Source organism: Pilimelia terevasa (assembly GCF_014647915.1).
Lineage (GTDB): Bacteria > Actinomycetota > Actinomycetes > Mycobacteriales > Micromonosporaceae > Pilimelia > Pilimelia terevasa.
This window is the reverse complement of record NZ_BMQC01000002.1, coordinates 1-56,554: the sequence shown is the minus strand read 5'-3', so window position 1 is coordinate 56,554 and position 56,554 is coordinate 1. Positions and strand designations below refer to the sequence as shown.

General features: G+C 72.5%; 52 protein-coding genes and 3 pseudogenes (1 of these 55 cut by a window edge). 22 read left to right on the top strand and 33 right to left on the bottom strand.

From position 1 onward, the window contains the following. A protein-coding gene (locus IEY75_RS03230) for a DUF998 domain-containing protein (RefSeq protein WP_189112674.1) crosses the window boundary here: on the bottom strand, positions 1–338 show its 5' portion. The gene continues 316 nt to the left of window position 1, outside the view; only the first 338 of its 654 coding nucleotides appear in the window; the start codon lies at positions 336–338; its stop codon lies beyond the left edge, outside the window. Between the two features lie 153 nt (positions 339–491). Between IEY75_RS03230 and IEY75_RS03225 the strand changes: the two genes are divergently transcribed. From IEY75_RS03225 to IEY75_RS03205, 5 genes are all read left to right on the top strand, one after another. Next, the gene (locus tag IEY75_RS03225; RefSeq protein WP_189112673.1) at positions 492–2,030 is read left to right on the top strand and encodes a DNA-3-methyladenine glycosylase 2 family protein; all 1,539 of its coding nucleotides are present in this window, start codon (positions 492–494) and stop codon (positions 2,028–2,030) included. Further along, a complete protein-coding gene (locus tag IEY75_RS03220) occupies positions 2,027–2,551 on the top strand; it encodes a methylated-DNA--[protein]-cysteine S-methyltransferase (protein ID WP_229789311.1) in 525 nt (174 codons plus the stop codon). The genes IEY75_RS03225 and IEY75_RS03220 overlap by 4 nt, the downstream gene beginning before the upstream one ends. Positions 2,552–2,971: 420 nt before the next feature. Then, positions 2,972–5,521: a valine--tRNA ligase gene (gene valS / locus IEY75_RS03215; protein ID WP_189112672.1), complete on the top strand. Its 2,550-nt coding sequence runs from the start codon at positions 2,972–2,974 to the stop codon at positions 5,519–5,521. Positions 5,522–5,598: 77 nt separating this feature from the next. Continuing rightward, on the top strand, positions 5,599–6,744 hold the full coding sequence (locus tag IEY75_RS03210) for a DNA recombination protein RmuC (protein WP_189112671.1): 1,146 nt from the start codon (positions 5,599–5,601) through the stop codon (positions 6,742–6,744). A 103-nt stretch (positions 6,745–6,847) separates the two neighbouring features. Further along, positions 6,848–8,275 carry an alkaline phosphatase PhoX gene (locus tag IEY75_RS03205; RefSeq protein WP_189112670.1) on the top strand — a complete coding sequence of 476 codons (1,428 nt, stop codon included), beginning with the start codon at positions 6,848–6,850 and terminating at the stop codon, positions 8,273–8,275. Positions 8,276–8,342: 67 nt separating this feature from the next. On the opposite strand, the gene IEY75_RS03200 is transcribed toward IEY75_RS03205, so the two are convergent. Beyond that, on the bottom strand, positions 8,343–9,332 hold the full coding sequence (locus IEY75_RS03200) for a 4-hydroxy-3-methylbut-2-enyl diphosphate reductase (RefSeq protein ID WP_189112669.1): 990 nt from the start codon (positions 9,330–9,332) through the stop codon (positions 8,343–8,345). 117 nt (positions 9,333–9,449) lie between these two features. Here IEY75_RS03200 and xseA point away from each other — a divergent pair, with 117 nt between their 5' ends. Then, a complete protein-coding gene (gene xseA, locus IEY75_RS03195; protein ID WP_189112668.1) occupies positions 9,450–10,673 on the top strand; it encodes an exodeoxyribonuclease VII large subunit in 1,224 nt (407 codons plus the stop codon). Between the two features lie 10 nt (positions 10,674–10,683). Further along, positions 10,684–10,884 carry an exodeoxyribonuclease VII small subunit gene (locus tag IEY75_RS03190; RefSeq protein ID WP_189112667.1) on the top strand — a complete coding sequence of 67 codons (201 nt, stop codon included), beginning with the start codon at positions 10,684–10,686 and terminating at the stop codon, positions 10,882–10,884. A 22-nt stretch (positions 10,885–10,906) separates the two neighbouring features. Here IEY75_RS03190 and IEY75_RS03185 read toward each other — a convergent pair whose 3' ends face one another. Continuing rightward, a complete protein-coding gene (locus IEY75_RS03185) occupies positions 10,907–11,779 on the bottom strand; it encodes a dioxygenase family protein (RefSeq protein WP_189112666.1) in 873 nt (290 codons plus the stop codon). Positions 11,780–11,855: 76 nt separating this feature from the next. Then, on the bottom strand, positions 11,856–12,458 hold the full coding sequence (locus tag IEY75_RS03180) for a DUF4245 family protein (RefSeq protein ID WP_189112665.1): 603 nt from the start codon (positions 12,456–12,458) through the stop codon (positions 11,856–11,858). A 161-nt stretch (positions 12,459–12,619) separates the two neighbouring features. On the opposite strand from IEY75_RS03180, the gene glpX reads away from it, so the two are divergent. Together glpX and IEY75_RS03170 are read left to right on the top strand one after the other, a co-directional pair. Continuing rightward, the gene (glpX, locus tag IEY75_RS03175; RefSeq protein ID WP_189112664.1) at positions 12,620–13,633 is read left to right on the top strand and encodes a class II fructose-bisphosphatase; all 1,014 of its coding nucleotides are present in this window, start codon (positions 12,620–12,622) and stop codon (positions 13,631–13,633) included. Next, complete coding sequence (locus IEY75_RS03170; protein ID WP_189113007.1) at positions 13,630–14,625, top strand: DMT family transporter; 996 nt, start codon at positions 13,630–13,632, stop codon at positions 14,623–14,625. The genes glpX and IEY75_RS03170 overlap by 4 nt, the downstream gene beginning before the upstream one ends. Here the strand turns inward: IEY75_RS03170 and IEY75_RS03165 are convergent. After that, positions 14,603–15,382, bottom strand: a complete 780-nt coding sequence (locus IEY75_RS03165; protein ID WP_189112663.1) for a serine protease — start codon at positions 15,380–15,382, stop codon at positions 14,603–14,605. The genes IEY75_RS03170 and IEY75_RS03165 overlap by 23 nt on opposite strands. A gap of 9 nt (positions 15,383–15,391) precedes the next feature. Continuing rightward, entirely contained in the window at positions 15,392–15,832 is a 441-nt protein-coding gene (locus tag IEY75_RS03160; RefSeq protein ID WP_189112662.1) for a DUF4345 domain-containing protein, read from the bottom strand. A 174-nt stretch (positions 15,833–16,006) separates the two neighbouring features. On the opposite strand from IEY75_RS03160, the gene IEY75_RS03155 reads away from it, so the two are divergent. Then, entirely contained in the window at positions 16,007–16,933 is a 927-nt protein-coding gene (locus IEY75_RS03155; protein ID WP_189112661.1) for a M20/M25/M40 family metallo-hydrolase, read from the top strand. Between the two features lie 136 nt (positions 16,934–17,069). Further along, positions 17,070–18,557 carry a S8 family serine peptidase gene (locus IEY75_RS03150; protein WP_189112660.1) on the top strand — a complete coding sequence of 496 codons (1,488 nt, stop codon included), beginning with the start codon at positions 17,070–17,072 and terminating at the stop codon, positions 18,555–18,557. Between the two features lie 101 nt (positions 18,558–18,658). Here the strand turns inward: IEY75_RS03150 and IEY75_RS03145 are convergent, their stop codons facing one another. Next, positions 18,659–19,540 carry a DMT family transporter gene (locus IEY75_RS03145; RefSeq protein ID WP_189112659.1) on the bottom strand — a complete coding sequence of 294 codons (882 nt, stop codon included), beginning with the start codon at positions 19,538–19,540 and terminating at the stop codon, positions 18,659–18,661. A gap of 187 nt (positions 19,541–19,727) precedes the next feature. On the opposite strand from IEY75_RS03145, the gene IEY75_RS03140 reads away from it, so the two are divergent. Then, positions 19,728–20,579: a lytic polysaccharide monooxygenase auxiliary activity family 9 protein gene (locus IEY75_RS03140; RefSeq protein ID WP_189112658.1), complete on the top strand. Its 852-nt coding sequence runs from the start codon at positions 19,728–19,730 to the stop codon at positions 20,577–20,579. A gap of 34 nt (positions 20,580–20,613) precedes the next feature. On the opposite strand, the gene IEY75_RS03135 is transcribed toward IEY75_RS03140, so the two are convergent. From IEY75_RS03135 to IEY75_RS03110, 5 genes are all read right to left on the bottom strand, one after another. Then, entirely contained in the window at positions 20,614–21,852 is a 1,239-nt protein-coding gene (locus IEY75_RS03135; protein WP_189112657.1) for a helix-turn-helix domain-containing protein, read from the bottom strand. A gap of 153 nt (positions 21,853–22,005) precedes the next feature. Further along, positions 22,006–24,159 (bottom strand): trypsin-like serine protease, encoded by a 2,154-nt coding sequence (locus IEY75_RS03130; RefSeq protein ID WP_189112656.1) that lies wholly within the window; start codon positions 24,157–24,159, stop codon positions 22,006–22,008. A 203-nt stretch (positions 24,160–24,362) separates the two neighbouring features. After that, positions 24,363–24,713 (bottom strand): histone-like nucleoid-structuring protein Lsr2, encoded by a 351-nt coding sequence (locus tag IEY75_RS03125; RefSeq protein ID WP_189112655.1) that lies wholly within the window; start codon positions 24,711–24,713, stop codon positions 24,363–24,365. Between the two features lie 742 nt (positions 24,714–25,455). Continuing rightward, entirely contained in the window at positions 25,456–26,028 is a 573-nt protein-coding gene (locus tag IEY75_RS03115; RefSeq protein WP_189112654.1) for a DUF4360 domain-containing protein, read from the bottom strand. Between the two features lie 1,597 nt (positions 26,029–27,625). After that, complete coding sequence (locus IEY75_RS03110) at positions 27,626–28,465, bottom strand: calcium-binding protein (RefSeq protein WP_189112653.1); 840 nt, start codon at positions 28,463–28,465, stop codon at positions 27,626–27,628. Between the two features lie 60 nt (positions 28,466–28,525). Between IEY75_RS03110 and IEY75_RS03105 the strand changes: the two genes are divergently transcribed. Beyond that, entirely contained in the window at positions 28,526–28,738 is a 213-nt protein-coding gene (locus IEY75_RS03105) for a hypothetical protein (RefSeq protein ID WP_229789310.1), read from the top strand. 20 nt (positions 28,739–28,758) lie between these two features. Here IEY75_RS03105 and IEY75_RS03100 read toward each other — a convergent pair whose 3' ends face one another. Genes IEY75_RS03100 through IEY75_RS03075 form a run of 6 tightly spaced genes read right to left on the bottom strand, consistent with a single transcriptional unit; the run spans position 28,759 to position 34,663 of the window. After that, a complete protein-coding gene (locus IEY75_RS03100; RefSeq protein ID WP_189112652.1) occupies positions 28,759–30,018 on the bottom strand; it encodes a nucleotide sugar dehydrogenase in 1,260 nt (419 codons plus the stop codon). A 36-nt stretch (positions 30,019–30,054) separates the two neighbouring features. Beyond that, positions 30,055–30,849, bottom strand: a complete 795-nt coding sequence (locus IEY75_RS03095) for an ABC transporter permease (RefSeq protein WP_189112651.1) — start codon at positions 30,847–30,849, stop codon at positions 30,055–30,057. 40 nt (positions 30,850–30,889) lie between these two features. Then, positions 30,890–31,642 (bottom strand): ABC transporter permease, encoded by a 753-nt coding sequence (locus IEY75_RS03090; RefSeq protein WP_189112650.1) that lies wholly within the window; start codon positions 31,640–31,642, stop codon positions 30,890–30,892. Further along, complete coding sequence (locus IEY75_RS03085; RefSeq protein WP_229789309.1) at positions 31,639–32,595, bottom strand: ABC transporter ATP-binding protein; 957 nt, start codon at positions 32,593–32,595, stop codon at positions 31,639–31,641. The genes IEY75_RS03090 and IEY75_RS03085 overlap by 4 nt, the downstream gene beginning before the upstream one ends. After that, positions 32,592–33,431 carry a hypothetical protein gene (locus tag IEY75_RS03080; protein ID WP_189112649.1) on the bottom strand — a complete coding sequence of 280 codons (840 nt, stop codon included), beginning with the start codon at positions 33,429–33,431 and terminating at the stop codon, positions 32,592–32,594. The genes IEY75_RS03085 and IEY75_RS03080 overlap by 4 nt, the downstream gene beginning before the upstream one ends. Next, complete coding sequence (locus IEY75_RS03075; RefSeq protein WP_189112648.1) at positions 33,431–34,663, bottom strand: M16 family metallopeptidase; 1,233 nt, start codon at positions 34,661–34,663, stop codon at positions 33,431–33,433. Before IEY75_RS03075 ends, IEY75_RS03080 begins: the two co-directional genes overlap by 1 nt. A 421-nt stretch (positions 34,664–35,084) precedes the next feature. Here IEY75_RS03075 and IEY75_RS03070 point away from each other — a divergent pair, with 421 nt between their 5' ends. Together IEY75_RS03070 and IEY75_RS03065 are read left to right on the top strand one after the other, a co-directional pair. Beyond that, the gene (locus IEY75_RS03070) at positions 35,085–35,243 is read left to right on the top strand and encodes a hypothetical protein (protein WP_189112647.1); all 159 of its coding nucleotides are present in this window, start codon (positions 35,085–35,087) and stop codon (positions 35,241–35,243) included. Between the two features lie 70 nt (positions 35,244–35,313). Continuing rightward, the gene (locus IEY75_RS03065; protein ID WP_189112646.1) at positions 35,314–36,678 is read left to right on the top strand and encodes a protoporphyrinogen/coproporphyrinogen oxidase; all 1,365 of its coding nucleotides are present in this window, start codon (positions 35,314–35,316) and stop codon (positions 36,676–36,678) included. On the opposite strand, the gene IEY75_RS03060 is transcribed toward IEY75_RS03065, so the two are convergent. Then, the gene (locus IEY75_RS03060; RefSeq protein WP_189112645.1) at positions 36,591–37,334 is read right to left on the bottom strand and encodes a hypothetical protein; all 744 of its coding nucleotides are present in this window, start codon (positions 37,332–37,334) and stop codon (positions 36,591–36,593) included. The two genes, IEY75_RS03065 and IEY75_RS03060, sit on opposite strands and share 88 nt — an antisense overlap. Positions 37,335–37,486: 152 nt before the next feature. Here IEY75_RS03060 and IEY75_RS03055 point away from each other — a divergent pair, with 152 nt between their 5' ends. Then, positions 37,487–38,545, top strand: coding sequence for a nucleotidyltransferase family protein (locus IEY75_RS03055; RefSeq protein WP_189112644.1), 1,059 nt, complete (start codon positions 37,487–37,489; stop codon positions 38,543–38,545). Here IEY75_RS03055 and IEY75_RS03050 read toward each other — a convergent pair. The 12 genes and pseudogenes from IEY75_RS03050 to IEY75_RS21445 all read right to left on the bottom strand — a co-directional run. After that, complete coding sequence (locus tag IEY75_RS03050) at positions 38,440–38,817, bottom strand: helix-turn-helix domain-containing protein (RefSeq protein WP_189112643.1); 378 nt, start codon at positions 38,815–38,817, stop codon at positions 38,440–38,442. The two genes, IEY75_RS03055 and IEY75_RS03050, sit on opposite strands and share 106 nt — an antisense overlap. An 87-nt stretch (positions 38,818–38,904) precedes the next feature. After that, positions 38,905–40,506, bottom strand: coding sequence for a Rieske 2Fe-2S domain-containing protein (locus tag IEY75_RS03045; RefSeq protein WP_189112642.1), 1,602 nt, complete (start codon positions 40,504–40,506; stop codon positions 38,905–38,907). Beyond that, positions 40,503–41,453 (bottom strand): class I SAM-dependent methyltransferase, encoded by a 951-nt coding sequence (locus IEY75_RS03040; RefSeq protein WP_189112641.1) that lies wholly within the window; start codon positions 41,451–41,453, stop codon positions 40,503–40,505. Before IEY75_RS03040 ends, IEY75_RS03045 begins: the two co-directional genes overlap by 4 nt. Next, entirely contained in the window at positions 41,450–42,592 is a 1,143-nt protein-coding gene (locus IEY75_RS03035) for an aminoglycoside phosphotransferase family protein (RefSeq protein WP_189112640.1), read from the bottom strand. Before IEY75_RS03035 ends, IEY75_RS03040 begins: the two co-directional genes overlap by 4 nt. A 74-nt stretch (positions 42,593–42,666) precedes the next feature. Then, the gene (locus IEY75_RS03030; protein WP_189112639.1) at positions 42,667–43,614 is read right to left on the bottom strand and encodes an aKG-HExxH-type peptide beta-hydroxylase; all 948 of its coding nucleotides are present in this window, start codon (positions 43,612–43,614) and stop codon (positions 42,667–42,669) included. 39 nt (positions 43,615–43,653) lie between these two features. After that, positions 43,654–44,550, bottom strand: coding sequence for a hypothetical protein (locus IEY75_RS03025; RefSeq protein ID WP_189112638.1), 897 nt, complete (start codon positions 44,548–44,550; stop codon positions 43,654–43,656). An 8-nt stretch (positions 44,551–44,558) separates the two neighbouring features. Further along, on the bottom strand, positions 44,559–45,716 hold the full coding sequence (locus IEY75_RS03020) for a radical SAM protein (protein ID WP_189112637.1): 1,158 nt from the start codon (positions 45,714–45,716) through the stop codon (positions 44,559–44,561). A gap of 69 nt (positions 45,717–45,785) precedes the next feature. Beyond that, positions 45,786–46,781 carry an NAD-dependent epimerase/dehydratase family protein gene (locus IEY75_RS03015; RefSeq protein ID WP_189112636.1) on the bottom strand — a complete coding sequence of 332 codons (996 nt, stop codon included), beginning with the start codon at positions 46,779–46,781 and terminating at the stop codon, positions 45,786–45,788. Then, positions 46,771–47,679: a glycosyltransferase family 2 protein gene (locus tag IEY75_RS03010; protein ID WP_189112635.1), complete on the bottom strand. Its 909-nt coding sequence runs from the start codon at positions 47,677–47,679 to the stop codon at positions 46,771–46,773. Before IEY75_RS03010 ends, IEY75_RS03015 begins: the two co-directional genes overlap by 11 nt. Positions 47,680–47,689: 10 nt before the next feature. Beyond that, the gene (locus IEY75_RS03005; RefSeq protein ID WP_189112634.1) at positions 47,690–48,376 is read right to left on the bottom strand and encodes a nucleoside/nucleotide kinase family protein; all 687 of its coding nucleotides are present in this window, start codon (positions 48,374–48,376) and stop codon (positions 47,690–47,692) included. A gap of 677 nt (positions 48,377–49,053) precedes the next feature. Beyond that, a complete protein-coding gene (locus IEY75_RS21210) occupies positions 49,054–49,179 on the bottom strand; it encodes a hypothetical protein (RefSeq protein ID WP_268244324.1) in 126 nt (41 codons plus the stop codon). Between the two features lie 362 nt (positions 49,180–49,541). Then, positions 49,542–49,730, bottom strand: a pseudogene (locus IEY75_RS21445) (helix-turn-helix domain-containing protein); the annotation flags it as partial. Positions 49,731–49,880: 150 nt separating this feature from the next. Here IEY75_RS21445 and IEY75_RS02990 point away from each other — a divergent pair. From IEY75_RS02990 to IEY75_RS21540, 3 genes and pseudogenes are all read left to right on the top strand, one after another. Beyond that, complete coding sequence (locus IEY75_RS02990) at positions 49,881–50,258, top strand: hypothetical protein (RefSeq protein ID WP_189112633.1); 378 nt, start codon at positions 49,881–49,883, stop codon at positions 50,256–50,258. Continuing rightward, entirely contained in the window at positions 50,219–50,857 is a 639-nt protein-coding gene (locus IEY75_RS02985) for a CPBP family intramembrane glutamic endopeptidase (RefSeq protein WP_189112632.1), read from the top strand. Before IEY75_RS02990 ends, IEY75_RS02985 begins: the two co-directional genes overlap by 40 nt. A 424-nt stretch (positions 50,858–51,281) precedes the next feature. Continuing rightward, a pseudogene (locus tag IEY75_RS21540) lies at positions 51,282–51,731 on the top strand (YunG family protein). Between the two features lie 426 nt (positions 51,732–52,157). On the opposite strand, the gene IEY75_RS02975 reads toward IEY75_RS21540, so the two are convergent. Next, complete coding sequence (locus IEY75_RS02975; protein ID WP_189113004.1) at positions 52,158–52,709, bottom strand: YdeI/OmpD-associated family protein; 552 nt, start codon at positions 52,707–52,709, stop codon at positions 52,158–52,160. Between the two features lie 195 nt (positions 52,710–52,904). Between IEY75_RS02975 and IEY75_RS21440 the strand changes: the two are divergent. From IEY75_RS21440 to IEY75_RS02960, 3 genes and pseudogenes are all read left to right on the top strand, one after another. After that, positions 52,905–53,138, top strand: a pseudogene (locus IEY75_RS21440) (SMI1/KNR4 family protein); the annotation flags it as partial. Positions 53,139–53,193: 55 nt separating this feature from the next. Next, entirely contained in the window at positions 53,194–54,267 is a 1,074-nt protein-coding gene (locus tag IEY75_RS02965) for a hypothetical protein (protein ID WP_229789307.1), read from the top strand. 153 nt (positions 54,268–54,420) lie between these two features. Beyond that, entirely contained in the window at positions 54,421–54,957 is a 537-nt protein-coding gene (locus IEY75_RS02960; RefSeq protein ID WP_229789306.1) for a hypothetical protein, read from the top strand. 543 nt (positions 54,958–55,500) lie between these two features. Here IEY75_RS02960 and IEY75_RS02955 read toward each other — a convergent pair. Continuing rightward, complete coding sequence (locus IEY75_RS02955; protein ID WP_189112628.1) at positions 55,501–56,376, bottom strand: SDR family NAD(P)-dependent oxidoreductase; 876 nt, start codon at positions 56,374–56,376, stop codon at positions 55,501–55,503. Positions 56,377–56,554 lie beyond the last annotated feature (178 nt).

Genomic DNA, 56,554 nt, shown 5'->3' with positions numbered 1-56,554 from the left:
GCGGCGGTGGTGCGCTCGTACGGCGGCAGGGGGCAGCGCGCGCTGCACGCCACCGCGCCGGAGACGGCGGCGAGGGGGGCGGCCAGGGCGAGGGCGGCCGGCGCGGCCCGGCCCGCGGTGCCGGGGCCGGCGACGGCGGCGCGGTGCAGGGCGTAGGCGAGCCCGGCGATGCCGAGGGCGGCGGCCAGCAGGCCGTGCCGGTACAGCGCCGGGGCCGGGGCGAGCGCGGTGCCGGCCTCGCTGACGAAGGCGGGCAGCCCGGCCGACAGGTCGGCGACGACCATGCCGAGCAGGCCCGCCGCGAGCAGGAGACCGCCGACGCCGGCCGCCAGGCGCATCGCTGACCTCCCCCGGGTGCGGGCCGCGTGGTTGGGGGCACAGCAGCGCGCCGCCCGTGCACCCCGCCGGTCGAGCCTAGCCGCGGGCGCCGCGCACGGTCACGTCCGAATCCCGCGAGCCACCGGGGGGCCGGGCCGGGCAGTATCGGTGTCGTGGAGTTGGATTTCGCCCGCTGCTACCGGGCCGTCGACAGCCGGGACCCCCGGTTCGACGGCTGGTTCTACACGGCCGTGACCTCGACCCGGATCTACTGCCGGCCGTCCTGCCCGGCGACGACGCCGCAGGAGCGCAACGTGCGCTTCTACCCCTCGGCCGCGGCGGCCCAGCGGGCCGGCTTCCGCGCCTGCCGGCGCTGCCGCCCGGACGCCGCGCCCGGCTCGCCCGAGTGGGACGGGCGGGCCGACACGGTGGGGCGGGCGATGCGGCTGATCGGGGACGGCCTGGTCGACCGCGAGGGCGTGCCGGGGCTCGCCGCCCGGCTCGGCTACACGACCCGGCACCTGCACCGGCTGCTCACCGAGGAGCTGGGCGCGGGGCCGCTGGCGCTGGCCCGGTCCCAGCGGGCGCAGACGGCCCGCACGCTGATCGAGTCCACGGACCTGGGACTCGCCGAGATCGCGTTCGCGGCCGGGTTCGGCAGTGTGCGGCAGTTCAACGAGACGGTCGCGGCGGTGTACGCGGCCACGCCCTCGGCGCTGCGGGAGGCGGCCCGGCGGCGGGCGGCGGTACCGGCGCCGGGGACGCTCACCCTCCGCCTGGCCCACCGCGCCCCGCTGCACGCCGACGCGCTGCTGGCCTACCTCGGCGCGCGGGCGGTCCCGGGCGTGGAGCAGGTGACACCGGGCACGTACCGGCGCGCGCTGGCCCTGCCGCACGGGCCGGCCGAGGTGAGCCTGACGCCCGGCGAGGGCCACGTCGGCGCGACGCTGCGCCTGGCCGACGTCCGCGACCTCGCGCCGGCCGTGGCGCGCTGCCGGCGGCTGTGCGACCTGGACGCCGACCCGGTGGCGGTCGACCACGTGCTGGCCGCCGACCCGGCGCTCGCCGCCGCGGTCGCCGCGGCCCCCGGGGTGCGGGTTCCCCGGGCGGCGGACGGGTTCGAGCTGGCGGTCCGGGCCATCGTCGGCCAGCAGGTCGCCGTGTCCGCGGCCCGGGCGGTCCTGGCCCGGATCGTCGCGGCGGCGGCCGGCACCCCCCGCGCCGAGCCGGCCGGTGCGGAGCCGGCGGGCACGGACCCGGCAGGTGCGAAGCCGGCAGGCACAGAGCCGGCAGGCACGGAGCCGGCGGACGCGGGGCCGGCAGGTGCGGCGGCGCTGGCGGCGTTCCCGGCCGCGGCGCAGGTGGCCGGCCTGCCCGACGCCGCCCTGCGGATGCCGGCGGCGCGGCGGGCGGGCGTCCGGGCACTGGCCGCCGCCGTCGCCGAGGGCCGCCTGCGCCTGGACCCCGGCGCCGACCGGGACGAGGTGCGCGCCGGCCTGCTGGCCCTGCCCGGCATCGGGCCGTGGACCGCCGGCTACGTGGCGCTGCGCGCGCTCGGCGACCCGGACGCCTTCCTCCCCACCGACCTGGGCGCCCGGCGCGGCGCGCGGGCGCTGGGGCTGCCCGACTCCCCCGCCGCGCTCGCCGACCGCGCCGCCGCCTGGCGGCCGTGGCGCGGCTACGCCCTGATGCACCTCTGGAGAGCCGCATGACCGACGAACGGGAGCACCCGATGACCCTCGACCTGCTGACCGTGCCGACGCCGCTCGGCCCGCTGACCGTCCTGGCCTCCGGCGGCGAGGTGCGCGCGTCGGGGTTCACCGGCGAGCCGGCGGACCTGCTGCACCTGGTCCACCCGGCGCTGCGCGGCGCGCTGCGCCCGTGCGGCGACGCCGGCGCGGTCGGCGCGGAGGTGGCCGCGTACTTCGACGGCGACCTGGCCGCGCTCGACCGGGTACGGGTCCGGCAGCGCGCGGGCGGCGACTTCATGGCGCGCGCGTGGGACGTGATGCGCGACATCCGGGCCGGGGAGCCGGAGAGCTACACCGCCTTCGCGGCGCGGGCCGGGCGCCCGGCGGCCGTGCGGGCGGCGGCGGCTGCCTGCGCCCGCAACGCGGCCGCCCTTTTCGTCCCTTGTCACCGGGTACTGCGCAGCGACGGCTCCCTCGGCGGCTACCGCTGGGGTACATCAGTGAAAACTTGGCTACTTACCCACGAGACTGTGAACCGCTAGAGTCCGCGCAGCTCACCGGGACCGTCAGCGCGACGTCCATTCTGTGAACCGGGGGCCGGAGGCGACGGCCGGAGCGCCCCGCATCGACACGGGCGAGGTGCATCGCCGAATATATCGCTCTACCTAAATCCGAGGTGACCTCGGCGTGGACGGGCGGCGGCAGGGACGCGTCCCCACGTCGGCGGGCCACCCGGCCGGCACGGACCTGCGGGCCACCCACCCACCCATCGCGTGGCCCGCATCACCGGGCGGCGCGGGGCTCCCACGGCAGGCGCGCCGACGGGGCCCTGCGCCGCCCCCCGCGCTCTCCCCTCTGGTCGCCGGGGTACAGGTCGCCACGACGACGCGCCGCGTCACCCGCGGGCGCGGTGCCGGGTTTAATCACCCGCCCGGCGCCCCGCCCGCCCGTACCATCCCGGCATGACGGATGCGACGCCCCGGCGACCCGGCCAGCCGCCGGAGCGCCCCACGGTCGACGGCCTGGAGGAGACGTGGTCCCGCCGCTGGCGGGAGGACGGCACGTACGCCTTCGACCGCACCCGCCCGCGCGCCGAGGTGTTCAGCATCGACACCCCGCCGCCCACGGTCTCCGGCTCGCTGCACATCGGGCACGTGTACTCCTACACCCACACCGACATCGTCGCCCGCTTCCAGCGGATGCGCGGCAAGGCCGTCTTCTACCCGATGGGCTGGGACGACAACGGGCTGCCGACCGAGCGCCGCGTCCAGGCCGTGTACGGCGTCCGGTGCGACCCGTCGCTGCCCCACGACCCGGAGCTGACCGCTCCCGACGCGCCGTTCGACCCGCCGCGGGCCGTCTCCCGGCGCAACTTCGTCGACCTGTGCGGCCAGCTCACCGTCGCCGACGAGGCCGTCTTCGAGGACCTGTGGCAACGGCTCGGGCTGTCCGTGGACTGGTCGCTGTCGTACACCACCATCGGCGCGGCGGCGCGGGCCGCGGCGCAGCGGGCCTTCCTGCGGGCGGCCGGCCGGGGCGAGGCGTACACCGCCGAGGCGCCCACCCTGTGGGACGTCGGCTTCCAGACCGCGGTCGCGCAGGCCGAGTTGGAGGACCGCGAGCGCCCCGGCGCCTACCACCGGCTCAAGTTCGCCGGCCCGACCGGCCCGATCTTCGCCGACACCACCCGCCCCGAGCTGCTGCCCGCCTGCGTGGCGCTGGTCTGCCACCCCGACGACCCGCGGTACGCGCTGCTGGTCGGCGGGGTGGCGCGGACCCCGCTGTTCGACGTGGAGGTCCCGGTCCGGGCGCACCCGCTGGCCGACCCCGACAAGGGCACCGGGCTGGTGATGGTGTGCACGTTCGGCGACCTGGCCGACGTCACCTGGTGGCGGGAGCTGGACCTGGAGACCCGCGTGGTCGTCGGCCGGGACGGGCACTTCGTCGCCGAGCCGCCGCCGGGGGTGCCGGCCGCGGTGTACGCGCCGCTGGCCGGCGCCACCGTCAACCGCGCCCGCCGCGAGATCGTCAGCGCGCTGGCGGAGGCGCTGGCGCTCATCGGGGAGCCGCGGGCGCTCACCCACCCGGTGAAGTTCTACGAGAAGGGCGACCGGCCGCTGGAGATCGTGGCGAGCCGCCAGTGGTACCTGCGCAACGGCGGCCGGGACGCCGGGCTGCGCGACGCGCTGCTGGCCCGCGGGCGGGAACTGGCCTGGACGCCGGAGCACATGCGGCACCGGTACGCCCACTGGGTGCAGGGGCTGACCGGCGACTGGCTGGTCAGCCGGCAGCGCTTCTTCGGGGTGCCGATCCCGGTCTGGTACCGGCTGGGCGACGACGGCGTGCCCGAGTACGCGCGGCCGATCCTGCCGCACGAGTCGGCGCTGCCGGTCGACCCGGCCGCGGACGTGCCGCCGGGGTTCACCGCGGGCGACCGCGGCCAGCCGGGCGGGTTCGTGGCCGACCCCGACGTCCTGGACACCTGGGCGACGTCGTCGCTGACGCCGCAGATCGCGGGCGGCTGGGAGCGCGACCCCGACCTGTTCGCGCGGGTGTTCCCGATGGACCTGCGCCCCCAGGCACACGAGATCATCAGGACCTGGCTGTTCGCCACGGTCCTGCGCGCGCACGCCGAGCTGGACGTCCTGCCGTGGCGGCACGCCGTCCTCTCCGGCTGGATCCTGGACCCCGACCGCAAGAAGATGTCCAAGTCCCGGGGCAACGCGACGACGCCGGTGGACCTGCTGGAGCGGCACGGCGCCGACGCGGTGCGGTACTGGGCGGCGTGCGGGCGGCCGGGGACCGACCTGGCGTTCGACGAGGGGCAGATGAAGGTCGGCCGGCGGCTGGCCACCAAGCTGCTGCACGCCTCCCGGTTCGTGCTCGGGCTCGGGGCCGCCGACGCCCTGCGCCGCCCGGCGACCGCCCCGCTGGACCGGGGGATGCTCGCCGCGCTGGCCGCCGCCGTGGACGCGGCGACGACGGCGCTGGCGCGGTACGACCACACGGGCGGGCTGACGGCCGCCGAGCAGTTCTTCTGGACCTTCTGCGACGACTACATCGAACTGGTCAAGGACCGCGCGTACGGGCCGGCCGGCGACCCGGGCGCCGAGTCGGCGCGGGCGGCGCTGGCCAACGCGCTGTCGGTGCTGCTGCGGCTGTTCGCGCCGTACCTGCCGTACGTGACCGAGGAGGTCTGGTCCTGGTGGCGCGGCGGCTCGGTGCACACCGCGCCGTGGCCGACGACGCACGAGGTGGCCCGGTTCGGCGGCACCGGGGACACGGCGGTCTTCGACACGGTGCGCGAGGCGCTGGGCCAGGTGCGCCGGGCCAAGTCGCAGCGGCAGCTCTCGATGAAGGCGGCGGTCCCGGTCGCCGAGGCGCTCGGCCCGGACGCCGCGCTGGCGGTCCTGGCCAGCGCGCTGGACGACCTGCGCGCGGCCGGCCGGATCGGCACGCTGGAGCTGCGCCCGGGCCGCACCGACGACCTGGTGATCGCCTGCGGCCTCTGACCGCCCGACCGCGGGGACGGCCGGCGGACTGTCGGGGCGGGGTGGCACAGTGTCGGCATGACCTTCGCGGCCGTGTCATGACCTTCGCAACCGTGCTGGTGGTCCTCGTCTGCCTGGGGGTGGGGGCGGCCCTGGGCTGGTTCGCGGCGCGGGCCCGCGGCGCCACGCGGCTCGCCGAGCTGACCGCCACCGTCGCCGTCCGCGAGCAGGGCGAGGCGCGCCTGGAGCAGTCGCTGCGCGCGCTGTCCTACGAGGCCACCCACCAGTCGCAGGAGGCCGTCGCCCGGGCGGTCGCGCCGCTGCACGAGACCCTGCTGCGGTACGAGCAGCGGGTGGCCGACCTGGAGCGCGCCCGCGTCGGCTCCTATGCGGAGCTGCGGACCCAGATCGAGGCCATGGCGACCGTCTCCGGGGAGCTGCGTACCGAAACCCGGCAGCTCGTGGCCGCGCTGCGCGCCCCGCAGGTCCGCGGGCGCTGGGGCGAGCACCAGCTCCGCCGCGTCGTCGAGGCCGCCGGCCTGCTGGAGCACTGCGACTTCACCGAACAGGCCCACACCGTCACCGACGACGGCGCCGTGCGGCCCGACCTCGTCGTGCGCCTGCACGGCGGCCGGTCGGTGGTGGTCGACGCCAAGGCGCCGTTCGACGGCTACCTGACGGCGATGGAGGCCCGCGACGAGCAGACCCGCAGCCGGCACCTGGACGCCCACGCCCGCCAACTGCGCGCCCACGTCGACGCGCTCGCGGCGAAGTCGTACTGGGCGGCGTTCAGCCCGGCGCCGGAGTTCGTGGTGCTGTTCGTGCCGGCCGACACCTTCCTGGACGTGGCCCTCCAGCGGGACGCCACGCTGATGGAGCACGCGTTCGCCCGCGACGTCGTGCTCGCCACCCCCGCCACGCTGGTGGCGCTGCTGCGCACGGTCGCGTACTCGTGGCGGCAGGACGCCCTGGCCCGCAACGCCCAGCAGGTGCACGCGCTGGCCCGGGAGCTGTACGGGCGGCTGTCCACCCTGGGCGAGCACGTCGGCAAGCTCGGCGGCGCGCTGGGCGGCGCGGTGACCGCGTACAACCGGGCGGTGGGCTCGCTGGAGTCGCGGGTCCTGGTCAGCGCCCGCCGGCTCGCCGACCTCGGGGTCAGCGCCGATCCGCTGCCCGCCCCCGCGCAGGTGGAGCTGGCGCCGCGCCAGCCGCAGGCGCAGGAGCTGAGCGGGCTGCGCCCGTAGTCCGGCCGCGGACGTTCCGCCGGGGTTCCCCCGGCCGTGGGCCGCTGTTGGGTTGCGCCTGCTGGGGTGGCAGGTGACCGCGCGCCCGACGGAAGGTACCGCCATGACCTCACCTGCCTTCTCCCCGCTGTCCCGCCGCCACCTGCTGCGGGCCGGCGCCGCCGGGGGCCTGGGCATCGCCCTCGCCGGCAACCTGGAGATCCTCGCCGGCCCCGCCCACGCCCTGGGCGCCGCCCGCCCGCCGACCGGCTACGGCCCGCTGGTCGCCGACCCCGCCGGGGTGCTGGCGCTGCCCCAGGGCTTCGCGTACCGGGTGGTGGCGAAGACCGGCGTGACCACCCTGGACAGCGGCCACCCGTGCCCCGACGACCCCGACGGCATCGGCTGCTTCCCGGCCCGGGGACGCGGGCGCGGCCACGGGGGCTCGGTGCTGGTCACCAACCACGAGGTCGGCGGCAGCGAGCCGCACGGCGTGCCGCCGCTGCCCGGCCTCACCTACGACCCGGGCGCGCGCGGCGGCACCACCACCGTCGAGGTCGACGCGGCCGGCGCGCGGCAGCGGCACTACGTCAGCCTCGCCGGTACGCACAACAACTGCGCGGGCGGTGTCACGCCGTGGGGCACGTGGCTGACCTGCGAGGAGACCGAGCAGAAGAAGGGCGGCCAGTTCACCCGGGACCACGGGTACGTGTTCGAGGTGGACCCCTACGACATGGCCGCCAACGCCGACCCGGTGCCGCTGACGTTCCTCGGCCGCTACGCCCACGAGGCGGTCGTGGTCAACCCGCACAACCACGAGATCTACCTGACCGAGGACGCGGGCGCCCCGCACGGCCTGTACTACCGCTGGGTGCCGCCCCGGCACTTCACGGGCGGCCGGGGCGCGCTGCGCGCGCTGGCGCTCTCCCCCGGCGGCGACACCGCCGGCAGGCTCCAGGCGATGCGGTGCACCCGCGACGGGGTCCCCGTCGCGGACCTGGCCGAGGCCACCGAGCCGGGCACCCGGTACGAGGTGACCTGGGTGGACGTCGCCGACCGGGACGCCCGCCAGACCTCGGTCCGCAGGCAGTTCGCCGCCGGTGCCGTGACCCACAGCAACAAGCTGGAGGGCCAGTGGTGGGGCGGGCACGGCGCCTACCTCGTCGCCAGCTTCGCCCGGACCGCCGACGGCAGCCCGCGGGCGCACGACGGCCAGGTGTGGCACTACGACCCGCGGCGGGAGACGCTCACGCTGACCACGATCTTCGGCGTGAACACGGAGCCGGGTACCGACGGCGCCAACTACGACGGCCCGGACAACATCACGGTCTCGCCGTACGGCGGCCTGATCCTCGCCGAGGACGGCAACGGGGTCTCGCACCTGGTCGGCGTGACCGAGTCCGGCCGGACGTACCCGATGGCCCGCAACGACCTCAACGACAGCGAGTTCTGCGGGCCGACGTTCTCCGCCGACGGGTCCGTGCTGTTCGCGAACATCCAGGTGCCGGGCCACCTCCTGGCGATCACCGGCCCCTGGCACCGCACGCGCTGACCGCCGCCGGTCGCGCGTGACCCGGCGGTCCGGCGGGAGGGCAGCCGGCGGGCCGCCGGGGCGGCGCTCAGCCGGCCGAGCGGGCCGCGGCCGCCTCCGCGGCCGCCTTCATGTCGCGGCGCAGCTCCGGCGGCAGCGCGAACGTGAGGTGCTCCTGCGCGGTGTCGACCGCGGTGACGTCGGTGAAGCCCCGCGCCGCCAGGAAGGCCAGGACGTCCTGCACCAGCTCCTCGGGCACGCTCGCCCCGGAGGTCAGGCCGACCGTGCTCGCGCCGGCCAGCCACGCCTCGTCGATCTCGCGGGCGAAGTCGATCAGGTACGAGGCGCGGGCGCCGTGGTCGAGCGCCACCTCGGTGAGCCGGACCGAGTTCGAGGAGTTGCGCGAGCCGACCACCAGGACGACGTCGCACTCCGGGGCGATCTCTTTCACGGCCACCTGGCGGTTCTGCGTGGCGTAGCAGATGTCGTCGCTGGGCGGGGACTCCAGCAGCGGCAGCCGGCGCTTGAGCCGCTCGACCGTGGCCATGGTCTCGTCGACCGACAGCGTGGTCTGGGACAGCCAGACGACCTTGGCCGGGTCGCGGACCGTCACCGCGTCCACGTCGTCGGGGCCGTCCACGAGCTGGATGTGCCGGGGCGCCTCACCGGCGGTGCCGACGACCTCCTCGTGGCCCTCGTGGCCGATGAGCAGGATGTCGTAGTCGGCGGCGGCGTACCGCTTCGCCTCCTGGTGGACCTTGGTGACCAGCGGGCAGGTGGCGTCGATCGCCTTCAGCGACCGGGCCCGCGCCTGCGCGTGCACCTCGGGCGCGACCCCGTGCGCCGAGAAGATCACCGTGGCGCCCTCGGGCACCTCGTCGTTCTCCTCCACGAAGATCGCGCCGCGCTCCTCCAGCGTGGTGACGACGTGCTTGTTGTGCACGATCTCCTTGCGGACGTAGACCGGCGCCCCGTAGAGGGTCAGGGCCTCCTCGACGGTCTGCACCGCCCGGTCCACACCCGCGCAGTACCCGCGCGGCTGCGCCAACAACACCCGCTTACCCTGGCCAGCACTCACGCCCCCATGGTACGCACCCCGGCCACCCGCGCCCGCGTCCGTTTCCTCCCGCGCCGCCCGGACCACCCGGTCCCGGCGGGCGCCGGGCGCCGCGGCGGCCGCGGCTAGGGTGGCCGGATGGAGGCGTCGCGCAGTACGTCCGAGGAGCCGTGGCCGGTCCGGGTCGTCAGCCAGAAGATCGGCGCCTGGGTCGCCCGGCTGGGGTGGGTGTGGGTCGAGGGGCAGGTGGCGCAGCTCAGCCGCCGGCCCGGTACGCAGACCGTCTTCCTGACCCTGCGGGACCCGGCGGCCGACCTCAGCCTGACCGTCACCAGCCACCGCGACGTCCTGGACCGGGGCGCGCCCGGGCTGGCCGAGGGCGCGCGGGTGGTGGCCCGGGCCAGGCCGGAGTTCTACCCCGCCCGGGGGACCCTCAACCTGCGCGCCGACGAGATCCGCCAGGTCGGCATCGGCGAGCTGCTGGCGCGCATCGAGAAGCTGAAGCGGCTCCTGGCCGCCGAGGGGCTGTTCGCCCGCGAGCGCAAGCGGCGGCTGCCGTTCCTGCCCGCCCGGGTCGGGCTGATCACGGGCCGGGCCAGCGCCGCCGAGCGCGACGTGCTCACCAACGCCGCCCGGCGCTGGCCGGCGGTGGAGTTCCGCACGGTGAACGTTGCCGTCCAGGGCGCGGGCGCCGCGCAGCAGATCGTGGACGCCCTCGCGGTGCTGGACGCCGACGCCAGCGTCGAGGTGATCGTCATCGCCCGCGGCGGCGGCTCCACCGAGGATCTGCTGCCGTTTTCCGACGAGGGGCTGTGCCGGGCCGTCTTCGCCTGCGGTACGCCGGTGGTCAGCGCCGTCGGGCACGAGAGCGACACGCCGCTGCTGGACTACGTGGCCGACGTGCGGGCGTCCACGCCGACGGACGCGGCCAAGCGGGTCGTCCCCGACCTGGCCGAGGAGCGGCGCGGGCTGGAGCAGGCGCGGCACCGGCTCGACCGCGCCGCCGACCACCTGCTGGACCGGGAGTACCAGCGGCTCGCGGCCGTGCGGTCCCGGCCGGTGCTGGCCCGGCCCGAGCAGTGGTACGACCGGCACGGGGCCGAGGTGGCGGCACTGCGCGACCGGGCGGCGCGGGTCCTGGACCACCGGGTGCACCGGGCGGCGGACGGGCTGACCCACACCGCGGCGCGGCTGCGCGCGCTGTCGCCGCACGCCACGCTGTCGCGCGGGTACGCGATCGTGCAGCACGCCGACGGCCGGATCGTCCGGGCGGCGGCCGACGTCGCCCCCGGCGACGCGCTGCGGCTGCGGCTGGCCGACGGCACCGTCGGTGCGACCGTCGCCGACGGCGGTGCCGCGTAGGGTGCCGGGGATGAGCGAGTTGACGTACGAGCAGGCCCGCGCGGAGCTGGCCCAGGTGGTCGAGCGCCTGGAGTCCGGGGCCGGCACGCTGGAGGAGTCGCTGGCGCTGTGGGAGCGGGGCGAGGAGCTGGCGGCGGTCTGCCAGGGGTGGCTCGACGGCGCCCGCGCCCGCCTCGCCGCCGCGCGCGAACGGCGTCCGGCCGGGGACTGACGCCGCACGGGCCGCGGCGGGCTCAGGCGAGGGAGAAGGACCGCTTCGACAGGCCCCACATGTAGCCCTCGATCTGGGTGGTGGCCGCGGCGGCCGGGTCGGCGGCGGCGCCGAGGGTCACGAACAGCGGGAGGAAGTGCTCGACGGTCGGGTGGGCGTAGGGCATCCCGGGCGCCCGGTCGGCGTACGCGGCCAGCTCGTCGACCGCGCCGCGGGCCAGCGCGTCGGCGGCCCAGGCGTCGAACTCCGCCGACCAGCCGGGTGCCTCGTTGCGGGTCACCATCGCCGAAGTGACGAACGGCAGCCCGTGGGTGAGGAAGCCCGACCCGATCACCAGTACCCCCTCCTCGCGCAGCGGCCGGAGCCGGGCGCCGAGCGCCAGCAGCGCGCCGGGGTCGGCGGTGGGCAGGCTGAGCTGGAGGGTCGGGACGTCGGCGTGCGGGTACATCACCTTCAACGGCACCCACGCGCCGTGGTCGAGTCCGCGGCTGCGGTGTTCGTGCAGGTCGGTGCCGTCGGGCACGAGGGCGGCGACCCGGGCGGCGAGGTCGTGGGCGTCCGGGGTGTCGTAGCGCATGGTGAAGAAGCGGCGGGCGAACCCGCCGAAGTCGTACACGGGGGTGGGCGCCGCGGCGGCGCTGGACAGGCTCAGCGGCGCGTGCTCCCAGTGCGCGGAGACGATGAGGATCGCCCTCGGCTTGGGCATCCGCAGCGCCCAGTCGCCGAGTTCGCGCAGGAACACGGCGTCGTCGAACAGGGGCGGGGCGCCGTGGCTGAGGTAGATCGAGGGCAGCGGGCCGTCGGCGGGGGTCCAGCGGGGCTGGGCGGCGCTGGCGGGGCCGGCCGCGCGCAGGAACGCGTCGTACGCGGCGCCGGGCTGGTGGACGGTAACCATGGCGATCGCCTCCGGTGGTTGCGCGTGCCACCACCGTACCGCAGTTAATTTGCTACGTCAATTATTGACATGAGGATTAAATCTCGGTCAGCGACCCGGCCAGTACGGCCGCGTCGGGCGCCGCGACCGGGCCGAGGACCAGCAGGGTCCGCGCCGGGGTCAGCAGGACCAGCGCCTCCTCCCCAGGGCGCCCGGGGTACCGCTGCCACGGGCGGCCGGCCACCGGCACGACACCCGCCGGCCGGCTCGCGCCCAGCTCCGCGCCGAGCAGCTCGGCGACCGGCCGGTCGCTCTCCACGAGCTGCAGGCCGGTGCCGGACGCGGCCACGTACCCGATCCGCAGCGCCCCCCAGTCCTGCCCGCGGGTGTACGTGGCGCTGGCCGCCCGCCAGCCGGCCGGGAGCACGGCCGGCGGCGCGGGCGGGAAGTCCCCGGCCCGGCGCGCCTGGTCGACCACCGCCGCGGCGTCGACCGCGACCGGCGCGTCGCCGTCCTGGAACACCCGGTAGACCACCGCGAACAGCAGGATCGGGACCAGCAGGACGACCAGCGAGAGCACCATGTCCCGCGGCCGGCGGCCGGCGGGGCGCACGGGCACCGCCGCGGCGGCCGGCGGGACCGGGGAGGCGGCGGCCGGCGGCGGATCCGCGGGCGGCGGCGGGGCGGGTACGGACGACACGGCACCATCCTCACCGATCGGCGACCCGCCGGGGCCACCGGGGCGCCCACCTGGCAGGATTTGACCTCCGGTCGGACCCGCCGGAGCGCCACGGCCCGCGCCCCGCGCGCGTCGGGCGACGGCCGGTCCGTGGCCCCGCCGCACGCGAGGAGGAGCGCCCCATGACGAGCCGCACACCCCAGGACCTCGACCGCAACCTGGCCCTGGACCTGGTCCGGGTCACCGAGGCCGCCGCCATGGCCGCCGGCCGCTGGGTCGGCCGCGGCGACAAGGAGGGCGGGGACGGCGCCGCGGTCGACGCGATGCGCAAGCTGATCAACGCGATCCAGATGACCGGGGTCGTGGTGATCGGCGAGGGCGAGAAGGACAACGCGCCGATGCTGTACAACGGCGAGCGCGTCGGCGACGGCACCGGCCCCGAGGTCGACGTCGCGGTCGACCCGGTCGACGGCACCACGCTGATGAGCAAGGGGATGCCCAACGCCCTGGCCGTCCTCGCCGTGGCCGAGCGCGGCGCCATGTACGACCCCAGCGCCGTCTTCTACATGGAGAAGCTGGCCGTCGGCCCCGACTGCGCCGACGTCATCGACCTGGACGCCGGCATCCGGGAGAACATCCGCCGCGTGGCCAAGGTGAAGAACACCAGCGTCTCCGACGTGACCGTCTGCATCCTGGACCGGTCCCGGCACAGCGAGATCGTCAAGGAGGTCCGCGACGCCGGGGCGCGGATCCGGTTCATCAGCGACGGCGACATCGCCGGGGCGATCAGCGCGGCCCGCGAGGCCTCCGAGGTGGACATGCTCGTCGGCATCGGCGGCACGCCCGAGGGCATCGTGGCGGCCGTGGCCCTCAAGTGCATGGGCGGGGCGATCCAGGCCCGGCTGTGGCCGCGCGACGCGCAGGAGCGGGAGAAGGCCCTGGCCGCCGGCCACGACCTGACCCGCGTACTGGCCACCGACGACCTCGTGCGCGGTGACAACATGTTCTTCGTCGCCACCGGCGTCACCTCCGGCGACCTGCTCAAGGGCGTCCGGTACCGCTCCGGCGGCGCGTACACCCAGTCGATCGTGATGCGCTCCAAGAGCGGGACGATCCGGGTCATCGACTCGTACCACCGCCTGGAGAAGCTGAGCATGTACTCCGCAGTCGACTTCGACGGGCGGCCCACCGCCTGACCGCCTCGGCCCGCCGACTGCGCCGACTGCGCCTGCTGGGGCTGGCCCTGGCGGCCCTGTCCGGCGTGGGCTCGGCCGCGCAGACCCGGATCAACGGCGAGCTGGCCGTCCGGCTCGGCGACGGCGTCGCCGCGGCGGCCACCAGCTTCGGCGTCGGGCTGGTGCTCGTCGCCGCGGCCTGCGCGGCGCTGCCGGCCGGCCGCCGCGGCGTCCGGCGCCTGGCCGGCGCGGTCGGGCCGCCGCCGGGCACGCCCCGGCCGCCGGGCGGGCCGCGGCCGCTGCGCTGGTGGGAGTGCCTGGGCGGGCTCGGGGGCGCGGCGTTCGTGGCCAGCCAGAGCCTCACGGCCGCGGCGCTCGGCGTGGCGATCTTCACCGTCTCCATCGTGGCCGGCCAGGCGATCAGCGGTCTGGCCGCCGACCGCCTCGGCCTCGGCCCGCGGGGCCGGCAGGCGGTCACCGGCTTCCGGCTGTGCGGCGCGGCCCTCACGGTGCTCGCCGTGGCGGTGGCCGCCGGGCGGCCGCCGGGCGGGGCGCCGGTGTGGCTGGCCCTGGTGCCGGCGGTGGCCGGCCTCGGCGTGGGGGTCCAGGCGGCGGTCAACGGACGGGTCCGCGAGGCGGCCGGCGGCGCGCTGCCGGCGACGCTGCTGAACTTCGCCGTCGGTACGGCTGCACTGCTCGTGGTCCTCGGCGCCGACGTCGCGCTGCGCGGCCCGCCGCAGGACCTGCCGGCCGCCCCGTGGCTGTACCTGGGCGGGCCGCTCGGGGTCGTGTTCATCACGGTCGCGGCGGCCACCGTCCGGTACACCGGCGTGCTGCTGCTCGGGCTGGCGGTGATCGCCGGGCAGCTCACCGGCGCGCTGCTGCTGGACCTCGCCCTGCCCGGCGCCGCCGGGCCACCCGGCGCCGGCATCTACGTCGGCGTCGCCCTCGCCCTGGCCGGCGTGGCGGTGGCCGCCCGGCCGGACCGGGTCAGCCCCGGGCCGCGGCCATGATGGCCCTGCGGAAGGTCTCCACCCGGGTGTAGACGCCCGGATAGGCGGCCTGCCCGCAGCCGTTGCCCCAGCTCACGATGCCGACCTGCGCCCAGCCCGCGCCCGCGGGCCGGACCAGCGGACCACCCGAGTCGCCCTGGCACGAGTCGACGCCGCCGTCACGCACGTCGCCCGCACAGAGCATGTCGGCGCGCCGGATGGGCAGGTCGAGGGTCCGGTAGGCGCGGGCGCACGCCCCGTCGGACACCGAGGGCACCCAGGCGCCGCGCAGCCGGCGCTGGGCGCCGCCCTCCTCGCGGACCGCGCCCCAGCCGAGGACCAGCAGCTTGGTGTCCGGCGGGACCGGCCGGTCCGCGAGCCGCAGCGGGGCCAGCGGCAGCCGCCGGTCCAGGGTGAGCACGGCCCAGTCGCTGCCGGCGAGCGCCGAGCGGAAGCCCGCCGCCAGGCGGATGTCCGCCACGCCGGCCCGCAGCCCGCCGCGGTGCCGGTCGGCGGTACCGGCCCGCACGGCCACCTCCGCCGGCCGCACCCCGCCGTCGACGCAGTGCGCCGCGGTCAGGACGTGCCGGGGCGAGACCAGGCTGCCGCCGCAGCCCACGGACAGCGAGACCATCCACGGGTACGCCCGCGGGACCTGCTCGCCGCCGACGACCAGCGGCGCCGGCCGGCCGGGCGCCGGGGCCGCGCCCGCCCGAGCCGGGACGGGACCGGCGAGGACGACCGCGACGGAGAGACCTGCTGCCCACTTTGTCCGCATGTGCGGATGCTAAGGGCGGCCCGGCCCCCCGATCGGCATTGCGGGCGCCGCGCGCGTCGCCCGCGCCACCTGGGCCTGCCACCACACCACCAGCGGCGGCGCGGCCAGCTCCACGGCGGCCGCGGTCACGAAGATCGGGTGCGGCAGCCCGTGCAGCGCCGCCGCCAGCAGCCGGACCAGCCCGCCGACGAAGATCGCGCCGCCGATCGCGCGCAGGACCGCCCCGGCCCGCTCGACCCGCGGGACGGTCCAGGCCAGGGTGAGGCCCACGCCGCACCAGACGGTGGCGAAGAACCGGTAGTTGCTCTCCAGGTCCGGACTGGTCGAGGGCGGCGGACCGGGCAGGACCGCCACGCCGCCGAGGACGTCGAGCAGCCCCGTCCCGACCGGCACGCAGGCCAGTACCGCCACCAGTACCTGTAGTCCGCGCCGCCCCGCCCGGTCGCCCATGGCCGGGACGGTAGCAATCCGCCCCGGGACCCCGCTGCCCCGACGCGGACAGCACATCGATACATGTCTTTACGGCGACCGTCCGCCGGACTAGCGTACGTATTCACCGTGTGCAATGTCGTCCCCCGCACACCACCCACCAGGTCACCACGCACGACCACCCCAGGAGGAACCATGCGGCTCCGTACGCTCGCCGTCGGCGGCCTTGCCGTCGCCGTCAGCGCGACCCTCACGGCGGCGACCGCCTGGGCGGACACCGCCGCCCCCGCCGCCGGGGCCGCCGCGGTCGCCGACCCGCCCGTCATCGCCGACGACGCGGGCCTGGCCCACCTCCGCAAGTTCCAGCAGATCGCCGAGGCCAACGGCGGCACCCGGGCGAACGGCCGGCCCGGCTTCAAGGCCACCGTCGACTACCTGGAGACGACCCTCAAGGCGGCCGGCTTCCAGGTCACCGTCCAGCCGTTCACCGCCAGCGGCGCGCAGAGCTGGAACGTCATCGCGGACTGGCCCTCCGGCGACGCCAACAGGATCGTGATGATCGGCGCGCACACCGACTCCGTGCCGGCCGGCCCCGGCATCAACGACGACGGCTCGGGCGTGGCCACCGTCCTGGAGAACGCGCTGACGGTCGCCCGGACCAAGGCGCAGTCCGACCAGCGGATGCGGTTCGGCTTCTGGGGCGCCGAGGAGATCGGCCTGCTCGGCTCGAAGCACTACGCCGGCAGCCTGGGCGCCGAGAAGAGCAAGATCACCGCGTACCTGAACTTCGACATGGTCGGCATGAAGAACACCAAGAAGTGGGGCATCTACAAGGAGGGCCCGGCGCTGAACGCGCACTTCAAGGAGTACTTCGACAAGAAGGGCATTCCGACCGCCACGATCGACCCGACCGGCATGTCCGACCACTCGTCGTTCGCCCGCGTCGGAATCCCGGTGACCGGCATCGGCTCGGACTCCAACCTCCAGCAGCTCGACCCCTGCTACCACAAGGCCTGCGACACCTTCACCAACGTCGACGGCAGGACGATCGGCATCGGGGCCAACGCGGCCGCCACCGTCATGTGGAAGCTGGCCGGCACGCGGACCACCGCGCGCCCCTGAGGTATTGGGTCGGCGCCCGCGACCGCGGGTGCCGACCCCGAGGTCGGCGCCCGCCGACACTCCCGGCACGACGCTCCTTCGCCCGTCCGCCACCCGACGCATCTCCCCGTGCGACGCACGAAGGGATCAGCGCCCTATGTTCGCCCCACCCACCGTTGTCGCCCTGCTGCTCGGCCTCGCCGCCACCCCCGGCACCGCGGCCGCCGCCACCCCCGCCCCGCAGCCGTACGTCGCCAACCCGAAGCCCGCGCACACCGTCCTCGGCCCCGGGGACAGCCGGACCGCGGTGCGGGTGAAGTTCGCGGAAGGCGCCCCGGTCCGGCTGCGCGACGGCCGGCTGACCGGCCCGGCCGACGCGCCGGCCGTCCGCGCCGCGCTGGCCGCCGGCACCGTCAGCCGGCTGTTCCCCCAGTCCGAACAGGAGCTGGCGGACCTGACCGCGGCGGCGCGGCGCCGCTCCGGCCGGGTCCAGGCCGACCTCGACCAGTACTACCGCGTCGCGCTGCGGCCCGGCACCGACCCCGCGGCCGTCCTCGACGCCCTCAACGCCCTGCCCGTCGTGGAGATCGCCTACCCGGAGCCGCTGCCCGCCCCGCCGCCCGGCGCCGCCGCCGCGCGGCCGGCGCGCCCCGGGACAACCGCCGCCACGCCCAACTTCGCGGACCGGCAGCGGTACGCGCTGCCCGGCGACGGCATCGACGCGGCCTTCGCCCGGACGGTGCCCGGCGGCACCGGGCGCCACGTCCGCGTGCACGACATCGAGTACGGCTGGCACGTCAACCACGAGGACCTGACGAAGCTGACCGCCCCCGGCGCGATGGTGCCGCAGGGCCGGCCGAGTTCGTCGTTCGAGTCCCACGGCACCGCCGTGATGGGCGAGCTGATCGCCAACGACAACGCCTTCGGGGTCACCGGCCTGGTCCCGGACGCCACCCCGCAGCTCACCAACGTCGGTACCACCACCGGGCACAACGTCGCCGGCGCCATCACCACCGCCGCCCGGGCCCTGCGCCCCGGCGACGTCATGCTGCTGGAGCAGCAGATGAACACCTGCGGCGGCGGGTACGGGCCGGTCGAGTGGGAGCCGGCCACCTACGACGCGATCGTGGCCGCCACCTCGGCGGGAATCGCCGTCGTCCAGGCCGCGGGCAACGGCAACCAGAACCTGGACGCGCCCTGCAACGGAAACCCGTTCCCGCGCGGCAAGCCGGACTCCGGCGCGATCATCGTCGGGGCGGGCGGGGCCGGGGCGGGGCAGAAGTGCAGCCCGCCGCGGCAGAAGCTGGGCTTCTCCACGTACGGCCGGCGCATCGACGTCCAGGCGTGGGGCGAGTGCGTGGTCACCACGGGCAGCGGCGACCTGCAGGGCGGCGCCGACACCGTCAAGTACACGGCCCGGTTCAGCGGCACGTCCAGCGCCTCGCCGATCGTCACGGGGGCCGCGGCGGCACTGTCCAGCATCGCCCGGGAGCGGGGCCGGACCCTCCGGCCGACCGAGATCCGGGACATCCTGCGCGGCACCGGCCAGGCGCAGGTCGGCACCGGCGGCCAGATCGGGCCGCTGCCCGACCTGCGGGCCGCCATCGCCCGGCTCCAGGCGATCCTCGCCGCCGAGGGCCGCTGACCCCGGTGCCCGGTGCCCGGCCACCGCGCCGGCACCGGGCACCTCGCCGGGCACCCGGGCGTCGGGCCGGCACCCGCGCACCGCGCTGGCGCCCGCGCACGTCAGCGCCGGGTCAGCGCGACCCCGCCCAGGACCAGGACCACCCCGGCGGCGGCCGTCCAGGTGAGGGTCTCGCCCAGGACCAGCCAGCCCAGCGCCACGGCGACCACCGGCAGCAGGTAGGTGACCGTGGAGGCCACCGCCGGCCCGTCCGCGGTGATGATCCGGTAGTTCAGCACGTACGCCGCCGCGGTGCCCAGCACGCCGAGCGCCAGCAGGCTCAGCACGGCGTCCGCCCGCCAGACCGGCGCGACCAGCCCACCCACCGGCATCGCCAGGGCCAGCAGCACGGTGCCGACCCCGAGCTGGCCGGTGGCCAGCGTCAGCGGCGGGATGCCGCGGTTGGTCAGGAAGCGGCCCATGTACACGTAGCTGATGCCGTAGCAGCACGCCGCCCCGAGGATCGCCAGCCCGCCCCAGGTCGCGAACTCCCCCGTCCGGTCCCACGGCGTGAACATCACCACCGTGCCGGCGAACCCCAGCCCGAACCCGGCGACCCGCCGCGCCCCGGCCGTCCGGTCGGTGCCGGCGACGAACGCCAGCAGCAGCGTCCACAGCGGCGTGGTGGCGTTGATCAGGCCGGCCACGTGGGAGCCGATGGTCCGCTCGCCGATCCCGAACAGCACGTACGGCACGGCGTTGGCGACCAGCGCCGCGACCGCCAGGTGGGCCCAGGTGCGCGGGTCCCGCGGGAAGCGCTGGCGCAGCGCCACGGCGATCGGGGCGAGGACGAGCGCGCCGAGCAGCAGCCGGACGAACACGATCTGTACGGGCGTGAACCCGCGCAGGGCCAACTTGATCCACAGAAAGCCGGAGCCCCACAGCAGCGCCAGCGCGGCCACCTCGGCCACCCCGCGCAGCCGCGGCCGCGGTGCCTCCCCCATGCGCCACCACTCCCTGTCCCCCGGTGCCGCCGCGATGCTACCGGTGCCGGTACCCCGCACCCGCCGGCGGCCGGCGGCTGCCCCCGGGCGGGCGTCAGGCCATCCGCCGCCGACGCCCGGATTGAACGGCTGGGCGGTCCGGTCCGTACCCACGCCTGTCCGCCCGCATGCACCCCGGAGGTCCCTCATGCGCTCCTGGCGCGCCGCCGCCGTCGTCGGGGTCGTGGGTCTCACCGCCCTCGGCCCCGCCCTGCCCGCCGCCGCGCACGGCGCGGTCCAGCGCCCCGCCAGCCGGGGCTACGCGTGCGGGCCCGAGGGCGCGGCGTCCGGCGCGGCCGCATGCGCCGCCGCCCGCGCCGCGGCGGACGTACAGGACTGGGACAACCTGCGCGTCGCGGATGTCGCCGGCCGCGACCGCGAGGTCATCCCGGACGGGCGGCTGTGCAGCGCGGGCATCGACCGGTACCGCGGACTCGACCTGGCCCGCGCCGACTGGCCCGCCTCCCGGCTCTCGCCCGGGGCGGCGCTGACCGTGCGGTACCGCACGACGATCCCGCACCGCGGGACCTTCCGCCTGTACGTGACGAACGACCGGTACTCCCCCACCCGCCCGCTGCGCTGGTCGGACCTGGAGACGCGGCCGTTCCTGTCGGCGACCGACCCGGCGGTGGTCGACGGCGCGTACACCCTCTCGGGCCGGCTCCCCGCCGACCGGACCGGGCGCCAGCTCATCTACACGATCTGGCAGAACTCCGACACCCCGGACACCTACTACTCGTGCTCCGACGTCGACTTCGGCACCGGCACCGGCACCGGCACCGGCACCGGGCAGCCGCCGGCCCGCGGGGATTCCGCCGCGGAGCCCGGTGCGGACGCCGCAGGCTCAGGGAGCGGCGCCGCCCCGTCGGCGCGCGCCGCCGACCCGGTGCCCGCGGCGTCCGCGAGACCCGATGCCGCCTACTGGATCGGTGCCGTCGCGCTCGGCGTGGTCGGCCTGGCCGGCCTGGTGCTCGTGGCGCTGCGCCGCCGCCCGCGCTGACCGCGACCCGCGGCGGCCCGGACGCCCGCCCCGGTCACGACGGCCGGCCCGGTCCGGTGGGCGCCGCCCGCCCTGCGGCGGCGGGCGCGGCGCGCACCACGGTGCCGTTCACCGGGTCGCAGGAGCGGTCCCCGAAGTCGCCGTGTGTGCGGTAGCGGCGGTGGGCCGCCTGGATGTTCCACTCCGGGTCCAGCGCCTGGCGGGGCGTGCCGCCGATCTCCGCCAGCAGCCGGTCGGAGAGCTGGAACACGCCCCAGTTGCGGGTGCCGTCGCCCCCGGGCGTGACGGACATGGCGTCGAGGTGCGAGCGGCACTCGGCGACCCGGACGGCCTCGTCCGGCGCCTCGACGAAGACCGCGCGGATCCGCGCCTCCACCTGGTCGCGGGGCCAGGACCGCAGCGGCGCGACGCCCGCGTGCAGGGCCTTCCGGGTGGCGACGTCCGCGACTCCGGTCACCGGCAGGTCGGCGAGGAACTGGAACGCCGTGAGCTTGCCCTGGGTGATCGGGCCGAAGCTGCCGTCGACCACGATCTCGGCGCCGGCCCGGGCGAGCAGCCCCTGCAGCACGCTGACGCAGCCGTTGGTCTGGCCGAGGGCGACCGGAGCGGTGCACTCGCCGTTCAGCAGCGGCGCCCGGGTCTGTGCGCGGGGCGAGTCGTGCGGCCACCAGAAGCCGGCCACGGCCAGCGCCAGGACTGCCACGGCGGCGAGGGCGGCGCGGCGGCGCAGGCGCCACCGGCCCGGCGGCACGCGCCGCGACCCCAGCCCCGCCACCCCCGACACCGACGCGGTGAACGCCACTCCGCCAGCTTCCCCGACACCGCCGCTCCCCGCGACGCTGCCGGCGCCCGCGGCACCGCCGCTCTCCGCACCCGCGCCTGACCGGGCGACGCTGGCAGATCCGATGCCACCGGCAGACCGGGCCACACTGCCTGACCGGGCGACGCTCGCAGATCGGACGCCACTGCCAGATCCGGCGAGGGCGCCGGCCTCCGCGGCGCTGCCCGCTTCCCCGGCGCCGGCCGGCTCCGCGGCGGCACCGGTCGCCGCGCTGCTCCAGCTCGCGTAGAGCCGGCCGCGCTCGGCGGACGTCGCGCCGCAGAGCGCGGCGATGCGCTCCACGGTGGCGAAGTCCGGCGGCACCGACTCGCCCCGGCAGTACCGGTGGATCGTGGACTTGCTGATGTGCGTACGCCGGCCGATCACGTCGTAGCTGAGGCCGCTGCGCCGCTTCAGGTCCGTGAGCATCGTCGCCAGAGCGTCCGTCGGCACGCTGTCCCCCCGTCAGTACCCCCGCACCCCTGCGGGGTCCGCGCGTGGGTCAGCGTAGTGGGCGCGGCATCCACAGTGGGTGCCCGGACGGCCAGGATTTCCCGCCGGAGGTCCGACCCGCGCGACGCACACGGACCGGACCCGGCAGCGGCCTCACACCCCCGTGACGGACCTGATCCACTCGCGGCTGGCGGCGACGCTGGCGTACCAGGCGTCCTTGTCCGGGTTGGCCGTCGAGGCGACGCCGACCTGGACGCCCTGGTGGAACGCCGGTCCGCCCGAGTCGCCCTTCCAGGCGCTGCCGGTGACCTTCGTCAGGTACAGCGCCGGCCCCTTGGCGTGGTCGAGCTTGTCGGCGTCGTACCGCATCCGGGCGGTCCGCAGCACCGGGCTCACCGGGCAGTTCTCGCAGGTGGCACCCCAGCCGTAGATGTCCACCTCGCTGCCGATCGCGGGATTGGCGTCCGCCAGCCGCACCGGCTGGGCGTCCGGCACGGGCCGGTCCAGCTTCAGCAGCGTCAGGTCGGCCTTGCCGCCCAGCCGGACCTCGACCGTCTTGTACCGTGCCCCCTTGGCCTTCTCCCGGTGCCCGATGGACAGCTCCGGCCGGCGCGTCGTCAGCGGCACGCAGTGCTTGGCGGTGAGTACCCACTGCGGGGCGACCAGGGAGGCGCTGCAGTTGCCCAGGCCCGCCGCCCACGGCACGTCCACCGTGACCTCCTCGCCGCCGATGACGCGCCGCTGCGGGGCACCGCAGGTGGGCTCGCCGTCGCGGGCGGGGACGGCGATGCCGTCCCAGGCGCCCCTGACCGTGGCGAACTTGGCGCAGTCGCCGGGGAACAGCCGGGTCGCCGCCTTGAGCGCCGCGGCGCGCGCGGCCGCGTACGTCCAGTTCTCGGTCTTCAGCAGCAGCGACTCCATCCAGACCCGCCCGGCGTCCCTGATGCCCAGGCCGGCCACCTTCTCCGGGCCGCCGGCACAGACCGGGCTCTGCGGATTGCCGTTGGTCGGGTGCGACCCCTCGGCCATCAGGTAGAACATGTGGCTGGCCGGGCCCGAACCGTCGTGGATCTCGACGTCCTTCAGCTTCGGCGACCAGCAGTTGGGCATCTTGCGGGGCGCCTTCGACGGGTCGTAGCCGTTGCGCTCCGGCCCGCGGCCGAACGGATTCGAGGACTCGGAGTAGTCGTAGTCCGGCCGGTTCTTCGCGTTGTTCGCGTAGTGCTCGGTCAGCGCGCCGAAGATGTCGCCGTTGGCCTCGTTGAGCTGGAACGTCTCCTCGACGCCGTTGAATCCGCCGGGCGTGAACTGGAACACCGCATGGCCGAACTCGTGCGCCACGATATCGATCTCCGTCAGCACCCGCGCCTTGTCCTTGCTGACCCCGAACGCGGTGTTGTGCCCGTTCCAGTAGGCGTTGACGTCGTTGATGTTCAACACCATCGGGAAGCCCTTGCCCTTGCCGTCGAAACCGTCGCGGCCGAGCCAGTCGCGCAGCATGTCCCAGAACTTCTGCGCGGCGTAGAGCCCGTCGGCGCAGCCGCTCTCCTTGTCCGAGCCGCCGCTGCCCCACGAGTCGTCGGCACCCTTGATCGGGCCGTTGCCCTCGGCGGAGCAGAACAGCCCGGTACGCCTGGGGTCGGCCATCTCGAAGCCGCCGCCCGCGGGGCGGGTGTCCAGCGCGACCTCGCCCTGGTGGAAGCCCCTGCCCGTACCGCGGGCGATCTGGTCCCAGTCGGCGAGGACGCCGCCGTCGCGCGCGTCCACCACGACGTGCCGGATGCTCGGCCCGTCCCGGTCGGCGCCCTCGACCACGACCTTGTACGCGAGCCGCCGGGCACCGTCGTAGGTGAACACCACGAGCTGCGGGGCGGCGACGGTGCGCCGCACGCGGGTCAGCAGGCCGCGGGCGGTCCGCTCGGCCCGCGCGGCGGGGACGCGGGCGGCGGTGTCCAGGCTGATCCGCGGCAGCGCCTCGGGCAGGTCGAGCACCGCGCCGCTGCCGTCCACCGCGACCACGAAGTCGCCGCCGACGACCGGCAGGCCGCGGTAGGTGCTGGCGTACGAGACGTACCGGGTCCCCGAGGGGCCGCGGTAGGTGTCGAGGCGGACGAACGCGCGGTCGGCGTCGGCCCGGCGCAGGCCGGTCAGCGCCGCGTCGGCGGCCGCCGACGCGGCCGCGGCCGGCAGCGGGGTGCGCGGGTCGGCGACGCTCCCGGCGCCCGCCGGGGGCGAGACAGCCACCAGCGCGGCGCTGGTGACGACGGCGGTGATGGCACAGAACGTCCGGCGCGGGCTGCTGCCCATGTCGTGACCTCCGGGTTGCGGGTGGGGAAAGTAGACGGGCCCGAATCGCATTTCATCGATGCAGGCCAATCTAATCCCGTACCGCGAGAACCGTCGATCAGCGGCTCTCCCGCAATTTTCTCCGTATGCACAGTGGCGGGCGCGGAAAGCCGCGAACCTCCCCCGGCCGACGGCCCGGGGAGGTCACCCGGACGGGTACCGCCTCAGTGCGCCGCCTGGAACTCGGCCACCAGCGACGCCGGGATGCGTCCGCGCTCGCTGACGTCCTTGCCGGTCTCCTTGGCCCAGTCGCGGATGGCCTTGTTCTGCTCCCGGTCGCCGCCGGCCGGACCGGAGCCACGCACCGAACGGCCACGACGGCCCGACTCCATCCCGCCGCGGCCGACCCGCGTGCCCTTCTCCACGTACGGAGCCAGAGCCTTGCGCAGCCTCTCGGCGTTCTTCGCCGACAGGTCGATCTCGTACTGGACACCGTCGAGCGCGAAACTGACGCTCTCGTCGGCCGTCGCACCGTCGAGGTCGTCGGTCAGTACGGTGATCGTCTGTCGAGCCATCAAATTCCCTCCGCCACACACTGTCGATGTCAGCGCCATCGTAGATCACAGCGGAGGACCCCGCCTCAGTGTCCCGACCACGACGGAGAACGGGTCGCCGCGCGGCGCACCAGCGACCCACCGGCCCACCAGGACGCGACCTGGCCTGGCCACCTGTCGGTGCGGCGGACCCTTCGCCGAAGGTGGCCGCAGTGCCAGCCACCGGCCGGCGAGGTACCGGCCGCTACTGCGCATCTGATGGGTCTGAGTCGGGCGGTCGTTTGGTACGGAGCCAGATCATGATCGAGGCGATGGTGATCGTGGCGTGGTAGCGGTCTTTGAACTTGCCGTAGCGGGTGGCCACGGCCCGGAGCTGTTTGAGCCGGCCGAAGCCCCGCTCGACCTGGTCCGGTCCCGATATGTCACCGGGTCGAAGTTCGGCGGACGCCCGCCACGCGATCCTCTACGGACGCGGCCGGCCTGCACGTCGTCGCGTTCGGGGATGGTGTGTGGGGTACCCAGCGCCCACAACGAACGCCGGTTGGCGCGGGACCGTAGGCATTTCCGCGGTCAGGGGTGGGCGCACGATGGTGGAGTCGACCTGGCCGCGCCAGTCCAGCTCCCCGGCGAAATCGGCGCGGGCCTGCAACTGCCGCCAGATCCGAACGAGCCCGCGTCCGCAGCCAATGCCAACACCGCTGGGGGCGACCTGACGAAGGCCGACCTGACCACCCAAACCCGGTGAACGTTCGCGGTCAACGCACTAACACTTCGCCCAGTCGAAATCTGACAGAGTAACGTCAAAGCGAGTCAAGTCCACGCTCGCCGCCAGCTTCGGCTTATCTTGCTGCCTGGCCCAGGTGAAGAGGTAAATCTTGACATAGGTCGTACTACTGCAATCTGAATAGCTGGCGGGCGCAGGATGTTGCTGCCGGGTCCAGTCGTGGCTGTCCTCGACGCGGAACTCCGTGCGATCCTCAGCGGTCGGGCTCTGCTGGTGCGTCATGACGAAGGTCTTCACGGCCACGACACCGCCGCCGTCCACGCGCGCGCTGCCCGATATGCGAATCTGTCGGGGCCGGTATGCCCAGCCTTCGGGAGCGGTGACACGGAGTTTGATGAAGCACTGCTTGCCATACACGTTCGGATCAACACCATTGATCGCCAGCATGTTGCTGAACGCGCCGCGGACATGGGTACCGCCAGAGAGGACGTCAATTATCGTATTGGATTCGTCGCAATCTGCAGTCCCGAAGGCCGCCACGGCGAGCCGCGCCCCAGACGGTGGCCCGTTCCTGCCGACAGCGGGAGCGGCGGTGAACAGGATCATCGCCATGGACACCACAAGCACCGAAACGAACCTCGCAGGAACGCGAGCCCTCGGAACGTGAAAGCATCGCATGTCCATGATGATCCTTTCGTAGCCGTTGATGTGCTGAGCACTCCACATAGTAACTCCGGGCACAGAGTCAATACTTCCATCGCCCTCGATGCTCGCACGCAGCGCCCACGACCGAGGCCGTGCCGATCTCGGCCGAGAGTTCGATCTCCACCGTTTCGGACCAAGTAGCCGGTGACTGGTCACGGTGCGCCAAACTCATCTGTGATCTTCAGATCAATTAACAGACGATCTACACCCGGCGTGGTCAGGAGTTGATCGGCAGCGGGCGACAGGTTCAGCCGGTGGAGGCATCTGAGCTGATCAGTTCGGGTGAGTACTTCGGAAGGTTTCTGCAGTCAGAATGGTCACCCACCTGGACCGCATCAGGTGCGCCGTGCGTCGCGGCGACCGCGACGCACGGCGAAGTCGTCGACGCTCACCACCGCCGGCATGGACATCCCACGCAGCGGTGCTGGCCATCATCGCCCGCAGCACGATCACCCGCGACACCCACACCCCAAGCCGGCGCAGCCGGCGTAACGCCGACCCGACTCCCTACAGCCACGCCCACGTCAAGTACGAATACCGCCAGCGCGACCGTCCCGCCTCGCGTATCGGGTGGCAAGGCCGACAGCGGCTCCCGGATCGCGCACAACAGGACCGGACCAGTCCCTGTCCGCGCGGTTACCGCCATCCTTCCATCGACCTCGGCACCCTCATCCTGATCAGCCCACCAGCCGCGGCAACACCCGCGGGCCGAAGTCCAGGAACCAGGTCCGACGTCTATCCGGCAGCGCCAGGCGGGCACGGCGGTCGTACTATTCGGACTGACCGAGCAACGGAGGTAGGTATGGCTTTGTCAGGCCGGAATTGCCCTGACTGCGGTCGGCGCGTCAGCAGGCCTCTCCAGAAGACGATGACTGGGCGGAAGGTCTGCCCGGACTGCGCGAACGCCCTGGCCATGGGGTCCGCCGCCGGCGCGATCACCGGTGACGTGGGTGCGAGTTTCGGGGTTTGGGCGATGTTCAAGAGCAAGGTCCGTCGCCGCTCCACTTGAACCGCCATCGCGCTGGTCGCCGCGGGCGCTGACCCGCTGCACCGCTACGGCCTCAGCCGGGGTGGGGTAGTCAGTTGGTGGGTAGGTGCGGGCCGAGGTAGCCGATGACGAGCCGCGTTGACCTGCTGCGGCACGGGGAAATCCGGGCAGCGGCGAACCGAGGATCGCCGGTGACCTGACAGGACGGCGGCGTACGCGGCGGCGCCGCGCTCACGCTCCCCTGTAGCAACGGCCCCACCGAGGGCGTCAACGCCAGCCAGTCGAAATCTCCGGCTCCATCCGCGTCAGCCCGGACTCCGGCGAGCACCTGCCTGAACCTGCCGTCGAGCGGCCCTCCGGAGACGGGCATAGATGGCTGCTCCAATCCGTAGCGGGTGGACATTCCCCGTGTCGCCGCGCCGAGATTTCCCATGAGCCCATTGGGCACCCGCCGGTCATCGGTTCGCGGTTGACCAGCGGTTACCGCCGACGGCGGATACCGCGACAGACTCCTGCTCACGGCAGTGGTGTCACGACCACGCGATCTCCGTCCTCGCGGTCCAGAACCCGGGCGCCGCCCGCGACAGCGATGGAGTCGGCGTCTGCGCCGCCGTACACTTTGTCCCCGCCGTGCACCGCCCCGACCACGTCCCGGCCGGGGCCGCCCTGAATCTCATCGTTGTCCCCCGCCCCGGCACCGGCTGGGCCGCCGCACATGAAATCGTCGCCCGCGCCGCCCTCGACGTAGTCATCGCCGGCCTCGCCCAAAAGCAGGTCGTTGCCGTCCGCGCCGACCGTACGGTCGTTGCCGGCACCCCCGAACACCAGGTCGTCGCCTGGCCCGCCGTTCAGGCTGTCATGGCTCCCCATCCCGCACAACACGTCCTGGCCCTCACCGCCGTCGAAGGCGTTCGAGTCAGCGTCGGACCCGAGCATAAAGTCGATGCCGGGGCCGCCAACGCCCCCTTTATGGCCGGTGTGGACCCGGACCGCGATGTGCGCGGCAGCCGCAGCACCGGTTACCTCCAGCACGATATTGACCACATCGTGCAGGTCCTCGGCCACGTTCATCACCAGCGTCCGGCCGGGGCCCTGCTCGTAGCCGGGGTTTGACACGAGCCGGGCGCCGAGGTTACCCGGGTTGCTGTTGCTGAGCAGCCGCACAGCGGTGGCGCCGGCAGTGAAGCGCATAGCCATCCAGTGGCTGCCGGTGGCGCCGCATTTGGCGGCCACGACGTTCACGCCGGGTGGGGCCGGCTCCGCCACCGCGTACGCAGCGGTGACTCCAGCGGTGAGGAGTCCGACGGCGGTCAGGCCCGCGGTCGCGACGGTCACGGTTCGGCAGGTCAGGCGCATGCTGTTTGGACTCCCTGATGGCTGGCGTGCGGGCAGAGACACCCAGCCAACCAGTCGTACTTGATATCCGCCAAACGCGGTCATACCGTCGAGCGAATTCTGGTCACCAGCCGGCGTTCGGCGCTGGGTCGTCGAGCGAACCTTCGGCTGCTGATGCAGCACCGCCGCCTTGCCCGCGACTACGAGACCGTGCCGCAGCGATCCCGGGCGATGATCTATTGGGCCGTGGCTGACACGAATCAGGTGCCCGCTGAGAGCTACCGGCTGGCGTGAGTCTGCATGTTGCCCATGAACTACAGACGATGATTCGAATCGCCTGCGGTTGCACCGCACGTGTCGAAAAGGCGTTTCGACGTCTGCACCAGCGCGTCGGTGTCGTAGCTGCGATGCGGCTGGAGTAACACCACGAGATCGGCGGCCGCCGCGGCGGCGTAGAGATCAGTTGCCCGCCGCAGATCAACACTGGGCACTGACCACTCCTCCACCAGCGGATCGTGGTAGGTCAATCGCGCGCCCAGGTCCCGAAGGTGCCGCGCCAGGGGCGCTGCGGGCGTTTCGCGGTGGTCGGAGACATCGGGCTTGTAGGCGATGCCGAGTAGGAGGACCTCGGCGCCGTTGATGGCGAGCCCGTCATCGTTGAGGATGTTCTGGGCCCGTTGGGCCACGTACCGTGGCATGTCGCCGTTGATTTCGTTGGCCAGTTCCACGAACCGGAACGGCATCCCCAGCTTTGTGCGCACCCCGTGGCCGAGGTAGCTCGGGTCCACAGGGATGCAGTGGCCGCCCACACCGACTCCCGGGCGGAATGGTTGGAATCCGAACGGCTTGGTGCCGGCCGCGCTGACGACGTCCCAGACGTCGATGTCGAGAGCATGGCAGAAGCGGCTGAGCTCATTCACCAGGGCGATGTTGACCTGGCGGTACGTGTTCTCAAGCAACTTGGCCATCTCCGCCTCTCGCGTACCCCTGGTCTTCACCACGGAGTCGACGATCCGCCCGTAGAACGCCGCGGCCAGCTCGGTGCAACGGCCGGTGTAGCCCCCGATGATCTTCGGGGTGTTCTTGGTGTGGAAGCGGCGGTTACCCGGGTCCACCCGCTCGGGCGAGAACGCGAGGAAGACGTCGGTACCGGCCCGCAGCCCGGACCGTTCGAGGATCGGCAGGACGACTTCCTCTGTCGTCCCCGGGCACACGGTGGACTCCAGCAGCACGAGCGTGTCGGGCCGGATGTGGGCTCCGACTGTGGTCGCCGCCGCCCGTACCGCCGCAAGGTCCGGGGCGCCGTCGCCGTCCAGAGGCGTCGGCACGCAGATGGCCACGGCCGCCGCTTCTCCCAGCACTGCCGGGTGGGTGGTCGCCCGAAACCCGTGGGAGAACATGCGGCCCACTTCGGCGGCAGACATGTCGTCCGCTCGCGAACGTCCCGCGCCGAGCTCGCTGACCACCACCGGATCCGTGTCGACCCCGGCCACGGTGAGTCCGGCAGCGACCGCCGCATGCGCCAGTGACAGCCCGACGTAGCCGAGGCCGACGACGGCCAGGTCCACGGTCATGCCGCTTTCACCTCTTCTGGTGGAGACATTCAGGGACTAGCCGACGGCCAGCGATCCACGGCGGGCCGCGTGGCGCAGTGAGCGGTTCAGCGACAGATAGGCGACGGCACCCCAGCCCAGAGCCACGCACGCCTCGGCGAGAAGCCCGCCCCAGTGGAGCCCATCGCCGGACAGCACACCGCGCAGCGCGGACAGGCCGTGGGTGACCGGCAGGACATGAGCGACTGCCGCTGGGAGTCCTGAGTCCGCCACCGGCCGGTTCACTCCGGCGAACAGCAGCAGGGCGATAGTCGCGCCCGCGGACAGGTAGGTGCGGGCCTCGGGCCACCGCAGGCTGAGAGTCGCCAGCGCAAGGCCCAACTGGTAGGCGGCGAGACCCATGGTGGCGAGCAGAAGGAGGATGGGTCCCGCGTATGCGCCGGACACCGGTACCCCTACCGCGAGAGGGACCAGTGCGAGGGCGATGGCCGCAGTGACCACACCGTCGACAAGCCAGTACGCCCCCCGCGCCGCCAAGGCGACGTAGACATTCGAATCGCTGACCAGCAGGAAGGCCAGCGTGCCGCTGCGCCGCTCCCCCACGGTGGAGGACACCACACCGAAGGCACCCAGCGCGGCGAGCGCCGCCGCATGGCCGACCGCCAGGTACGCGCGGGCGCTCTCGGATCCGAGCAGGACGCCGAGGGAGGAGAAGAAGAGCACCTGGCACAGCAGCCGCGCCAACCAGCCGAACAGCCAGCTCTGCCAGGTGAACATTGCCCGGTAGTCCCGCCAGCCGGTAAGCACCCCGTAGCCGGCCGCGCAGAGGGTCGCCGATCCGCGCCAGCTCACGCGGCTTCCCCGCCCTCCGTGGTTGTCCCACATCGCCGTCTCACCCGTACAGCGGTACTCGACCGGCGCGCGCTGCGCGCAGTACGACCGCCAGCGCACAGGCGCCGACCAACAGCTGCGCCAGTACCAGCAGCAGGAGCACAGCCAGGCGGGAGGTCACGTCGGTGACGTGTCCGGCAGCGGCGTCCTGCAACAGGCGGAATCCGTGACTGAGGAAGAAGATTCGCGTGAGCCAATGCACCGGTTCGGGCAGCCAGTCCGCGGGCAGGATGAGCCCGCCGAGCAGGTAGAAGGGGTAGGTCAACGCGTTCTGGAGCGACCGAATGGCCTGGACGCGGACGCCCAGCGCACTGACCAGCAGCGCCGCGCCAGCGGTCCCCAGCACCAGCAGCATCGCGACCAGGACGCACAACGTCACCGACTCCGGGACCGTCGAAAACCCCAGGAGGACGCCGATGACGACCACCTCGGCGAGGGCCACCAGGCTGAGGGCGGTGGTCCCGATGATGCGGATGACCATCGACCATTGGTAGGCGGCCGGGGTGAGCAGGCCTTGCTGGATGACCCCTTCGCGGCGGTCGTTCTCCACGATGTTTGAGGCGACGAACATGCCGTGCGCCCACATGCTCATGCCGAAGGTCGTCAGCGCGACGATGGGCGCCAGGTCGGGCCGGTCCTGTGCACGCAGTGTCGTGTAGAAGACCAGAGAGTAGAGCGGCATGATGGCCAAGGTGGCGAACAGGCCGGGTTGGCTGGCGACGAGGCGCCACTGGGTCGAGAGGTATGTCGTCACCGGAGCTGGAAGTCCCGGTCGCTGATCCGAGCGCGGTACAACTCGGTCAGGGAAGGCGGCGTCACCGAGATCTCGTTGATGCCCACGGTGACCAGGGCGTTGAGGAGTGCGCCGAGCGCGGCACCATCGGTCACGCGGGCGACGAGCTCACTGTCGTCGTCGGACTGGACGAGCACTCCGCCGATGGCCCTGACGGCCGGCGTCAGCTCGGCACGGAACCCCCGCGCCGTGACGGTCCGCAGCAGTTGGGCGTCGGTCAGCAGTGTGTCCGGCGCGCCGATGGCACGCAGCCTGCCGCCGTCGATGAGCGCGACCCGGTCACACAGTGACTGCGCCTGACGCATGTCGTGGGTGGCGAGCAGTACGGTCGTTCCCTCGGCTCGTTGCCGTCGGACGAGGTCGTCGAAGGCGGCGGCCGCGTGGGGGTCCATTCCGTTGGTCGGCTCGTCCATGATCAGTAGTTCGGCGCGGCTGAGCAGCGCTCGGGCGAGGTGTACCCGCTGCAGCATGCCGCGGGAGTAGGTCCTCACCTGCTCGTCCGCTCGGTCGGACAGGCCCAGTTCCTCTAGCAGCTCGGTGACCCGCCGCCGCCCCGTACGGGTGTCCAACCCGTGCAGCGCCGCCCAGTACCGCAGGTTCTGGCGGGCGGTCAGCCGGCTGTAGAGGCCGCGCTCGCCGCCAAGTAGCAGCCCTACGGTGCGACGCACCGCGCGCGCGTCGCGGACGACGTCGTGCCCCGCCACGGTGGCGCCGCCGGAGGTGGGCAGTAGCAGCGTGGTGATGATCCGCACGAGCGTCGTCTTGCCGGCACCGTTCGGCCCGAGCAGGCCCAGCACCTCGCCCCGGGCGACGTCGAAAGTCACGTCGTCCAGCGCCAGCCGGGGTGCCTTGCGGCTCTCGAAGCGCCGGCTCAGGCCACGGACCGCAAGCATCGACCCGCCGGTGCCCGTCATGGCCGGCCTCCTACGGCCGACCACGGGCACTCGTAGTAGACGTACTCGGGCCGCCATCCGGTCGCGACCAGCCTGGCAAGTACCCGGCGGCTGTGGTCGAAGCCCGCACTGTCAGACGGGTGGATCACGTTTCCGATCAGCGGAAGGTTCCGCTCAGCGGCGACCGCGGCGCACGCCCGCACCAGGGCCGCCAGACCGGGTCGGCGGGCGGCGTCGTCGTCAACCAGGGAGTCGAACAGTTCGACGTATGCCTGACCGCTGACTTCGTCCACCTGGTCGCAGAGCATGGTGGCATGGCCGATCGCGGCGGTGCCGGCACGCAGCACGATGCTTTGTCGCCCCGGCGTGGCGAGGACCGCGTCCGCCGCCTCGGCCAGCCGGTCCTCGTCTACTGGCCGGCCACGGCTTCGGTTGCCGGCGGCGAGCGCCGTGACGAGCCAGCCGCGGACCGCGTCGTCGTCGCGAGTGTCCTGGCCCAGCGCCAGGCCGGCCGGCAGCGGCGGGCCGGGTGGCCCGGCCGGACCGCTCCCGGCCGGGCCGGCGAAGCGGACGTAGGTGATCAGGGGCTGGAGCCGGTCGTCGACCACAGCGTCCGCTGTCGCGCGCACCACAAGGGTGTCGGTGTCGGGGAAGGCCTGACGCAGAGCGGCGCCGAGCGGGCCGATGTCAGCGAGCAGGACGGGTGGGGCGTGCTCGATGAGGCACTGGCGAGACAGCGATATCGGGTCCACGTACCGCCCGGCGCTGTATGCGTGGTCGCCGACGTGTCGGACGTGGCCGGCGGCGGCGGCGGTCACCAGGTACGCGTCTGCGACGGCGAAACTGACCTCGGCCACTACGCGCCACCGCTCCTGGTGACGACGACGAGCGAGTCGAGGACGCTCGCCGCCGCGGCGGCGACCTCTTCGGCCGTCACGCGGCGCAGGTGGCTGATGTCCTCGGCGGGGTCCCACATCTGTCCGGTCAGCGTGTAGTGGATTCCGGAGGACAGGGAGCGGTCGATGGAGCTCTCCGCCTCCATCAGCACCTGTGTGGAGGCCTGTTGCACGGCCGCGCGGTGCGACTCGCTGTCCGGTCCCTGCTGCGCGACCTCGGCCAGTGTCTGCCGCACGGTGTCCAGCAGTCGGGGGCCGTTGCCCACGTCGACCCCGGCCATGAACCGCCAGGCGCCGCAGTCGCTGTAGCTGCGCGACCAGGCGCGGAACGCGTACGCCAGCCCCTGCTCCCCACGCAGCCGCCGGTAGAGCAGCGAGCACGGGCTACTGCCGAGGAGGTGGCCCAGCAGGATCGAGGCGAAGCGGTCCGGGTCGTGGGCGGCAGGTGCCCGCGCGCCAGCGATCATCCAGGCGAATGTGGGCGGCCAGGCAGGCTCGGGCGCGCAGCGCAGCGGGGCGGGCCGGCCGCCAGCCGCCCGGACAACCGGTGCGCCGGGACGGCACCCGGTCAGGCCACCGGCGTCGAGTGCGGCGTGCAGCTCGTCGGCGGGCAGCCCGCCGACGCAGGACACGACGACGGGCCCGTGGTCCAGGGCGCCCTGCCGCGCGGCAATGAGCTGCCCGAGGGTGACGGACCTGACGGAGGCGACATCACCGGCGACGGGGGACCCCAGGGGGTGGCGCGGGAACAGCGCCCCGAGAATGGCGTCCTGGACGACGTCGGCGGGGTCCGCTGAGGCGGCCGCGATCTCCTGGAGTACCACCCGGCGTTCGCTGTCGAGGATGGCGTCATCGATGACAGGCGACACCAGCGCCTCACACAGCATCGTGGCTACCGTCGGGGCGTGGTCGGTGAGGATCTGGGCGTGCAGGACCAGCGACTCCGGTCCGGTCTGCGCATTGCACACACCGCCCAGCCGCTCGATCCGCTCGGCGACGGACCGGCCGCCGCGCAGCGGGGCGGACATGAGGAGGTGCTCCAGCAGGTGGAACGCCCCGGCCGCCTGCGGTGGGTCGTGGCGGGCCCCCGACCCGAGCGTCAGGCTGATGGCGGTGAGCCGGTGGCCCGGCCGGGTGACAGAGAGGACGGGGACACCGCCATCGAGGCGGTGACGCGTCATGGTGTCGGTCATGCGAAGCCCCATATTCGGCTAGTACCGGCAGGTCCGCCGCGACAGGCGGTGAGGCGGCGCCGCGGCCGAATTCCGGCCGCGGCGCCTGGCGGGTCAGCGACCCAGTCGGTCCGTGCTCAGACGCGGACGAAGCAGGCCGGCGTGGCGACGAATCATGGCTGCGCTCCTTTCTCAATGAATACCAGGGCTCCCTCTGGTCCGCTGACGGCGCAGGCGGAGCCGGCGACGCGCAGCGGCACGCGACAGGTATCGCGTCCTGGATAGACCGAGACCTGGTGTGGATGACTGGGACGCTAACAGCGCCGATGCCGATTACCTGTCACCGCGCCGGGAACCTTGCGGGATAGCGAAAGCCCATTGAAGGGTCCGCTCGCACATTGCTAACGTCGCCGCGTGTTCTAACCTCACGAAAGGAAGTGCAATGGCTGAAGAAACGAAGATGCGGTTCGACGAGTTCGTGTCCGCGGTCCAGTCGTTCGATCTGGAGTCGGCCGCTGTCCGTGAGACCGCTCATTCGTCGGCGGTCTCGGTGAAGCCGTGGATGCACGTGGCCGAGCAGACTGGCGCCACCGTCTCGTAGGCACGCCGAGGTGTGGTCGCGGCGCGCCGGTACGGCGCCGCGACCACACGCCGCAATCAGGGCGGGGGAAATGAACCGACAAACCGATCGCGCCGATGCCCGCGATGTACTCGTTCTCGGCGCCGGGCTGAGCGGCCTCACCGTCGGCGCTCTGCTCGGCGACGGCGCCACCGTCGTCGAAGCAGCCGACCGCGCCGGTGGACTCGTGCGCACCGAACGGGTCGGCGACTACTGGTTCGACCATGTGATCCACCTGCTGTACTTCCATACCCCCGAGGTGGAGCGCCTGGTCACGGACCTACTCGGCGCCGATCTGGCGCCGTGCCCGCCCGTCTCCTGGGTGGAGACCGCTGCGGGAGCCACGCGCTTCCCGATCCAGCTACACCTCGGTGCGTTGAAGCCGGCGGCGCGGGCCGCCTGCCTGGCCGACATCCGCGCCGCTCACGCAAGCCGGCAGTCACCCCAGGACTATGGTCAGCTACTCCTGCACGCGTTCGGCCGCACCCTCTGCGAGCTGTTCTTCTTCCCCTACAACGGGAAGATGTGGCGGCGTCCGCTCGCGGAGCTCGCCACCTCCGGATTCCACTGGAACCTCACCCGGCCCCCGTTGGCCGACGTGGTCCGCGGCGCCGAACCGACGTCGCGCACCCCCGGCTACAACAGCCGCGGCTTCTACCCCCGGCCGCCGCTGACTTCACCCCGCGGCAGGGGCATGGAGGTGCTCTCCCGCGCGCTGGCCGCGAAAGTGCCCGACCTGCGGCTGCGGCATACCGTCGAGCGCGTGGACGTCGCGTCCCAGGTGGCACACGTGCGCGCCGGCCGCCGGCGCCGGCAGCTCCACTACCGGGATGCGTGTGTGTCCACCCTGCCCCTGCCCCGCCTGGTGCAGATGTGTGACCAGGCGCCCCGCCGGCTCGCCGACCAGTGCCGCAGCCTGCCGTACAACCGCGTGCGCACCGTCGCCCTCGCGGTACGCGGGCGCCGGCCGGCGGACTTCGGGCACTGGCGGTACTACGCCGACCCGGCGTTGCCCTTCACCCGGCTCGTCCTCATGACGGAGTTCGATCCGCAGCTCGCCCCGGACGACGGCTGGGGGATGCTCGCTGAGGTGATCGAGAGGTCCGACGAGCCCGGCGCCCCGGCCGACACGCTCATCGCCGACGTGTGGGACGGCCTGAACCGCATCGGCCTCCGTACCGGCGGAGCCGAACTCGTCGACGCACAGGTGTTCACCGTCGACCCCGCCTACGTCGTGTTCACGCCCGCCGCCCAGGAGGTTGTGGAGCGTGCCCGGGCGTTCCTCTCCGACCATGGCGTGACACCGCTCGGTCGATACGGGAACTGGACCTACTCGTCCATGGCGCAGGTCATGGGCGAAGCCATGGAGTGGGTGTCCGCGCACCGGGCCCGGGCAGGCACGCAGCCGCAGGGCTGACCGGCGACGGGCGCCTGCGCCACCAGCGCCTTCCGGAGCGCCGCCGTGGCGGCGTCCAGCGCCGGAAAGTACTGCGCCCACGAGGACCCGGGCGCCCGGTCGAGCGACAGGTCAAGGACAACATGTGCGCCGCCGGTCCGGCCGCACCACAGGTGGGTGCGGCTCACCGCCACGGTCACCGGCGGCGGCAGCGCGCCGGCCGCCGAGGTGACCGCACGGCACAGCGCGGCCTCCACCCGGCTCCGCTCGGCCACGCTCCGCGGCAGTAGCCCCACCCGACGCCCGACCGGCCGCAGGGCGGGGTCCCGGTAGGCGTGGCCCGCGCAACTGTCATACGTCACCAGCGACCACGCCGAGGTGGTCAGGGTGTCGACCAGCGGCCACACGCCTGGCTCGATGGCCTCGCGCCAGGACGGGTGCCGCGGATCGAGGTCGTCGGCCTCATGGACGCCCGGCCGGCCCACGGTATTGATGTTGCCGTCGCGGCTGACTGATATCCGGGCGGGTGGGCGCTCAACGTCCGCCCGATTCCAGCTACGGCGAAAAAGCTCGACGTCAGGCATGACATTCGGCGTCCGCTCATGCCACCGAACACGCCCGCAATCCTCGCGCAGCACGCCCCCTGCCGTCCCTTCTGTGGACATGTCATCCTCCACGCGCACACCACCGACCGCGACTATCCGAATTTGATCCCAGAATACAAAACATGACGCCGGAAAAGCCGCCTCCCTGCTCTTTTCCGCATTTACCGAGGTTCGCGTTGCCCATATCTCACGCGCGGCGCAATCATCCTTGCGGGGTCTATTAAATGGCCACAAACGACGACGACGGCGAGGAACCGATGGACATCAGCATGGATCTGCTGCGGCGGATTCTGGACCTTGACCACGATACGGCGCTGTCCGCTGTCGAGAGCCGCGCCGGCCGCTGCCAGCACCGCCTGGGCTCCACCGTCCGTAGCGTGGCCCGGGCAGCGGGGGAGCCGGTCGGCGAGCTCGGGGACGTGCTGGACAAGCTGGAGGAGCTACGGCGGCAGACGTACGAGCGCATCGTCGGCGTGTGCCGGGGACACGGCGCGACCACAGTGCTCAAGGGGTCGGCCATCGCCGCCCTGTACCCCCCGGCCGTCGAACGCTGGAGCCGCGACGTCGACGTGTGGATCCCCGACCCTGCCGCGCTCTGGGGGGCGGTGGGCGAACTGGCGGCCTTGTACCGGCACGCCGAGGCGAGGGTGAGCGTCATCGACAGCACGGGGCGACGGGACTGGGCGGTGGGGCTCGACTGGGTCTCCCCTTCCTCCGCGCTTGAAAAGCCCTACGGCGTGGAGCTGATGACCGTGCCGCTGAGCAGTGGCGCCGCCGCGGTGGGCGTGCGGTCGAACCTGCCGGCTGGCACCGTCCACGCGAACCTGCTCCTGCTCGCCGAAGAGCTCTTCGAACAGGAGGTCCGCGGGCGGGACATCCTCGACGCCGCCATCCTGCTGGACGCAGTGCCGGCCGACGAAATGTCGGCCCTCCACGCCGCCGCGGACGCATGTCGGCTGGCGCCCGAGCTGCGGACGCTACTGGCGGCCGTGGCCGCGGTACAAGGCCTCGACGATCACTGCTGCGCCGCCCGCCTGGCGACAGCACTCACTCCGTCCGCCGAACGCGAACAGGCGCGGCGCTCGACCGCTCCCGACGCCACGGTGAGCATCCGCTACGGCTACCCCCTCGACTGTTCGCGGCGGACTGCCGGGCCGCGCCTCACCGAACACGAGGGTCAGGTGCTGCTGTCCAGCCCGATCGGGTGCTTCCTCATGACCAGTACGGCCGAGGTGACGCCTACCGCGGTACGCACCGCGCTGACACACTGCGCCGAGCACTGACTGACGGGGGAGGGCTGAGGCGCGACGGGCTTCGGCGGCATCCGGAGACCGACGGCCACGCCAAGCTGGAACCGGTTGTTGACGCCGAGCCGGTCCATGAGCGACCGCAGGATGTTCGTCACCGTACGGGCGCTGACGCACAGGCGCCTCGCCGCGCTCGCGTCCGTGTGCCCGTCGAGCAGCAGTCGGATCAGGGCGCGCTCGCGCGCGTCCAGCCGACGATCGGGCGGCTTCACGGTGGTACCGGCGGCGGCGTGTCGGTGCTCGTCCATCGAGATGGCTCCCCTCGGCTCTGGCCGGTCGGGGCGGCCCGCGCGCCGGGCCGCCCCGTACAGATGCGAGGAAGGGTAGCGATCGTTCTATGACGTCTTCGTGATGACGGAATCGGGCTCCGATGCCGCGGTGACCTCGCGCACGGCGAGCGTCGCCCGTCCGTTGAGGCACTCGCCGGATGGCAGGCGGAAGCGCCACCCGTGCTGTCCGCACACCACCGTGTGGTCACCGGGCTGGTAGTCCTCGGGGCCGAGCCGGGCTCCGTTGTGGGGGCACCGGTCGGGGACGTCGTAAGTCCCCAGCGGGGTGCAGAGCCGGAAGGAACTGGTCGGCTGCTGCTCCTGGTCGAGGCTCCGCCCGTAGAAGACGAGGTCGGCTGGGTTACTGAACCGCAGGACCGACATCAGCTCCTCGTTGTACGCCCCGATGCTGGGCCGCGAGGCACGGAACCGGAATGAGAAGAAGAAGTCCTCGAAGCTCATGCCACCAGACAGGATGGTGGGGAGGAACCGCGAGTCGATGCCGAAGCGGTAGTCCGGGCGGGTGCCGGCATCGCCGAAGCCGTCGCTGGAGGCCGTGACTTCAAGGCGCCGGAAGTCCACCAGCCAGCACCCGCCGTGTGCGCCGGTGATGTCGAACGCCACGAGGGCGTCGACGCCACGGCACACCGAGGGCGCAGCCACGAACAGGCGGCCGAAATGACCGGCGAACCGCGCGAACAGGTCGGGCGTCGGGCTGGGGAGCGCCGCCAACTGCGCCTCGATCGCCGGTGCGCGCCGCTTCGCGTACTCGGTCACATAGGCGTTCAGGTCGGCCCAGTCCAGCCGCGGACCGTCCGGGTCGGGCACGAAGACCTCCCCGTCCAGATCGAGGACATCTCCGGGCATCGGGATGTGGCAGCGCCGGGAAAGGTCCGGGTCCGTCGCGTCGAGCCAGTCCCGAAGCTCCGACGGCGTCGTGAAGATCGAATCCGGGCCGAAGAAGAAGGGCGTGAGCGCCGGGTCCAACGGCATGGGTGGCCCGGCGAACGCGATCGCCGTGTTCGGCTGCAGGATGCTCATCGCACGGTGCCACCGCCGCATGGAATTCATCTTCTTCTGCGCAGCGGCGGCTACCCGGTCGGCGACCGGGAAGTCGTAGGCGAACGGGAACCACGTCGCGCCGGAGTACTGCGACAGGGCGACATCAACCCGGGGATACGCGGCTCGGATCGCCCGCAACTGGTCGGCGTCGAGCTGGCAGTCGTTGAGGTTGACCGCGACGAGCCCGGTCACCCGGTCCTCCACGACCAGCGCCGAGTCCTCGTGCCGGGCCGTCGGAGACAGGACGAGGCGTAGCCGTAGCTGCCCCGCCTCCACCACCGCGCCGTCTACCAGCGGCTGGACGTCGAGGCCGCGCCCGAGCGCGCGCAGCAGGCGGCGCCACCCGGGACGCCGGAAGTGGGGCAGGAACACCGGGACACCGGCCGGCAGGCTGGCAAGGACGTCGCGGTCCAGGTGATCCTCGTGGCCGTGGGAGACGTACACGTGCGTGGCGTCATCGACGAGTGGGGCGCAGTCGCCGTTGTCGGGCAGAGGATGCCAGCCACCGAGGAAGGCGCCGTGCGCACTGAACCACGGGTCGCAGACCAGTCGGGTGGCGCCGGCGGCGATGTGGACGCCGGCATGACCAAGGAAAGTGATCTTCACGGTGCGCCTCGCTCATTCTTGACAGCCACGACAAGGTGGGCCTGCAGGTCCGGGTCGGACAGCCCGGCGAACGGTTGCGCCACCCAGGTCACGGTGAGGCCGACTGCGTCCAGGTCGGCGGTGAACTCACTCAGCGACGGAACCCACAGTATGGAGTGGAACACCGAGACCCGGTGCGGCGGTTGCAGCCGTACGGCGAGGAACCGGTGGCCGAGCACGGCACCGCCGTCCCGGCTGACGCCCTCCTGCAGGAGGAGGTGGTCGCGCTCGCCGAAGAGGGAGCCGCCCGCGCGCCGCGTGACGCTGCGGCCGTCGAGGAAGCCGGCCGGGCCGTCCTCCCGCAGCCGCAGATCGAAAATGATCTGACCGCCGGCCGGGAGCCGGTCAGCCAGTGCGGCGGTGAACCGCGTCCGGCGTGCCGGGGGCAGGAAGTTCGCGGCGTCGTAGGAGAGCAGTACGGTGTCGAACACGCCCGCCGGGGGCAGGGACCCCTCCGCGGTGGCCTCCCCGACCGCGAAGTCGTATCCGGCCAGGCGCCGACAGTTCCGCCGTGCGTGGTGCACGACCGCGGGAGCGGCGTCAACTCCCCGGTACCGGCGCACCCCCAACGTTGCCAGCGCCGCCGCGTAACGCCCCGGGCCGCACATCGGATGATGCACGGCCCGCGGCAGCGCCACCGACGGCTCCGCGAACACGCGGGCGAGCTGGTGCGCCACGAGGTCCGCACGGCGCGAGGAGTCGTTGGTGGACTCGTCCAACTGCTGTCGGAGCAGGCGGCGGGAGAAGTCCGCGGACCCGAAGGGCAACATAGGCAGCGCGTCCAGCTCGGCCGCGGTGCAGGTGCTGAGGTCGGCCAGACGGGGAAGCACGGCGCGCGCGCCGTGCGCCAGGAAGCCTGCGGCGAGGTCACGGAGGGCAGGCGAAAGCAGCGGCTCGGGCGTGATCATGGTGCGGACAACTCCGCTCCCGTCGGCCCTGCGAGAGCAGCGCCGCGGGTCAGTAGGTCCAAGTCGGCCTGCACAGCCTCCACGCTCTGGACTGCCAGCTCCAGCCGGGCGCGCCACCGCGGTCCTGCGACCCTCTCGGCGCGCCGCTGGGCGGGAAGCGAAAGCAGCTCTCCCAGCTGCACCCCCAGCGGCAGGCCGTAGTGGTACGCCGCCGTGAGTCGGAACGCGGTGCGGGCCACGCCCGCCACCGCTGGCAGTCCGTCGTAGTAGCGCCGCTCGGCCGCCGCCATGGCCCCTACCGCCTCGGCGGGAGAGACCGCGGCTGTCAGCGCCCAGCAGTACAGCATCGTGGCCAGGTCTTCCCCCGGCGGTCCGACGCCCACCTGCGCCCAGTCCAGCGCCACCGTCGCGCCCGCACTCGTCTGCCGCAGGTTCCCGGGGTGAAGGTCCCGATGGCACAGGGTCTGCGGCACGGACCGGAGCCACCCGACGGCCAGCGGGTGGGTGGCCCACAGCCGCCGCAGGCCCCGGTGAAGCGCGCGCGGCACCAGCCGTCGCACCCGGGGGTCGCTCGCCGCCTCCCGCACCGCGTCGATGTAGGAGGCCCGGGCGCGCAGGGCCGGCTGCTCCACGAACGAGCGGCAGTACCAGGGACGAGGTGCCGGGGGCCGGGCGAGGAACTGGGCGTGCATGACGGCGAGGTTCGCCGCCGCGGCGGTCAGCGTCCCCGCCGCCCAGCTCTCGCCCGGCAGCCCCGCGACGAAGCCCTGCCACATCCGGTACCGGGTGGCGTCGAGCCGTTCGACGCCCAGCCAGGGCGGCCCGCGGAAGACCCCGGGCAGGCTGGCCAGGAGGCCAGCCGAGACGGCCTGCGGCTCCCGCCGCCAGTACCCCCAGTCGTCGGGCCGGTCGCCGCCGTGGTCACACTGGCGGACCATCTGGCTGGCGTCGGGTGTCCACGGTCGGTAGCGGACGTCCTTGACGATGATCTGCCAGGGTTGTTCGCCGCCGGACCCGGTCACGGCGGTGCCACCGATAAGCAGCAGGCCGCCGCTGCTGCGACTCCAGCTCAGGTAGCTGATCGGCGTGGCCCGCCACGTGACCAGCTTCGCGGTCGGGTCGGCGAGGAGCCGGCGCACCGCCGCGCGGACACGGACCGTGTCGAGCTGACCGGCACTGCGCGGCTGGTATGGCGGGCCCGGATCCCCGCCTTTCACGCTGGTGGCGCGCAGTGTTCGACAGCCGCCTCGACATAGCGTCCGATTCGGGTACCGGCCATGTAGTCCAGGGCCTGACGGATGGACTCCCGGCCTTCGGCCATCGATGCCCGCTCCTGAAGCAGCCGCGCAGCGACCATCTCGCCGTCGACGCCGCCCTGGCCGATGCGCTGCTGCACCTGGGTCAGGTACTCGATCACCTTGGCGAACGCCAACGCAGCGTGGATGATGCCATAGACGGGCCGTTGTTCACCTCGCCAGGGCGAGTAGAGCCACGGGCCGTCGCCCACCGCGACCTCGTCGGCTGCCAGGCACTCGTTGAGCCATGAATGGGTCGCCTCGTGCACCAGCGTCTCAGCCAGGCGCAGTGGGTGTGTGGCCCAGCTCGTCACGACGGTGGCCGGGAGGAAGTCCAGCGTGTAGCTGACGGAATGGTCCGCAAGACCGCACCGGTCCGTCCAGATGACCGCGGCGGTGGAGGTGCGCAGCACCTCCATGCCGACGGCCAGGCCGGCGTCCACGGCCTCGACCAGGCCGGTCGCCAGCTCGCCCGGGTACGGCGGGTCGGCCGGCAGCAGATGCAGGGTACTGGCCAGCCGGCTGTCGTTGACGGCCACGCACCGGCGACTGTCCACGACCAGGACGGCACCGACCGCGGTGCTGACCGCCGCAGCCCGCAGCGTCGCGCGCCGCTGCCACATCGTCAGAGCATCGCGGCATCCGCTCTCGCTGCGACCGGCCGCGCCGAGCCGAGCCCGCTCGAAGCAGTGATGCAGCACGGCGTAGTCAAAGGTGTCAATGGCCCCGGTGTCCGCGTGGAGGCCGGCTTCCGGGGCCAGCGCATGTAGCGCCTGCAGCATCCGTGACGCACGGGCCGGCCGCTGGGCGAGCATCCGGGCGGTCAGCTCCTCCTCGACGGCGAGCGTGGGCATTGCTGAGGTCATCGTGGGTTCCTCCTCCGGGCTGGCGGATCGTCGGACGGCTCAGCGGACCGCGGCGGGGTCCGACCAACGGCGGCGGTGCTCGCGGATCTCGTCCTGGGTCAGCGGCGCGAGAGTTCGCATGTAGTCGAAGGGTGACTTGGTGGCGAACTGTCGGCGATTCCAGTGCGGGTACATGAACGCGACCAGCTCCGCCACAGGGGTCAGACCGGCAACCTCGTCCAGTCCAGCCGCAAGCTGGCTTCCGCGTGCGATGCGTCCCACTGGCTCCAGTCCAGCCGGCGCGGCAGCTCCCGACCGCAGATCCCGCAGCCGGTGGTTGAACGACTCCGCCAACATCGACACCAGCCAACGGTGCTGCGGCGGGGCCAACGGCTCGTCCCGGATTCCCGCGTTGCGCTCCGCCCACAGCCACTGCGACACCCAGCACTCGGCGGCGGCGTCGAGGAGGCGGTGGGCGATTGCCCCGGGGTCTCCGGCGAGGTCCGCTACGTACAGCACGTCGGGGGTGGGGTCGGTCGGCTGCGCCGCCTGGACCACGACACCGGCGGCCAGGTCCACGAGGAAGCGCATGTGCGCGCCCGCCAGTACGGCCAGCGCGGCGGACACCGCGCCGTGCTCCGGTGTCCCCGCCACCGCGAGCGCGCCATCGCGCAGGTTGCACACCACGGGCGGCTCGCCTGCCTCACCGCTGCGCCGAGCGAGGGCCGGCTGCGCGCTGACCGCGGCAGCGACCGCCGCTGCGCTGCCGCCCAGGGCCGCAATACTGCGCGGCACCGGGGCGACGTACCGCTCATTCCTGCGGGTGATTTGATTGACGCGCTCCGTGTTGGCCGGCTCGATCCACAGCCGGTGGAAGTAGATGGCGCGCCCGTCGAGGAAGTCCGCCCACGTCTCGTTGTCGCTGACGTCGAAGTCGATAACCGGTAGCAGCCCCACGGTGTCCCCTAAGCCGGTACCGCGGACATTGCCGCGGAAACATGGTCGACAGTTGCTTTGCGGGAGTCGCAGTACGACTCCTCGAATCCGGAGCCGGCGAAGCGGAGCCGGTCCGGCAGTGCACCGCCCCGGCACGTGCTCTCGTGTGAGCAGCCCGCGCACTGCCGCAGCAGACCCGACAGATCCCGGTGGAGGGCCTCATTGGATCGGAGACTGAGCAGGTCGTCGATGCTGGCCGTGCCGTCCACCGTCCCCAGCAGCGCACCTGGCATCGACAGCTCGTCCGAGGAGCCGATCCGCCCGTCGGGGTAGAGCGTCAGGATGAACGGCTCCTTGCGTTCGCTGTAGCCGGTGTAGGCGTTCGGTTGCCCCGAGACGGAACGGATGATGCTGAAGAACGGCTCGATGAGCACCCGGTCGAACAACCTGCTCGCGACCCAGTGGTCGAACGCCTCCGCGAGAAACGCGGCGTACTCGGCCGGGGTTGTCGCCCAACCGGGCATCCCCTCGCCGGTGGGGTTGAGAATCTGCAGCGACCTGCGGTTTGGCGTGTTGTAGTCCTTGCTGACGACGTTGAAGTCCAGGCAACTGGAGAGCTTGACCACACGCACGCACGGGTGGGCAGTCAACGAGTCGAGGACCTCGGACGCACGCCCGAGAAGCAGGCGGGTGACGACGACGATGACCCCGACGTTCCGCCCCCGCCGGCCCAGTCGCTCCAACGCCCGCACCACCAGTGGGTACGTCGGTCGGTCGGCGAAGTCGACACGGTGCGCACTGCCCGCGCTGTCGCCGTCGATACTGATGCCTATCTCAATATCCGGCCACTCGTGATCGAAAAAGTCAAGCCACCGGTCGTCCAGCATGATTCCATTTGTCTGCATAGACAGGGTTACGGGACCCGGATAGGCGCGCAGGACCTCCAGCAGGCGGGCCATCCGCTGCCTTCCTACGAGCAACGGCTCGCCGCCGTGCAGCATCACCGACAGGGGGCGGGTGCCACATCGGTCAAGGAACCGTTGCAGCACCTCAGGCTCCAACGAGACCGGATTGTCGTACGGCTTGCGCCGCTCGTAGCAGTAGTGACAGTTGATGTTGCATCGCTCACCGGGCAGTTTGAGCATCACCAGGATGCCGTCGTCGGCGCTGGGCAGCGTGAGCTTCATGCGGTCCTCCGGGAGTTCGGCACGGCAGTCGGTCCGCAACTGCGGCCGGGCACCGTGTCGCAGATGCGGCTAGGCGACGGCACGGCCCGCCCTCTTTCCGATCAGTTGGTCGATGACGCTGCCGAGTCCGGGCCAGTCGGGCCGTCCAGCCAGTTCGCACATGCGGTCGACGACGGGCAGGCGCGCCATGACGTCGCGTCGGCCCGGGAAGATCTGCCCATACGGTTGGTAGACGACCCCGGCCACGCTTCCCGTGGCCGCGAGGGTGGCCGCCGCCAACTGGTTGATGCTGGTCTCCGTTGTAGAGCCCACATTGATGATGTTCATGCCGGGCGACCAGGCCGCCGGGTTACGGAGCAGGCGGAGGAACAGGTGGACGAACTCGTTCACCTCGCTGAAGCACCGACGCTGCGTGCCGTCGCCGAAAACCGGCAGCGCTTCGCCGGCGAGCGCGTGCCGGACGAAGGAGGGCACCACCATCCCGTAGCGGGCAGTCTGGCCCGGGCCGACAACGTTGAACGGGCGCACGATCAGGACCGGGCGATCGTCGCTGGCCCGCAGGCCGAGTTGCTCCATCTCCCATTTGCCGGTGGCGTAGCCGTCATCGGAGCCGTCGTAGGCGCGCGGCACCGACCGCGGGATCACCAGCCGCTCGTGCAGAGAGACGCTGCCATCGGAGAGGCCGTAGACCGCCGAGCTTGAGCACAGCGCAACCGGCGCATCGCCGCCAGCGGCGAGCAGATTGGCGGTACCGGTCGTAGCGACCGCGTAAGCATGGGCCGCCTGGGACGCTGCCAGTCGCATACCGACAACCCCGGCGAAGTTGAGCACCGCGCCGACACCGTCGGCCGCCGCGGCCACCGCGGTGCGGTCCAGTACGCTGCCCCGGATCAGGCGCACGTTCGGTAATCCGGCCACCGAGTGCGCACTGCCTGTGGACAGGTCGTCGAGTACCCGCACGGTTCGCCCGAGATGCGACAGCGAGCGGGTCACCACGCTGCCGATGAAGCCGCAGCCACCAGCGACGAGAATCGGCGCGGCCGACCGGGTCGGATCATCCAGCACGACCGTCCACCCCTTCACACGACGCCCACGCTTTGCCGCGAGCCCCGGTCACCGTCCGTCGACGTGCCGACAGGCCCGCAGCGACGCCGACCAGCCAACCGAGTTCCCACGACACCTTGGTCCGACATCCCGGCAGTGCCGCGGCCGGCAGCCGGGCAACCAGTCGGAGCCAGCCAGCCACGTGTGACAGCACCGCGTGCCGGGGAGCGCCTGAATCGGCGAAGCGGTCGTACAGCTCGACGACATCGCGCCCCTGGAAGCGGCCCCGACGAAGCTGTCCGAGAGCGGTCGAGCGCATCTCGACGGCCACCGTGGTCTCCGCCAGGGCCACCGCATGCCCGGCGAGCTGGGCCCGCCACGACATGTCGACGTCCGCGAGAGCTGGCAGCTCCTCACTCATGCCGCCCAGCTCGTCGAACAGGGCGCGGGACATGCCCATGAGGCCGCCCGGGATGAACGGCAGGAAGTCGCTCTCCGCGGGCGTCCGCCCGGCGTGCCCATTCGGCAGCCGGCCGAGCACGCGCTGACTGTTGAGCCGCGTGTAGTCGATGCGGGCACACACCAGCGGCGACGCGTCGAGTGCGCGCAGCATGGCGTCCACGTAGTCCTCGGCCACTTCGTCGTCGGCATCCAGGAACAACAGGGCCGTGGTGTCCGTGGCGCGGGCCCCGACGTTGCGGGCCGAGCCCGTTCCGCCACCGCGGTCTCGCCTGAGGTACAGAATCTGCGGCAACACGTGCCGGTGGGCGTCGACGACCGCGGCGAGGTCGTCGTGGGAGCCGTCGTCGACGACAACGACGGTCCACGACCTGTCGGTCACCTGCCGGGACAGGGCCCGCAACTGCCGGCCGATCACGGCCGTGGCATTGCGGCACGGAATGACGATGGCGGCGTCCACGGCGCTCACCTCACACCCGCGTCATATCGCGAAGGCCCGTGCCCGGGATCGGGGCGTCGGCGAGGTACGCGTCCACGGCGGCCAGTACCGGCTGGGCCCGCCCGTCGTCATGCGCACCGTCCTCGTTGCCGAAGACGACGACCGGCGGCAGGTAGGGCGGCGGGTCCTCGAAGAGCAGGCGCTGGTAGACGCGTTGCACGGCGGCCAGGGTGTAGGTGTTCTCGTAATGGCGCATGGACTTGCCGCGCTTGAGGACGCGCGCCGACGCCACGCTGGCCGGGACATCGAGGTAGATGAGCAGACCCGGGAACCGCGTACCCGCGGCCCGGTGGCGGTCGAGAGTGTCGCGGTAGGGAATGCCGTAGAGTGCGTCCATATACACGGCGTCGCTGACGATGTATCGGTCCGAGAGCACGTTCCGCGTTTCCAGCAGGTTCCCGATGGACCGCGACAACAGCTGCTTATCTCTGACATACGCGTCGACGATTGTTTCGACCGAATATTCGCAGGCCCGTCCCTCCCGGAGGTCCACAATTACTCTGGTCGCGTCCGGAGAGAGCCATGAATGCTGCCCGATGCGTGACAGCGGGATGCCCTGGGCACGGACGTGCGTGGCGATAAGCCTGCCCAGAGTCGATTTACCTGCGCCGTCGACCCCTTCGAGGGCGAGATGGCGATGATGGGGCGCGCCGCGCATCGGCCTGGCCTCCTTCGTAGGTTGGCGGGAATCTGCATCACTGTGGACGCGAATCGATCCTGGCGCAGGCGACTCCGATGTGCCACAGCGGTTGCGCAAAAGCGAACAGCAGAATCAGCTGACCCGAGTCGTCGAGGCGCCCGTACCGGGCAGCCACCGGCGTACGACGCCGATTCTGCATCGGTTGCCCAGCTGGCGTGTAGGCGGCAGGCCGCCGCCTACATAAAACTCATGCGCAATTCCGCAAGGATCTCCGAGCCGCGACCCGGAATGGCCTGGGGACAGAATCGCGGCGACGAAGCCTCTGCCGGCGACCCGGTCGCGCCGGGAGCCAACTATCGGTGTCGCCCTGGTCATCAGGTGTACCGATATGGGGAACGCGTGCGCCGGGGGTGGCGAGCTGGCGCTTCGTCGTGCGACCTCGGCGGATATTCCGGGTGCCGGGGTGCAGGTCGCCCGCGCTCGGGCACGCACGGCCCTCGTCGGCGTCAGCGAAGCCCGAGACTGTGTCCGGCCGTCCGGTCAGGCCCGGGTGGGGCGCGCTGCGGCGCCGGGCGGCCGCAGGGTGGCCAGCGCCCGCCGTCGGGCGCCTCGACCATCGTGAACTCGCCGCCGTGGAGTTCGGCGACCTGAGCCGACAGGCCGGGCGGCCGCCGATCCAGGTCCCGGCAAAGTCGTTAGATGATGCCGAGTAGGGCCAGCGGCCGGGTGCTGTCGCGGGCGTGGTAGCGGTTGGCGGCGGTGATGTTGGTGGTGCCGGCGGCGCGTAGAGCGCCGATGGCGGCGTTGCGCCGGGCTGCCATGACTTGGGGCCGGTTCCGGTGCGGATTTGGATCGGTCCTCGTTGTAGGTTACGCCACGCACCCAGTGGATCTTGTTTTCGATGTGCCATTGACCGCAGATCCAGGCAGCCAGCCGCGCCGGCTTGGCCTGGTGGGGTGAGCAGGCTGGCGATGGCGTAGGCCGTCTCGGTGGTGAACCGTTTCGGCTGGTCGAAGCTGACTTGCTGCGGCGACCATTTCTTGCCCAGCCGATGCTGTACGTATGTTCGCAGCTCAGGGTGTGTCAGGAGTTTCGGCTTCCTGGGTCGTAGGCGTCGTTGGACCGACGTCCGATGCGCCGTATGGGGCAGGTAGCCGCGTGCGGTAGTCGTGTTGCGGCGCAGCTCACGGCTGACGGTTGACGGAGATCGCCGCAGCTGGGCGGCGATCATCCGGATCGACATCCCGGAGCGACGCAGGTCAGACAGCTGCTCGCGCTCCAGCAGGCTCAAGTATCGGCGATGGATGACCTTCTCGACCCGGTCCAGGTCGACCTTACCTCCGACGGTGTTGGAGGTGCGTGGCTTCGTCACGCCGGCCAGTATCGGCTCCCGATAGCGCACGACGCGCCCGTCGGGGTAGAAGCGTCCTCGAAACGGGTCAAGCCCAGGCAGCCGGGCGACGCCCGGGCAGCCGACCGTGGGTGGGTCCGGCGTTGGCGGTGATGGGTGAGACTGGTCGGCATGCCTTCATCCCCGCCGCGCGCTGCGATCGGCGCGCCGTATGGCCCGACCCGGCCAGGTGCCGGTGACTCCTACCGCGATGTCGGCGTCTTCCTCGCCGTCGCGTTCGCGTTGCCTTGGCTGGTGTGGGTGGTGGAGCAGGTCACCGGTGTCCGTGTCCTGTTCGTTGCGGCGCCGCTGGCTGTGGCGGTGGCGACGTTGGTTGCGGTCCGGTGGGTTCGGCGGCCCTGGAGCATCCCTCGGGCTACCGCGATGGTGCCGGTGCGGCCGTTCGGTCGCCTGCTGCGCTGGTGCTTGCTGGCAGCGGGCGTTTTTGTCGCGGCGGCGGCCCTACCGTGGTGCTCAATGCCGTCACCGGCATCTACCGGGCTGACCTGACCGGCTTCTCTTCGCTGCGGGAGGGCTATGCTCCGGAGTCCGTGGGGCAGGCTGGGTTTCCCTGGGGGGTCGCGCTGCGGGCGCTGGGGGTCAACCTGGTGCAGCTGCTGCTGATCCTGCCGGTCATGTTCTGCGAGGAGTGGGGGTGGCGCGGTTACTTGCTCAACCGCCTGCGGGACCGCTTCGGTATCTGGCCGGCGTTGATCACGATCGGACTGATCTGCGGACTGTGGCATCTACCGTTCTACCTCGGACCAGGGCTGTCGATGGGGGCCGACGCCCGGGAGTCCATCATCCCGTTCACGATCTTCTGCGCGCTGTTCGGCGTCCTGCTCGGCTTGTTGCGGCTGGCCGGCGGATCGATCTGGCCGGCTGTGGTGGGCCACGCCGTGAACAACACCGTGGTGATCGGATTCGTCCAGATGGTGACCGCCGACCGGGACGCGAAGCCGTCGATCAATGCTTGGTTCACTGGGCTCAGCGGCTGGCAGGGATGGTTGATTTTGCTGGTGGCGATAGCGGGCCTGGCCGCCGCCGGTGTCGTCCGCCGCGCCGACCACGACAAGCTCGCATCGCCCGCACAGGCGCCATCGCCATGAACGGCTCGCTGTACGGCGGCGCGCTCCGCGCGCCGTCGGGCCGAAAAGCAGCACTCGAGGGCCGCGCCCGGCGGCGACAACGGCAGCGCCTGCGGACCCGATACGCGCCGCGTATTCCACACACCATTCCAGAACGTGACGAGATGCGGGCAGACCGCGTCCGAATGATCACGCGGGAGGCATCCACCGAACACGCCACCCGTCACCATCGCCTCGATCAGGATCTGGCTCCGCGAACCGGACCGGACCGGTAGACCCTTCGCAAGGCCGGAGTGATGGCGGTCGTCGAACGCGGCGGCGAGGTCGTGCCGGGCCAGTCGATCACGGTGGCCCTTCCCGACACACCCCACGTGCCCCTCGCCCCCATCTACGGAGACGATCAGCGGCAGAAGCGGATGTCAGGGGCGCCTTCTACGCTCTGGTGATGCCTACATGGACCTTGAGCGATATTCAGGACGCCTTGCGCGCCAGTTGGTCAGCTGACACCTGCTCACCTGATGATCTAGAACGGAGCGGCTGGCAGGCCGACAATCCAGCCTGGGGGCACTGCGACGTCACAGCCCTAGTCCTACATGACATTCTCGGCGGTGACCTCATGGTCGGCGAAGTACACGCCAACGGTCAGCAGCATGGCTTCCACTGGTAGAACCGCCTGCCCAGCGGCGTCGAGATCGACCTGACACGTGAGCAGTTTCGTAGAGGCCAGACAATCAGCGCTATCCGATCAGTTCTGCGCCCCACCGGCCCGACCAAACGCCGCCACGCCGAGTACCTCCTCCTGCGCGAGCGTGTCTCAGCCCGACTGGAAGGGTGGCCGGCTGCCGACCCTGAGCGAACTCAACCTGCCCCGTCACGCTCACCAAAGGGCGAGTGAGCGCCCCGTACGCGGCTACTGAGCGTCCGCTCCGCGCGCCGAGGCGAGGTGTCACCGCGAGCAGGATGGGTCACGTGATCGAGTACATCTTCCGGACGCGCGACACCCACGCCTGGCCCTCGGTGCCTGCCGACCAGGTCCCAAACGTCATCATCCCCGCCTACTGCAGCTGCGTTCACGACCCTGAGGTTACGGCGACTTTCAGCGCGTTGCGGGGAGACCCGTATCGGGTTTTCCGCCGAGGACGTTGGCTTGGTGATCACGTTTGCCGGCCCGATGCCAGGGGATGTCGCGTGGCAACACGTTGTCACGATGGCGGCTCGGGTGGAGCAGGTGGCCAACGAACCGATCGAGTGGCTACAGATCAGCTCGTAGTGCGGCATGATCTGTGCGCATGTCAGTGCAGCGCATAGGGAAAAGCGCCGATTACGGTGAGTTCGGAGGCTTGGCCTTCTGCGGGAAGATCGCCTCGTGGCGAGCCAGCATAGCGACGAACTCGCCGATCTTCCGTTCGCGGGTCTGCGCCCGTTTCACGGCATTGACACGGTAGATGAGCGCGAACCGGTTGGTCTTGGTGAGTACGTCGAACATGGCTTGGGCGGCCGGGACAGCGGCGATGGCGGCGTGAAGGTCAGCCGGTGGCTCGGCTTCCGACGACGGGGCGTAGGCCGCCGCCCACCGCCCGTCCGCCTTCGCGGCATCTACCGCGGCACGGCCCGGCGGCAGCATTCGCCCTTGTGCTTCCAGCCGGGCCACATTGGCGACGTTGCGTTGTGACCAGGCGCTGCGGTGCCTACGAGGGGTGAACCGGATCCACGAGCTCCCCTGATCCCGTTTCCGGGCCTGCCCATCGATCCAGCCGAAGCACAGCGCCTCGTCGACCGCCTGCTGCCAGGTCAGCGTGGTGACCACGCCGCCCATCTTCGTCTGGCTTCGGTCGCGAGATGCGGCACCGTTGGTCGTGAGTTTGGGCACCATGATCACGGCCGAGTCAGGGTTGTGGTCGTAAGGATGAACCGCGGTTGTTGATCGAGGCGACCGCTCATGCGGGCGGGTGAGGTGGGTCGTCGGCCGGACGAAGGTGCTTCGTCCTCGGCCCTCTCGGCGCCTTCTCGGGACGTGCCTGCCGGCTGTGGGGCGGCGAGCCGTGCCTGAGGGGTGCCCGGTGGCGCGATGGGGATGTCGCACGGCTGGCCTAGCGTGCCCATCATGGACAGGACCTTTCTGGAGCGGTGGAGCGCTGAATGGGTTGTCGCTCACGACCCTGGGCAAGACCGGCCGCTCGACGACGAGGTGCGCGGCGGGTGGCTCGGCTTCGGGCCGGCCAGCGAGGCTGACCTGGAGCGGGCCGAGCGGCGGTTGGGGTGCCGGCTGCCGCCCTCGCTGCGTGCGTTTCTGTCCCTCACCGACGGGTGGAAGGACGCCGGCAACTTCGTCTACCGGCTCGCCGGCCACCGCGGAGTTGGCCTGGCTCCGCGACACCGACGACGCGTACTGGGCCGAGGCGCCGGAGGAGGAAGAGGCGGCGGTGTTGGCGCGGACGCTGCGGCTGTCCTTGGCCGGGGACGCCTCGATCCTGCTGCTGGACCCCGACGATGTCGGCAGCGACGGTGAATGGGCTGCCTACTCGCTGAGCTCCTGGTCCGGCATGGGGCCGGAGCGCTTCGACTCCTTCGAGGCGCTGATGCGCGACCTGTACGCCGGCTTCCACGCCCTACGCCAGCCGGTCGGCGAGACGCGTGACGCGTGGGACGCCGAGGTCGAGCGGGCGCGTGTCCTGGCGCTGGACGGCGAGTTCGACGAGGCCGAGACTGTCCTTGCCGCGGCTCAGGAGTTCGGCCGCGACCGGGCCCGGCTGCTGCGGTTCCAGCTGTGGATCATGCAGGCAAACTGGTACAAGCTGCCGCTGAGCCACCTGATGCCGGTCGACCCCGCCTTGTTCGACGATCCGGTGTTCGCCGAGATCGTGCCGCTGGTCTACGCCGACCCCGGCTACGCGCATCATGGTGACGACTACGTCGCCGGGCACCTGCGCGGCCACCCACGAACCCGGGACCTCATCTACGCTCTGGACAGGCAAGGCGCTGCCGGAGCAGTCACTCTCCGCTTCGGTGTCCCCGAATTCGACCAGGCCGTCAAGGACATCATCGCCGGACTCGCCGCTGATGTCGCCGAGCAGGCAGCCATCCGGTCCGACCCCAGCCCGGCACCCACCGCGACCAACGCCAAGCTCATCATGACCGTGATGTCCTGGCCTGCGCCGCGCGACCACCCACCCACATCTGCACCCGCGACGGCGGCCGGATCCGAACCGGCGCCGGCACCCGCGCCAGAGCGAGCGCCTATGCGGGGGCCTGCGCCGTCGACGAAGGCATGCGACGTGGCGTGGCGCGCGGTGATGGACGCCATGCGGCTGTGGCGGCCGGTCAGCGACAACCACATCGCCCCCGTGGTCCTGCTCGCCGAGCCGCTCCTGCAGGCGGTCATCACCCAGGGGAGAGGCCGCGAACTTCTGTCCGTCCCGCGCCGTCGGTGAAGCACCCCAAACGCGGTCGGCGGGGCCATGCCCCGCGCGGCGTCGTCGGCGCGTGTCCACCCCCAGTATCGTTGGGTTCTTCGAAGAGGCGGTGGACGCGGCGTGGCACTTACATGGTGTAGGGACCTCACCCCGGCCGACTGGCTTTCCCGGGTGGGCACCCCGCCCGGGCAGTTGATCACGTTCGGGCCCGCGGGGTTCGAAGCGTACGCCCGCCTCCGGTTCATCCCCGACCCCATCCGACCCGGCCAGCAGGAGGCCGACGTCGAAGTTGGCGACGATCATCTTCTCGACATCGAGCAGACCAGACGCGCCCTGCACCTGCTCGCACGGTTCACCTCCTCTGCACAGGACTGCTACTTCTGCGTCTGGGAGGGGTACTCCGACATCCCGCTACCGACTCATGTACGAAGCGGCGCGTTGTTGGAGCTGCCCCACCGCCGGTACGGGCTCCTTCACGGCTGCATCGGTGACATCGACGGTTGGGAAGCCGCACTGGGCAGTGGGGGGCCCATCGCCCCGCCAGCGCTCGTATGGCCAGCCGACCAGCGCTGGTGCCTGGCCAGCGACGTCGACCCACACTGGGCCGGGATCGGCGCGTCTCCGGCAGCCATCGACGCGCTCAACGCCCAAACAACACTGGATGTCATCCGAGCCGACCCCTCCGGCGAACAGCCCGAATACCGCTAACGGTCTCACCAAGCGCGAAGCGCTCGACCAGTTCGGGACGCACCGGCGCAGGTCAGGCCGGCGCCACCTGCGGCGTACCGCCCTCTGGAGGCACTGATCGAGTCCGGCACCGCCCCGGCGGCCCATGAACTCGCAGACGTACCAGCCGACGCGGGCGCGCTCGACGTCGCGGCGAACGTCGCCCGTGCCCGCCGAGGCGGCGGGATCACCCTGCTCGTGGCCGCACTTGCGTACCCGAGCCCGTGGCGGGGGGTGACGGCGATGGCATCCCTCAACCGTGTCCAAGAGGGGCAGGCATCTCGGGTGCCACCTACCGGTGCGGTAGCACTGCCTGTGGAGGTGCGTCGAAGGGGCTGACGTTCCGGTACGGACGCGGGGGCGTCGAAGCTGGGATCGGCCTCGATTCTGATCGGGCGCGCGGGGAGTGCCTCAGGAGATTGTCGGCAGAAGGCCGCCGCCAGGGTCCTACATTCGGGCCCCGCGTGTTCCTCATCCCGATGTCAGAGGGCTCCGGGCGATGCAGAACCTCGGCGGCGTGGAGCGTCAGCGCCTCGGCGTGGCCGGGGTGGTCGTGGGCTTGGCGGGGGCGGTCGTGGGTGCGGCCGCGCGGGGGCGTTCGGCGTCGAGCATGTCCTCGCGGCGGCGGTCCCACGCCTGTAGCAGTTCGGTGGCGACGCCCGCGCCGATCGGCAGCCGCATCGGCCGCGCCCCCGACTCGACCAGCTCCCGCACCACGGCGGCGAACTCCTGCGGCTGCCCGACCCCCGGGCCCCCGCCGGCCAACGACGCGATGCCGGCCTCCATGGCCTGCGTGATCGGCGCGTAGGCCTCGACCGGCGTGCGGCGGCTGTCCAGGGAGGCGCCGTAGCCAGTGGCGTAGCCGCCGGGTTCGAGAATCGTCACGCCGATGCCGAAGGCGGCGACCTCGCCGGCCAGGGTCTCGGCCAGCCCCTCCAGCGCGGCCTTCGACGCGTTGTAGGCGCCCAGTCCCGGGTAGGCGATACCGGCGGCCGTGGAGGAGACCATCAGGATGTGACCGGAGCCGGCCGCGCGCAGGTGCGGCAACGCCGCCCGGGTGATCCGCCAGGCGCCGCCGAGGTTGGTGTCCAGCTGCGCGGCCAGCGCCTCGTCGTCGATCTCCTCGACCGCGCCGAAGACGCCGTAGCCGGCGTTGTTGACCAGGACGTCGATCCGACCGAACGCGTCGATCGCGGCGGCCACGGCGGCCTCGCAGGCGGCGGTGTCCCGGACGTCGCAGGCGGCGGTCCGGACCAGGTGCGGGTACCGGTCGGTCAGCGGGGTGAGGCTCTCGGGACGACGGGCGGTCGCCAGCACCCGGTCACCCGCGGCGGCGACGGCGTCGGCGAGCGCCGCACCAAGGCCCGACGAACAGCCCGTAATCAACCAACTACAACTCATTTTTCTATCCTCAGAGAGCCGATCCCACTGTCCAACGACTAATGGGGCATTAGGGTCTGCTGCACCAACTGGTGACAGTTCTAGTCAGGCGGCCTGACTGGCCGGTGGAGTCATGATGGTCTCGTACTCGATAGGGGTCAACCGGGCCAGCGACCGTTGTCGTCGGCGCCGGTGGTAG

Coding starts and splice junctions, on each gene's coding strand:
- IEY75_RS03220 (WP_229789311.1), top strand. CDS start 2,027: ATGACCGACGAACGGGAGCACCCGATGACCCTCGACCTGCTGACCGTG.
- valS (WP_189112672.1), top strand. CDS start 2,972: ATGACGGATGCGACGCCCCGGCGACCCGGCCAGCCGCCGGAGCGCCCC.
- IEY75_RS03210 (WP_189112671.1), top strand. CDS start 5,599: ATGACCTTCGCAACCGTGCTGGTGGTCCTCGTCTGCCTGGGGGTGGGG.
- IEY75_RS03205 (WP_189112670.1), top strand. CDS start 6,848: ATGACCTCACCTGCCTTCTCCCCGCTGTCCCGCCGCCACCTGCTGCGG.
- xseA (WP_189112668.1), top strand. CDS start 9,450: ATGGAGGCGTCGCGCAGTACGTCCGAGGAGCCGTGGCCGGTCCGGGTC.
- IEY75_RS03190 (WP_189112667.1), top strand. CDS start 10,684: ATGAGCGAGTTGACGTACGAGCAGGCCCGCGCGGAGCTGGCCCAGGTG.
- IEY75_RS03185 (WP_189112666.1), bottom strand. CDS start 11,779: ATGGTTACCGTCCACCAGCCCGGCGCCGCGTACGACGCGTTCCTGCGC.
- glpX (WP_189112664.1), top strand. CDS start 12,620: ATGACGAGCCGCACACCCCAGGACCTCGACCGCAACCTGGCCCTGGAC.
- IEY75_RS03165 (WP_189112663.1), bottom strand. CDS start 15,382: ATGCGGACAAAGTGGGCAGCAGGTCTCTCCGTCGCGGTCGTCCTCGCC.
- IEY75_RS03160 (WP_189112662.1), bottom strand. CDS start 15,832: ATGGGCGACCGGGCGGGGCGGCGCGGACTACAGGTACTGGTGGCGGTA.
- IEY75_RS03155 (WP_189112661.1), top strand. CDS start 16,007: ATGCGGCTCCGTACGCTCGCCGTCGGCGGCCTTGCCGTCGCCGTCAGC.
- IEY75_RS03150 (WP_189112660.1), top strand. CDS start 17,070: ATGTTCGCCCCACCCACCGTTGTCGCCCTGCTGCTCGGCCTCGCCGCC.
- IEY75_RS03145 (WP_189112659.1), bottom strand. CDS start 19,540: ATGGGGGAGGCACCGCGGCCGCGGCTGCGCGGGGTGGCCGAGGTGGCC.
- IEY75_RS03140 (WP_189112658.1), top strand. CDS start 19,728: ATGCGCTCCTGGCGCGCCGCCGCCGTCGTCGGGGTCGTGGGTCTCACC.
- IEY75_RS03130 (WP_189112656.1), bottom strand. CDS start 24,159: ATGGGCAGCAGCCCGCGCCGGACGTTCTGTGCCATCACCGCCGTCGTC.
- IEY75_RS03125 (WP_189112655.1), bottom strand. CDS start 24,713: ATGGCTCGACAGACGATCACCGTACTGACCGACGACCTCGACGGTGCG.
- IEY75_RS03115 (WP_189112654.1), bottom strand. CDS start 26,028: ATGGCGATGATCCTGTTCACCGCCGCTCCCGCTGTCGGCAGGAACGGG.
- IEY75_RS03110 (WP_189112653.1), bottom strand. CDS start 28,465: ATGCGCCTGACCTGCCGAACCGTGACCGTCGCGACCGCGGGCCTGACC.
- IEY75_RS03100 (WP_189112652.1), bottom strand. CDS start 30,018: ATGACCGTGGACCTGGCCGTCGTCGGCCTCGGCTACGTCGGGCTGTCA.
- IEY75_RS03085 (WP_229789309.1), bottom strand. CDS start 32,595: ATGACGGGCACCGGCGGGTCGATGCTTGCGGTCCGTGGCCTGAGCCGG.
- IEY75_RS03075 (WP_189112648.1), bottom strand. CDS start 34,663: ATGACCGACACCATGACGCGTCACCGCCTCGATGGCGGTGTCCCCGTC.
- IEY75_RS03070 (WP_189112647.1), top strand. CDS start 35,085: ATGGCTGAAGAAACGAAGATGCGGTTCGACGAGTTCGTGTCCGCGGTC.
- IEY75_RS03065 (WP_189112646.1), top strand. CDS start 35,314: ATGAACCGACAAACCGATCGCGCCGATGCCCGCGATGTACTCGTTCTC.
- IEY75_RS03055 (WP_189112644.1), top strand. CDS start 37,487: ATGGCCACAAACGACGACGACGGCGAGGAACCGATGGACATCAGCATG.
- IEY75_RS03050 (WP_189112643.1), bottom strand. CDS start 38,817: ATGGACGAGCACCGACACGCCGCCGCCGGTACCACCGTGAAGCCGCCC.
- IEY75_RS03040 (WP_189112641.1), bottom strand. CDS start 41,453: ATGATCACGCCCGAGCCGCTGCTTTCGCCTGCCCTCCGTGACCTCGCC.
- IEY75_RS03030 (WP_189112639.1), bottom strand. CDS start 43,614: ATGACCTCAGCAATGCCCACGCTCGCCGTCGAGGAGGAGCTGACCGCC.
- IEY75_RS03020 (WP_189112637.1), bottom strand. CDS start 45,716: ATGAAGCTCACGCTGCCCAGCGCCGACGACGGCATCCTGGTGATGCTC.
- IEY75_RS03005 (WP_189112634.1), bottom strand. CDS start 48,376: ATGCGCGGCGCGCCCCATCATCGCCATCTCGCCCTCGAAGGGGTCGAC.
- IEY75_RS21210 (WP_268244324.1), bottom strand. CDS start 49,179: ATGGCAGCCCGGCGCAACGCCGCCATCGGCGCTCTACGCGCCGCCGGC.
- IEY75_RS02990 (WP_189112633.1), top strand. CDS start 49,881: ATGCCTTCATCCCCGCCGCGCGCTGCGATCGGCGCGCCGTATGGCCCG.
- IEY75_RS02975 (WP_189113004.1), bottom strand. CDS start 52,709: ATGGTGCCCAAACTCACGACCAACGGTGCCGCATCTCGCGACCGAAGC.
- IEY75_RS02955 (WP_189112628.1), bottom strand. CDS start 56,376: ATGAGTTGTAGTTGGTTGATTACGGGCTGTTCGTCGGGCCTTGGTGCG.